We start from the raw sequence: 57,671 nt of genomic DNA on the forward strand, positions 1-57,671 counted from the left end.
GTGAAAGAACCCCTTCCGAGCCGGGGTCATCTGTTGATAACTAAGCATCCAGATTGAACAGTTATTCCAGCCAAGATTCCTCTGAATCTCATTTCGTATGCATTGAGAGGACCAGTCTCAACTACTGTGAGCCGGCGGCCCCAGCTGAGTTCACCGTACTGAGGATGAATCCGGCCCTTCTGAGACTGCTGTTAAGATATTGTAGAATAGTATTCTATTTTAGAATAGCACACTATTCAGTCGATTCTGAAGAAGCAGACTCGCGGGCTTGTTCGAATCGGTCGGCCACTTCATCCACGAGGTCTTCCTCCACGACGGTTCGTAGGAGAGCATCAGTCATCTCTCGAACGACGATGTTCTGGTAGCCCTGCTGGTTGAGTTCCCGCTCTAATTCGTACTTCAGCCAGGAATCGAAGTCCTCGATCGTAGCCTCACGAGCGTAGAAAGGGCGCTGTTTGGCTGCCTCGTAGCTGAACGCGGTATCGGTCATCGGGTCCCGCGGCTCGACCGAGTCCCGAGCAGAGGTCTCCTCGGTCGGCTCCGATTCGGTCGCCTCATCCGTATCCTGTGGTTGATCCTCCGGTTCATCCTCAAGCGTCTCCCCCAGGTCGGCGAACGGATCGTCCTCAGCCATGGCGGACCACCTCCCCGGCCTCGACGATATGCGCCAGTTCGTCGAAACACTTCAGTTGGTCACAGTCGGGATCGTAGTCCAGCAGCGGTTTGCGCTCGCCGTAGGCTTTCGTGATGCTGGTTCGGTCTCGTATGCCCGGTGAAGGGCTGAGCTCGCCGGCGTCGACGGCCTCCCAGTCCGTGATTCGTGCGAAGTTCGGGATGCGGTCCTGGAGGTTATCGTGCGAATTGAGGCGTTCAAGCAGCTGGCGATCCTGGGTCTGCTGGTCGATACGGCCGCTCAGCATATTCGGAACTAGCGCCAAGACGTCGACGTCCATATGCTGCCGAAGCGGTGAGATCTGTCGCTCGATGGTCCGCTCCAGGCCGGCCATCGCCTCGTTTCCAGGAGCGAGCGGAAGCACGAGATTCGCCGTCGCGACGAGCGCGTTGTCCGTGAGTCGGGACCGGTACGCCGGCGAATCCGTGACGATATAGTCGTACGTGTCCCCGAGGAGGGGATCGACGACTTCCCGCTTGAGCAGCGCAGAGGGTTGGAACACGTCGCCCACGACGATCTCCCGCTCGACCTGTTCTAAGTCCTCGCTGGACGGGAGAATATCGAACTCGTAGCTGGTATCGTAGACAACGGAAGTCGGGTCAGCATCGTTGAAGAAGACGTCGCCGATGGTTTCCTCGGTGTTGTGATACTGGTCGTCAAAGCCTAAACCGACGGATGCGTGGCCGTTCGGATCAAGATCGATGAGGAGCACATCGTGGTCCTGTGCGGCCAGCTGTCGAGCGAGGTTGACAGCGATCGTCGATTTGCCGACACCCCCCTTCAGCATACACACCGAAACCGCCCGAGAGTTCCCGTCGGTCTGTCTCGAATCATATGGGCTATTCGGGCTATTCGTTCTATCTATACTATTCGTACTATCTGAGCCACTCATGCTATTCAGCAGTATCAACCCCTCTCGACTTAACTCTGTGGTGAATAGCCTGAATAGTATTCTATTTAAGAAATTTGCGCTATTTCAAGATAGTATACTACTCTGGAATAACCACAATAGAGTAAGTGGCTCAGGAGACGAGATCCAACATAGAGCGAAGTTCGGACTCGATATCAGTCAGTTCACTCCGTTGCCACTCAAATCGCTCTTCGACGCCAACATCGGTAAACCGGAGTGAAGCACTGACCTGTCGTGCGGGATCGTGCTGGAAGAGCGCGAGAGCGTACGCAAGCATCTGCGGCCGATAGTGATCAGCGAGGGCACCAGTGGTCGTGGATGACAGGTCGTTCGTCGTGTAGTCGATGATGTGATACGCATCAGGAGTGACCAGAAGGCGGTCAATATCACCCACTATGCGGGAGTCACCAAGACGAGCGACAACTGAGAACTCGTCGAAGGAGGCTTCAAGCGAGAGGTCCGCCTCAGTTTCGTCGACGAACCGGATCGCATCCTGGGCATGGCCCACCGCCGCTTGAAGGTCGTCACCCGTCGGTTCCTCACCTTCCATACGACTCAACTGACGAATGAACGAGGGCCACTCATCCCGTGGAGGACGGAGCTCATTGAGCCGATGGACAACAGTTCCGAAGGTGGTCGGGCTCAATCCGATTGTCCCATCACCCGACGTGTAGCTGTGTCCGTTCTCGGAAGCGTCTGCAACGGCACTGACGAGGGTTGTCGCGGCAACGCGAACAGCGGCCTGTTGTTCCAGCGGAGAGGGGACAGTAATCGCAGGGTCTACCGCTTCCGTGGGAGCCTCAGACTGCCATTCAACCGGCCGAGGTGGCGTCTGAATAGTGTATGAAGCGTCATCGATTCGGGCGTCCGTAGCTCCCTCCTGAACCGCCTCCGCGACTAGCTCTTGGTCGTCAAGCAGAATTGGCTGGAGCCAATCCCGCCATCGACTGGCGTCGTCGAAGTCATCTGGCTCACCGAGTTCGACATGTCCAGACTCATCGATATCGATGTCGTGTGTTCCACACAGCAGCAGGTGGTCCCGAGTTCGAGTACAGGCCACGTAGAGTAGTCGTTTGGATTCTGCACGCTCTTGCGGGAGTGAGCGACGATCGGCATATTCGTGGACTGCGGTCTTCTTGATTGCGAACGCATCGTCGGGGTGGGGAGCACCCACGGCAGGAATCGGTGGGGCATCAGTCGTCCCCTCGACGAGGCGGACATAGCCGTGGTCATCGACGGACCGCCCGAAATTGAGGTCACTTCCTAGATCAGGGACGGTAACGATCGGGAACTCGAGTCCCTTCGCAGCGTGAATCGTCATTATCCGAACGCCCTCAACATCACCGGGGATGTCAGCCTCCCCTTCTCGGGGGTCAATCTCGGCTTGGCGGTCGATCCGATGGAGCAACCCAGCAGCTGTGTGAACACCGTTCTCGCTCCACGTGCGGACCTGGTCGCGAAATTTCTCGACGTTCGCGACGGCCTGCTGACCGCGTTCGTCAGCACTCACACTCGCCAGATACCCTGTGTCGTCGATCACTCGGGACAACAGACGGTTCCACGGGAGGACGCCATCCTCAGACGGCGTCGCGCAGCCGCTAAGCGTCCGCCACGTCGTGAGGAGGTCGAACGCGTCCGCGAGCTGTGGATCGTCCGTCTCGGCCAGCGCGTCCCACACTGAGTCAGCCTCGGCAACTGCCGGTGCGAGGCGGTCATCGGTGAAGCCAAACAGCGGCGACCGAAGTACCCCATAGAGAGAGACGTCGTCCTGCGGATCACCAAGTACCCGAAGTAGGTTCGTCAGCGCCTGGACCTCGGGCGTATCGTAGAATCCGACACCGCCGACGACAGTATAGGGAATGTCGTACTCCTCGAGGGCCCGCTGATACCGATCCAGATGAGTTCGCCGGCGGAGGAGGATTGCCGTGTCGTCCGGCGTGGCGTCGCGATGATCACCCGTATCGGGGTCTTGGACGGTCGGTGGATCGTCGAACAGGTGGGTCAGTCGAGCAGCGAGCGCTTGCGCCTCGGCCTCGATTGTGTGGTCGAGCGCACCTTCGGCAACTGGATGGTCATCGCCGAAGAGTTCCGCCGCCGTGTCGGCGTCGTCGGGCACAGCGAGATACTCGACGCTGCCAGTGAGTCCCTCGATGTCCTCGACACGGTCGCGTTGGGTGGTCAGCGCCTGGGGTGGCGCTTCGTAGGGTTCGTGGGTGTCACCTTCTGGTTGGAACAGGAACTCGAAGAGCTCGTTCAGGAACGACAGCGGCTCGTCTAGCGTTCGGAAGTTCCCGGAGAGTTCAAGCGCGGTCGGACTCTCGGCATCGCTCTCGGAAACGTCGTCAACCCCACGGACCTCGTTGACGGTCTGGAGTTCCGCTCTCGCCGCTCCGAACGTCGTCACGTCGGCCCCACGGAAGCCGTAGATGCTCTGTTTCTCGTCGCCGACCAGGAAGACGTTCGACGCCGTCTGTTCGTCGACGCCCGTGAGAAGCTTGACTAACTCCCACTGGCGCGGGTCCGTATCCTGGAACTCGTCGACCATCACGGCCGCAAACTGCTCTCGTAGCCGCTCCGTGACGGCATCGTTCGCTCGCAAGAACTCAAGCGTCGTCTCGATCACGTCGGGGAAGTCGAGCGTATCCCGGCGCTCCTTCTCGTCAGTATAGGCTGTGAGGACATCGTCGAAGACGCGCATTAGGGCGAGCGCGTAGTGGGCGCCGTTCGCTTCGAGCTCACCGGGCGTCGTCTCGACCGCATCAGCGTGCGGTTCGACGGCCGCGATGACCGTGTCGATGATGTCCTTCAGATCGTCGTAGACATCACCGTACTCACCCCAGTCGTCCCGAACGCCGACGACGTACCCCGAACTGCTGTACAGCCCGCCGTTCTTCTTCTCACAGGCCTCGTACAGCTCGAGGATTGCCCGCTGACAGTCGCGGGGATCGCTTTCCTCCGGGTCGGCAGGGAGTGTGGTCGCGATCTCGGTGAAGGTCCGGTAGGCCCGAAGGCCGTCCTCGTCGGCGATCGCGCCCTCGCGGTCGACACGGCCCGTGACCGTGCGTAGCTGCTCAAGGAGTCCATCCACATACAGCGTCTGTCGAGCGTCGGCAACGTCGAGATCACAAACGACCTCCCAGCAGATATCGACGTAGTCGTCGACCTCGGCCTCACGCCACTCCTCGAGGACGGCCTCGCTCTGTGGGCGTTCACCGAGTAGTCCAGCAAGTACATCGACCAACTGGTCACGACCCCAGAGCTGCGCGAGGAGCGCCACATCGTCATCGTCCTGGTTGCGTTCGAGGAACTCCGTCACGACTTCGCGTTGGAGTGTCGCGGCGCCGTCTTCATCGAGCACGTCGAAGCCGAGCGGGACCGGAGCCTCGACGGCCCGTTCTCGCAGGAGTCGGGTACAGAACGCGTGAATGGTGTGGACATAGCCGTCCTCCAGGTCATCGAGCACGTTTCGCCAGCGGTGGTAGGCCTCTGGTGAGTCAACAGTCTCGAGCCGGTCGTACACCTCCTCCCGAACGCGCTCGGTCAGTTCGGCAGCGGCCTTTCGCGTGAAGGTGATCGTGACGATATTCTCTGGGGTGAGCGACGGATTGTCGGCCAGTATCGTCACGTACCGTTCGGTAAGCGTCGTCGTCTTCCCCGTCCCGGCGCCGGCAGTGATCGCGACGTTCCGGCCCTGGACGAGCGCATCCTCCTGTTCCTCCGTGAGCTGAATCTCCTCGGGTTCCTCAGTCATCGCTCATCACCGCCTCGATGTCCTCGTCGTCGCGAACACGGAGCGGAACGTACGCGGCGTCGTCCTCGTGAACCTTGTCGACGAACTCCCGCTTGCGGTGGTGGCGGACATCGCACGCCCGACTGTAGTCACAGTATCGGCAGTTGGCACCACGAGCGGACAGGAGCGTCGTGTGGAACCGTCCATTGCCGATCGCCTCGTCGATTTGGCCCAACCACTCCGGAACGACATCGGTTAGGAAGCGACGGAGTTCAACCTCGGAATCGAACTTCGACTCGACACCGCGTGGAACCTTGAGATCGTTGGGCGGTCGTACCTGATAGTACGTCGCTGAGAGCGAGCCCTCCTCGAACAGATCACCGTCGACGACCTCGGCGGCAGCAAGCAGATAGATGGGGAGCTGGAACTTCGTGCCGCCGGTTGTCTTCGTCATATACGGTGCTCGCCCAGTCTTGTAGTCGTAGAGCGTAAGCGTCGGTTGCTCGCCGTCCCGGCTCACGTCGACCCGGTCGATGTATCCACGAATCGAGACGGTCGTACCATCCGGTCGCTCCACCGAGAACGGACCACCATCCGAGTCGGGAAGCCCCTCGCCGAACGGGGCCTCGAATAGGTGGGGGCGGCCGGCACCGTCTCGGGAGAGTTCGTTGTCGAGAAACGTAGCGAACAACCCCTGTTCCGGTGCGTCGTGGGGTTTGATTCCGGCCTCGTACGGGGCGCTCTCATCATCACCAAGACCTGCGAACAGCTCCGCCTTCCACCGCTCGTAGAACAGGCCGTCGTACTCGAAGTCTGCATCTCGGAGTTCTTCGACGGCAATCTCGCGAAGGTGTGTCGCCAGGTCGTCTCGGTCGAACTCAGTGAGATCGACACCGTCTTCGGTTTCATCCTGTAGATCCTCGAAGAACCGTTCGAGGACGTCGTGGACGTACGATCCAGTTTCCAGGGGCGTAGGGACGACCTCGACGTCGTCGGGGTCCTCGATTCCGAGTACTTCGTCAGCGTAGAACTTGAACCCACACTCGACGTATCGCTCGATGCGACTCGCGCTGTAGGGTTCCCGCTCTGACGGTGGATAGACTTCCGCGACGGTCTCGGGATCCAACACGCCGTCGTGGTCCGAGAGGCCAGCCGTTCCCCTGTTGGCCGCACAGCGGAGTCCCCGATCCGTGCGCTTGGTCTGCTCGGGGGAGAGATCGCCCCGGTCACCGGCTCGGCTGACTGCCGCACGCCGGTCAGCTGTAGCGGCGACGTGCCGCTGCAGGTCCTCGCGGGAGCCCACGCGGTCGTCGACGCCGTCTTCGGGTTCGATACCGGTCACGCGCTGGAGTTCGTCGAGGACCGGCGACCGGACGACGGCGGACTCGTCGTCGCCCGTCTCTGGTGTGGTGATCGTGAGTTCCTCGACGTTCGCGAGTAGCGTCGCGAAGAGATAGCGGCCCCGGAGTCGCTCGTCGCCGGTGTCGAATCGTGGGTGGGCGTCGGTCATTTCCTCGAAAAAAGCCGGGCGTTCCGGCGTTACCGGGAAGTGCTCGCTCGTCAGTCCCACGAGGAACACCTTCTCGAACGAGCGCATCCGGGCGTCGAGCAGTCCCATCACCTCAACGTGGCCACCAGCAACGCGCTGTGGAACCCGAATGGGCACACCATCGAATGCACGGGTGAACAGCGCCAACGGAGAGAGATCGCTATTGACCGCCGCCAGCGACTCGAACGAGGAGAGGACCTCATCCACGAGGTCGTAGGCTCGCTGTTCGACGGCTTGCTCGACGCCGCTGGCGTAGTCCTCCGTTGCCGCCTCCAGGTCGAACCGGTCGTCCAACAGTCGTCGGAGCGTCTCGGTTGCGCCTTCGATGTCCTCCGTTCTGAGCGACTCCAGGGTGGCCAGCAACTCCTCGATTAGTGCCGCCGGGTCGTCGTCGACGTCATCGAGCAGGGGTGACACAGAAACGGTGTCACGCCGGCGAGCAGCTGCCGTGACGGCGTTGGCTTGATCGGTATCGACGACGTCGACCAGTGGATTCGCTAACAGGGACGTGAGGTCCTCAGCCCGCGGATCCGGTTCGGCGAGGTTCAGGAGATCGTGGACAATGTTCCCGGTGAACGTCCGGTTCAGCTGTGAGGCGGCGGTCGTGACGTGCGGGATGTCGAACGTATCGAACGTGTCCTCGACGTACCCCGAATAGGCCTCGGTCCCGGGGACGACGACGGCCAGGTCGTCAGGGTCGCGACCATCGGCCAACTCGGTTCGGAGCTCGCGAGCGACGAAGCGAATCTCGCGCTCGGGCGTCGGGAGTTCCCGCCACCGGAGGCCGTCTGGAACAGGGACAGCATCCGGGTCCGGGCGATAGAGTGACTCAGTGACCGTTCCGAAGATCTGTCCCGACTGATCGATCGGCTCGAGTTCTACTGTCTCAAAGTCAAGTGCTTCGTAGACCTCCAAGGCGTCCTCCGCTACAGCGTCGACTCCGCTCCGACCATCTTGATGGAGCGGCAGCAGTGCGATAATCGGAAGTTCGTCGGCGAGGCGTTCGATGAGGCGGCGTTCGACGGGGCGAAATTCGTGATATCCGGAGAGGACGACGACATCCAGTTCCGGAGAGAGCGCCGATAGTGACTGGTCTGTCGTCGCGACAGCGTCGAACATCTCTCCTCGAGTACAGACCCACTCATCAACGTAGTCAGCATGGAGGTCCTGGTAGTGGCGGTACGCGTCGACAGTAGCTGCCGCGATACGGTCATCGAGGGTTGAGCCCTCGAACTCCGCCGCCAGTGCGTCGGCGGTCCCGACGCCGGCGTCATCGAAGAGTGAGAAACGACTACTGAACGAATCCGCGAGAGCGGCCGAGGCCAGTTCGCCGGCGAGAGCGCCATCTGTTTCGGCTGTCGTTCTGTCAAGCGCGTACTCCGCCAACCGACGGTTCAATTGTCCGGAGAGGGGTTGAACCGGGCCCTGGAGGTCCTCGTACCAGTCACGAACGACCGCATCGAGCGTCTCGGCACGAAGACGGAGAGATTCGCGCGAATCGGCCCAGCGGTCTTCGACCATACTCCGGCGAGCGTCGTTCCGCGTTATGTAGAGAATACTCCCCAGCGAATCGGTGGCGATGTCATCAGCCCGCTGAAATGCCCGTCGTTCCAATCGGGCGTGTTTCGGACCGGTGAGAAGCGTTGAATCCATCGAACACTCCCTATCAAGATATCGGTCTCACTTCACTCTTGGCGAGACTGACAGCTTAGGAGTGGCTTACCAAGGGTAGTGTTTAGTTTGGGGAAATTATGTCAGCTTGATAAGGGTTGGGACCAATTTTCGGCTGTTTCCGGTTCGACATGGCTGAAGCAGTTCGAAAACGACGATGTACGGCGCTACAGTTCTCGGGACATTCGTTCGACAGCATTCCGATTTCCGTCGCGAGATATCTGAAATCGGAGTCCGGATCGTTGTAATGCAGTTTGGAGGTGTTGAGCGTCATCAACGAGGAAAATGGCAGTTTCGACATCGTGTTTTTGTTGCAGTTCGCGGAGGAATATCTCTGTGAGAGCGGTGGTCGTCGTCGAAAAGAGGCGGACATGAAGCAGTTCATTCGTCGCGGGACCGCCAGCGGCGTACAGCCAGAATTGCTGATCGTTGATTCAAATGGGGGATTCAGTAACGTTCACTCGAAACGGGACCCGTCTCCGGATACCCTTCTGGATGATCCGTGGTCCTCCCTGGCTCTCAATCAGCTTTATAGAGTTCTTCCTCGGGGACTTGAGGAGGTTTGTAGTTCATCCAGACAGATTCCACGCGTGTGTCTTTCGTGGTGTGCATGGTTTGCTCCTCTGAATCGTATCGATACCATCCATCATCCTCGTACAACTCACGGTAGAGATCCGATTTATACGATGACAGTGCTACCTTTGCATCACATTCTTTCAGCACGCTTGCGAGTTCACGATGTTGTTGCTCGTCCATCTCGAATCCGTACGAGTTCGTGTCACCCCGAGTAGCGTGCGGGTACGGCGGATCACAGTAAATTAGGGTTTCAGGATTATCCCCATATTCCTGGATAATTTCCTTCGCATCCTCGTTGCAGATCTTCACATCTCTCAACCGTTCGGAGACTCGATAGAGATGATCCAGTCTACCATGCCATCGTGAGACGGCTCCTGACATGGTTCGCCGACTCGTTGATTTGCAATATGCCCACCGCCCGGCGGACGCCTCTTGAGCAAGCCCGGACCGGGTCTGTCCCGCACGAATGAAGAAGCGGCGGGCTCGCTCGAGAGGTGGGGACTCGCTATTACTGTCTTGCTTGGCCACGGCAAACGCCAATTCAGCTCTGGAAAATGGCGATAACGAGATTTTCCGGAGCAACTCTGCTGTGCGTACTTGCTCTATAGGATCATCATCAGATTCTGGATCCGTGCCCTTCAGAAGGCGCAAGAAACCTACAACCTCCTTGTCAATATCGTTATAAACTTCTGTCGGGGACGGGTGCCGATTCAACATAACAGCTCCTGATCCGCCGAACGGTTCGACAAACGTCTCAGACTCTGGCAATAAATCTAGTATCCATGACAGATGGGTGAATTTACCTCCGTACCATCGGAAGGGGAGGATTTTCCCGCCACGTATTGAGGCGGAGTTCTCTGGCGGAGTCGGAATGGCGTGGGTTTCGGTTTGATCGTTGTCGTCGCTGAATTGCGTAATCCCAACCTGGGTTGAACGCCCCGCCACTCCAGCCGAATACTCCCCATATGTCCGCTCTGCCGGCTCGATATCGAAGTTACAGTAGAGCTTGTCTGGCGAATCCTTTCCAGGGAACGTTACCCCGTCCGGGACCGGCACCGTCCTCCAGTCCTCACTATTTGTTAGAATGGAGGGGTTCCAGTCTGTTGTTAGTAGCGCAACATCCGCATCAATCCCGGTCAGCTCCGACAAACACTGCTCGCCGGTTTCAGTGCCTTCAATCGCGGGTGGCACCGATCCGAAGAATAACGCCTCGTCATCATCATGTCGGTCGATAACATCATCAAACGGCTCGTGCTCAATCTGGATCCGTCGCAATCTGTCCACGACGTCGTGAACGCGGCAAACGAGTTCTTCGTGGTCGGTCGGCCGTGACAGACTCCCCGGCCGCTCAATATGGAACGCCCATCGTCCGGGTGTCGTCGCGAGGTCCGTCGATGGTTGTAGCCCACCAGCCCGTACAAAGACAGCAGCAGCCTGTTGAATAAGTTGGGTAGGTGGCTCTTCGCTGTCACTAATAGAGATATCAGCGGCCGACCGGTCGTCTTCTAACAGATCAAATTCGGGGTCGATACGCTCCGATCGAGGTTCGCGTTCAAGAATGGTTTTTGATTCATGAGTGGCCAAATATTCGACGAGGTCCGACTCAGACTCTCGAACCGCCGTAAAGAAACTGCGCATCGCATTCGACGGATCACTGATCGTGTCGACTCCACGTGGGTCTCGGGCAACACTGATAGCGACACTATCACCGAACAGTTCGATGAACTGTGGTTGATCTGGAAGTCGATCAAGCACCCAAGGAATCCCGTCATAGGTCAACATAGTCTCGTCTGTCGGATTCACGTTGTACAGCAATCGTCTACAAACGGCATTAATCCTTTTTATTGACTACCCAACCAGGAGATCGTGGGTAGACAATCCCAGACCATTTACGGTCCGTTCTATTTTAGAGATAGACGAGAGAATGGTAGACGATCCGTCGGCATTGTTGGCCCATCGCTCTCCAGTATACCAAACCGAGTCCGGAGCTGCGTATGCTGGTGACAGTCGGCTTCTGCTCGAACGCCTGCCGGAAGAGAGTGTGGACCTCGTCGTGACTTCCCCTCCCTATGCATTGCGAAGTCAGAAAGAGTATGGAAACCGCCCACCAGAAGAGTACAACGAGTGGTTCCTTGATTTCGCGGATCGAGTCTATGATGTCCTGACTGAAGACGGCTGTTTTGTCGTCGAAATTGGGGGTGGGTGGAAGAAGTCGGTCCCCGTCCGATCGCTGTATCACTTCGAGTTGCTGACTGAGTTAGCTGGTTCTGATGGGCCGTTCCATCTTGCTCAAGACTTCTATTGGTACAACCCTGCTAAGCTACCGACCCCAGCGGCCTGGGTCACGGTGAACCGAGTCCGGGCGAAAGATGCAGTTAACCACATCTGGGTTCTCTCGAAATCCCCGCACCCGAACGCGGACAACCGGCGTGTGCTGAAAGAATTCAGCCAGGGACAAAAGGACCTCATGGAGAATGGGTACAAGCCAGGGGATCGACCATCCGGTCACACTATCAGCGATCGATTTGATGAACCTAAAGAGGACGGCGCGATTCCTCCGAATTTGATTGAAGCCGCGAATACCAACAGCAGGACTCATTATCTCCAGGCCTGTGAGCTTATCAATTCCGAACCTCATCCCTCGCGGTTCCCTCGTGATATCCCCGAGTTCTTCATCAAATTCCTATCAGAGGAAGATGATCTTGTTCTCGATATCTTCGCTGGTTCCAATATGACTGGCCGAGTCGCACAAGATCTTGATCGGCGATGGTTAGCGTTTGAGATCGAGGAAGACTACGTCAAAAGCTCCCAGCTCCGGTTCATTGAAATGGAGGATCTTCAGGCAGCTTTGGATGCAGGCCTAACGGACGTAGAGACGATCACACAGGCGACACCGCTTGTTCGGTGAGCGGAGTTGCCTCACCTGGGGCGTTCGATGATCGCAATTACATTGTGAGCCCAGTCACGGGTCTCTTCTCGGAGCGTGAACCCTACCGATCCAGTTCCGACTGGGAGAACAATCGCAACACGCTCGATCCCATCTCTGCCGGCATCGCTGCCAACTGGTGGGCGATGACAACCGGGAGCAGAGCGTTCTCATAAAGGCTCGTCTGGGCCTGCTCGATCGTAGAAAGCACCCGATCCAGCCAGGGGTACGCTTCCGGCAAGTGCGGCGCCGCATCCTCACCCGGGATCTTCGGGACTGTCACCACGTACAAGCCGCCGTTCGATGACCGATAGATGAACCGCTGCCCATAGTACGTCCGACTGCCGTACCCTGACGCGGACTGCCGAGAAGGAATCACGTAGTCGTAGATGTAGTCATCATCCATATACAGCAGACTCTCCCGCTCGATGCGGGAGCCGATCCGAGAGGCATGATCAACGAACTTCGAGTTCTTCTCGACCCCGATCACGGGCGGGATATCAAGCCCGGCTTCCATCCGCTGGTCGAACACCTGCATCAGCACCTCCTTCAGGGGGCGGTGCAGCCACGACGGCTGCTGGTGAATGGCGAGCGGCCCATCGTGAATGAATGCGGTCCGGCCTAACTGGTCGGGATCATGCTCGTGGAGATGGAGGAGATACCCGATCAGAATCAAGTGCTCCATAACAGCCATCAGCTGCATCAGCGCACCGATATTCGACTGCTGCCCATTCACTTTCTCGTAAATCCGAAGGGAATCGGTCAAATACAGCGTCTCACCACACTCCGTGCAAGTCCCCGTCTCGGAGGGATCGAGCGCCTGATCGCCAGCCCCACAATCCGGGCACTGGTTCAACACAAACTCACCTGTCTCTGTCAGGCGATCACTCCGATGCAGGACGTCGACGAAGTACGACAGAAGCGAGCGGCCTTCGATCTCGTGCGTCCGGAACACCTCATCGATCTCGGACCGCCAACTCTCAGCCGTGGACCCATGGGACTCACTCGTCACATTACTACTCGGCAGAACAACGACGTACCGAGCGGAGTCGGTGCTCTCTTCGACCAGCCCCGGGTTAACGAACTGCTTGGAGTCCTCGGCAGCCAGGGTATCCAACTCCACACGAACAGCCGACAACTGGAGATACGCGATCCGGTCTTCCGGGAACTCCTGGTCAACCGCAACCTCCTGAGGCGAGCCATCCACCGAAACGACAGTATCGATCGGCTGGCGAGCGGCGTTGGATTCGATCTCGTCACGGGCAACTGAATGGCTAGCCACCGGGACTTCGTCAGGATCCGGCTGACGAATCTCGAACTCGTTGAGCTTCTCACGGACTGTCTGGCTCTCGATGATCTTCGAGTGCCCCGTACCAGACGCCCGCTCGAAACCCCCGCTGCGAGTCGAGTAAGGCATTGATCTACTACTCACCCCCGATCTCGGCCATATCTCCATTGCTGTTCACGATCTGGCGCGTCCGTGCGAGCCGCTGGGCATCAAACAGATCGATCTGCACCGGGACGCTGTAGCGGCTACTCCGAGTCCGAACCACCGCGAACCCGGGGTCCGGCGCATGCCGGATCACGTGCTCGTAATCCTCAAACCTGTAATGGTCTGCCAGCCGATTCATCTCATGCGCATTGTTCAGATGCGTCACCACCCAGTTGGCCGTCTCAGAAAGAATCTGCCGGTCGATACCTGAAATCTGCTGGGTCGCATACACCAGGCCCAGGTTGTACTTGGCCCCTTCACGAGCAAGCCGAACGTAGGGATCGTCAGAGTCTGCCGTATCAACCGCATCCCGATTAAACAGATTGTGGGCTTCCTCGATATACACCTGGATCTGGGGGCAGTCGTCGTTCGCGGTGAACGACCCGATCGCCTCACTCAACAACTTGCGGAGGGTCCGCTCAGCCAGATACTGAATCGCTTCCCGCTGGCCAACACTCAGATCGACAATGACCAGCGTCCCATTCGACAAGTCCTGGTAGATCTGCTCGGCGTAGTAACCGTCGGCGTCCCGAGTGTGGTACTGGCGATGCGGCTCCAACAGCCTGAAGCCACTCCCGCGATCGGCGACGAGCATCGTGAGCACCGCATCCAACTGGCTGTCAATCCAGTCGCTCTTAATATCGGCGATGGCTGACCGGTTAGCGGCAACGGTCTCCCAGAAGGACACGATGTTGTCCTCGGTCAAGATGGCCTGGCCATTACTGGTCGTCTGGACCGTCTCGGCCATCTCGCCAGTGACTAACGACTGAATCTCCTCCTTGATCTGCACCGTCATACTAAACGATGACGGGGGCTTGAACCCGGCCTTGATCAACGCGGCGTACAACGCCGAGCGGCGCCAGCTCGCTCGGTGGTAGGTACTCCACTCATCACCAGTCTGGGGGTTACTCGGCCCGATGGGGTTCACGTTCTTGAACGAATTGACGTAGTCAGCGTCCCTGGTGAGCAAACTCGTCAAGTGGTTCCACACCGGCTCGATCATGTCCTCGTCGAAGAAATTCAGCCGCAGCGGCTTCCGGTCGGGATCGCTTGCCGTGGCATCCCACGCATAAACCGATACCAGATCCGTACCCAACTCCGCGAGAGCACGCTCATCCTGGCGATTGGCATTCGCATACTCGCCGGACGTGTCGAAGATGAGCTGGCCGATCTGGTTGTTGGTGCGGGCACTGTGCTCCAGCGTCGCTGACGCCAGGATCTTCACTGTATTGGACTTGCCCGTCCGTGTCATCCCGAACAGCGCTGTCTTCTGTCCAATGAAATCATCCATATCGACATGGACGGCCGTCTCGTCGAGCACGTTCTGGTGCTCACTGGACGCATACCGGACCCGTCCGAGCCGCTCCCCAGTATCGCTGGACGGATCAATCGGAAAGCTCGCTACCGTCGACAGAGTGTCGGGCGCGGGCTTCAGAGCGCGATACGTCGAGGTCGCATACACTTGCTGGACGTCGTTACCGAACTGGAGCTTCCCGTCCTTCACATACAGGGTGCCAACGATCCGCATGTTGTAAGCCGAGCGCTGGATCTCCGACCGCGTGATGGGGTCCGGCTGCACGGCACGCGCAGCCCGTCCGGTGTTAGAAACCATCCCCCTAGCTGTCTCCTCCCGAACTCGTTGCAGCTCCGACTCGTCTGGCAACGAACTCCGTTTCAGGAGCCGAAGAAGCAGGGCATGCCCGCTCTCCGTGGCGAGAGACTGCCCTTCGGCGTCTGTCGGCACTCCGAGCAGCAGGCTCCCCCGGGACAGCCCGTTCGCCTGTTCGATGTAGTAGTCGTTGGTAACGACTACACAGGACTCGTAATCCATGTCGTACACCCCGCCAATCTCGGTCGCGTTCCTACACAGGGCGTTGATGCTCTGCTCGGGCACCCCATTGTGGGTGCGGTGCCGCGCCGGCGAACCGGGCGTGGTATCGGACGTCAGCTGGGAATCCATTATATGAATTAGTTACGCTGTGGTCTTCTTCTTTTACTACTATACGATGTATAAGTACGTACTGTATATTATACGGACTGTAACATAAAGTTTGTGGATATTTAAGACGCCGATATCTTCTAGACAATTATGCGGTCAAACCAAACCGGACCCACCAATTCACCACGTTTTGAGTGCGTGTACAGGACAAGAACTAATCTCGATAAAATTCTCTGTTACACTATTCTATTAGGAAGCTTTTTTTATTACATAGTGAGAGTCAATATTTACAATTACTCCGGGATATTCGTATCATGCCTCCACCAGCTCCTCCGTATACTACACACCTGTTTTACGAATACACGCTCCTGTTGGAAAAAGACAACACTTATCCTTGGCGAGTCACTATGATGGGATAGAATATGACCTCGGACCAGATCCACATCGAGAGTTTCGGGGATGAAGCCCCGTTGACGTATCTGTTCGGGACGAATTCGCGGGTGAAGATCCTGAGTACGCTGATCGCCGAGCGTGGTCGTGATCTCTCCATTAGTGAGATTGCCCGCCAGTCAGGTGTTGCCCGCAGTACCGTCTATGAGCATATTGATCCTCTGGTCAAGCTAGGTGTAGTCGTGCACACGCGTGACGCCCGTGATGGGCATAGCCCCATGTACCAGCTTAACGAGGATAGTGACATTGCGGTTGTCCTTTACCAGCTTGAGGGGTACGCGTTGGAGCAGCTCATCGAGTCCGATGAGTTCGAATAGCGTCGTCTTCTACCACCTACGAACCCAGTTCGACTCTTCCTCCCGTGTCACACATACACTAAAACTCCGGCTTTCCGTATCCGATACGCCTTGTTGACAGTACGAGTCGAAACCCATGCCTAGCCCCATGGCAGGAGATCAATCACAGGTAGTGTCTGGTTATATATTCGCGATTGTCTCTTCCCACGCATGAAGACTCCCACTCGAGGCCCCCATCTCCTGAAGGTGAGTTCCGATTTTATTCAAAAGAGCTTCCCTAGGGTTCTGGCCGAGGGGTTGTAACCAATGCATGAGCTCCGATACAGTAACTAGGATCAACTCTAGTTGTGCATCTGCGGCAATCTCTCTGACTGCGTTCGGTGATTTGAACGAGTCTGCAACCACATAGTACGTCTTCAGACTGGATTCCTTTGCTTTCTTTCTGGCCAGAAGAACTTCCTCCATGGTGACAGACTTGTGTTTGACTTCGACTCCGGCTACAACATCTCCCGTCTCTTCTGCCTCGACCCAAACATCACCCACAACACCTCGTGGTTCATCAGCAGCATTCGCATGGCCGAGGTGTGCAGTGTATTCGTCTCTTCCAGATTGCCAGCAGATATCGAAGAATCCTGCTGTGACGGCCATTAACCGCTCACCACTCCCCGACTCAGCTAGAAACTCGTTCAGTTCCCGTGCGATGTCTTGGTACGGGGCTTTCAGTGTAACCGGCTCGAAGTCTGTCTTCCGTGGTTCTAAGTCAGCCACGGCATCGAGAACAGCATGCAGGATTTCACTCGGACTCATACTACCGTTGGCTGTTCCCTGCTGAAATTCTTTCAATAGATGGTATAACTCTTCTCGAAGTCCAGGGCTATTCGCCGTGTCCTCGGGCTGGAACTGGGCGTATGATTGAATCGGATTCCCAGCTAAAGGATACGAGGACGCTTCCAGACGGTTGCCGTTCTTGAGATTCCAGGGCATCACCACTTGTTTTGCAGTGGTTCGTGGAGCATAGGCCCCGTTCAGGTCACAATCACCCTTCTTCAATGCGCGATAGTGAACCCGCTCGTCCGTCGCTTTCGCAACCGCCGCTGTGACGAGTAGATACCGATATGCCTTCTCATCACAGGTGATGATCTCCCGGATTCGTTCGCGATATTCCTGCGTTAGATACGTAGCTGATCCCTCACGCCGATCGGTTTGAACAGATTGCCATGTCGACTCAAGGATATCAGTCGCTTCGTCGGTATCTATAGTGATTGCCGACATTCGTTACTGTATCCGGGGGTTAGTCGGCACTCTTTTTATGAGTTAGGTGGGGGTCGACTGGCAGAAACCTACTGCATGGTCTTCTGGGACTGAGACCATCGGATTGGAGTGCCATTCTTGATCTTGGCCAACAAAAAGTATATAGTCTATTAGCTACATATAGGAAAATGACTACATACAGCAGTTGTATCGGAGACGGTAATTGAACGGCGCAACCCCACGTGAACCCATTCATCATGTCCAAGGTCTTGCCCTTCCGGTGGTACGGTGGGAAGTACAGTCATCTTACCTGGCTGCTGCCGCGCCTGCCAGAGACAGAGCACTACATCGAGCCGTTTGGCGGCTCGGCCGCGGTACTGTTGAACCGGTCTCCGTCGTCGATTGAGACGTTCAACGAGATCGACACTGAGGTGACGACGTTCTTCAGGGTGCTTCGAGAGCAGCGCGAGGAGCTCCTGGAGCAGATCGCTCTGACGCCTTTCGCTCGCTCGGAGTTGAAGAACGCTGTCGCCGCCCGCGACCAGGAGGGCACCACCGACCTGGAAAAAGCTCGTGCGTTTTTCGTTCGTGCAGGCCAGACTCGGTCTGGGTTGGCCCAGGAAGCGACGCCTGGCCGCTGGGCGTACTGTAAGACCACCAGTCGGCGCGAGATGTCTGGGTCCGTGTCCCGCTATTACGGTCGCTTGGATGATTTGTACGCAGTTGCAGAGCGGTTGCGACGGGTTCAGATCGAGAACAAGCCGGCGCTGGATGTCATCGAGCGGTACGACTCCGAGGACGCGCTGTTTTATTGTGATCCTCCGTACCCGCCGGCTGCCCGCACTGACACGAATGCGTACGGGCACGAGATGTCGACAGCTGACCACCGCGAGTTGGCAGACCACCTGCGATCCTGCAGCGGGAAGGTGGCGATCTCCTCCTACCGTACGGACCTCTACGACGATCTGTTCTCGGATTGGACCTGTCTTGAGGCGCCGGAGAAGACAGCGCCGACCTCGGCAGACCAGCGGCAGGAAGTGCTGTATGTCAACTACGACCCTGTCGTGAGAGACGTTAATATCGGTATCGAGGATCCTGCTCGTCCCGGCGATAGGTAGTTTGTTTTTCCGGTAGAGAGTCTCCCGTCTTCGAGATATACGCATTCTTTATATTGAGGCCGGTCGCTTCATCGATTGTGACTGTTAACATCGATCTAGACGCGGCTCAAGATCTGTTGGAGCGTGAATGGGAACGCATCCAATCTTCGGACAAAAGCCGGTACATCGATGATAATCTCGTTGTGCAGAAAATCCGGGAAGTCTTCCACGCGAACCAACTCACCTACAAATACATTCTATTCACGAATATACTCGCGAAGGCGACCAATCCTGCTATTCACTATCGGGCAATGCAAGCCAAATCAGGTCTCGATGGCGCGTACAACGCCCGTTCGTTGGGCCACCAAGTCATCGTCGATTGGGAGAAGTCCCACGGAGAGCGGCTTGGTGGCAGTAACGAACCATTCCTGAATAAACCAGCCCGTGATCCGGAATTCGCACTCGAGAATGCCGCTCGTAGTCAAAGCGCCCAAGAACGGCTTTACAATCTTCTCGAACGACTTGAACGCAAGACAAACGCGGGGGAATTAGATCCAGTGAATGTCCTTCGGGAAGCACTTCTCGCATTCTCCGAACTCGAGCCGCAAACACTCGACTTCGAGTCGGTATCGGAGGTTCCATATGACCAGCTCCACCAGAAACTCGAATCATATCTCGAAACCACTGGTGGTGGGGAGCGGCTGGCAGCGGTCACCGCCGGGACAATGACCGCTCACTACAACATGGCCGCCCCTGGGGAATTCACTGTTAAAGCTGAACACGCAAATGTCCCCGACGAATTCTCGGATGATGCGGGAGACGTCGAGATTTACAGGAGTGATGAACTCGTGCAAGCCTTCGAAGTCAAGGACAAACCAACAGAACGATCGGATATCCAGCACTGCCACACGAAGGCCCAGGAAAACGAGCTGGAAGAGTACCATTATTTGGTCGGTGATGGATTCAAGGCAGGTGAGCGGGTGCCAGCACTCCAGGAGGCACAAGACGGTCCCGTTGAACTGATCCTGGTGTACCCCTCGGATCTTTTCTCTGTGTTGAAATTCGTCGGGGATGAAGGCCGATCCACCTTCCTAGATGCCGTCGGCGAGTTCTTGAATGACATGCGCGCTAAGGAGCAGAATAAGCGTGACTTCGACAATATGGTCGCAGAGATCAGGAACCCATAAGCATGTACTCCCAGGCATATCCCGTCCAATGTCGTTGATTGGTGACACCAAGCGAGACATTATCGAATCGCTTGCAGACACTCCTAAACACGGGTATGATCTCCACGACCAGCTTGATCTCGCTACCTCGACAATATACGATCATCTGGAGGATCTGGAAGACGCAGGGATGGTAACGAGTGAACCGATAGAAACCGACGGTGGGCGAGAACGAAACGTGTACTCGCTCACTCCTGCCGGCGAGCAGCTACTCGAGGCACTCCAGGCTGGGGAGTGATTGAGGGGATTACCGATCGGCGCAGGGTAGTCCCCCATGATAGTGTCCCGAGGCGGCTCATCATTATATGATTACCCACTAAAGTTCACACTAAATGGCGTACTGGAAATTTATTAGCACAGAGAAAACTGAGACTGAGTGCTTCCTTCGTCGGTTGTTCGGACATACTGATCGGGTGGTCCGAGAGACGGGTGAGGCTCTGAGAGTCGCTGAGGGTGATACTCTGTTTTTGCATCAATGGCGCCGTGATAGTAGAGGGTATCTTTCAGGGCCGTTTGTGGCTGCAAGCGATGCTGGGAAGTGGCTTCAGGAGACTGCCTGGAAACATAAAAACAATCACATTTATTGGCAGGTAGAAATCGATTGGGATCAACCCATCTATTCAGTTTCTGTAGCAAAAATCGAGCAACTCGATTCTCAGCCATTGACAGTCGAAGATCATCCACAACCACTATCTGACGTGACTGGATTGTGGCTCGAAGGCTTCCTCAAAAACGAAGGGATACAGACAGTTCATCACCCCTGAGATCCCGACCACCCCAATCGGGGATCTTTCGTCGTCAGCGCTATCCTACTGGGGGGAGCGAAGCTGCCGGAGCAACTCCATCGTCGACAGCAGCTCCTCGCGAACCTCCTCTTCCGTCGCATCGTCGGCCAGGCCGAGAGCATCCGTCAACTCCGACCAGTCATCCTGCGGCAGGCGCAGCGTGTAGACGCCCTCAGGATTCATCGACTCCGTGAACTCCTCCATCTGCTCCTGAATCGTCTCCTGGACCTTCTCTGCCGTCTCCTCATCCTCACCGAGATCCTCGGTAACCTCCTGGGCCATCTCCTGAGCGACTTCCTCGGTCGCCTGCTCACCGGTGTCACTCTCATCACCGAAGAGACTACCCCCGGCCATATCCTCCCCCGTGCTCTCGACGTCCGTCTCGTCTGGCGACACCATCCCCGCAGTCCCAGTCGACTCCTCGTCGGTCTCCTCGGTCCCATTCTCGGGGGAGATGGCGCTCTCCTGCTCTGCCTCCAGCGGCTCCAGATCCTCCCAGGCCAACTCCTGGGTATCGGCTTCCAACAACTCCTCGAGGATCTGGTTGTAAATGGTCTGCTGCCAGTCCGGGAGATCGGTCGCGCGCTTGCCGTCGGCCAGGTGCGACTCCGCTTCCTGGCGCAACTCGTCGACCATATTCTCGGCCTCTTCCACGTCGAACGACGGCAGCCCCTCGGCCTCGGGGAGCGCCTTGATGTCGACATCTTCGTGGTCCTTGTTGTACAGACGGGCCAGCTCGCTCTCAAACGCGGGAATATACTTATCCTCGAGATCACCGGGCGCGTACACCTCAATCGTCTTCGACACAGCTGCCCGCTGGCCGATCTTCTTCGCGGTCGGCATATCGGTGTCGGGCTTATGCATCACCCGCTCGCGGTCACCGTAATCATGGGGATCATCGAGATTCTCAGTCTCAGCGTAGGGACTATCACGGTCGTACGGCTCCAGGAACGCGGACGGGAAGTCCTCGTAGTTACCTGCGGCCTTGTGATACGGCTTGACGATCCTGCGAATCCAGCTGTAAGCGGCCTGCGCGACACGATTGTACTGGTCGATGTCGGACTTCTGGGCGTCCCAAGGGAGATCCGAAGCATCGCCGTCGGTCTCGAACTCGATCAGAACCTTCAGCCGGTGGTGCTGATTGGAGAAATTACCCAGCCGGTTGGAGCCTGCACCGGTACCGAACCCGGCTCGATCGTCTCGCACCGCAGACAGGACCTTCCGATCCTGGCAGAAGATATCCGCGCCAGAAATACTCGAGTCGCTGCCTTGCATCAGCCCGACGGTCACATGCAGGTGGACCGTGTCGAATTCCTTGGACTGGAGCTTGATGTTCTCGAAGCGGCGCGGCTGGAAACCGTCGATGGGGACGAAGGACCACTCAACCGGCTCCGGCGCCGTGACAATGGTCTGCTTGGCCGACGTCTCCCACTGATCCGGCTCGTACTCCTTAATCACGATATCGAGATCCCCACGCTCCTGATCGTAGGTCCCATCGAGGAAGCGCTGATAGGTCTGGGCGAGATCGTCTTCCAGGTCATCAGCGTAGTCTTCCCAGTCGATGTTGAGGTCCCGGACTTCGATCTCGGTCACGCCTTCGTCGATATCCGTGTAGACTTGCTTGTCGACCGACCAGTCGTCATCGTCTTCCAGCCACTCCTGATCGATGGTGAACCCGTACCCCTCCTCAGTATCCAGGGCACGACTCCGGATATCGGCCTCGTTCCCGAGGTTCACGATAGCCTTCTTCGCACCAATCCCGTACGCGCCGATAGACCCGGTGATGTTGGACTTCTTGGACTGGCCGAGCGCGAACAGAATCCGGACGTCGTCCTCGCCAACACCACCGGTGTCGTCGCGGATGACGACCCTGTCCTGGCCGTCAGGGCCCCCGTCGTAGTACTCGATCTCGATGGTGATATCGTCCAACCGCTGGGAGACACGCATCCAGTTGTCCAACGCGTTGTCAATCAATTCCTTGAATGCCGAAACCGGCGTAACGTCGCTCTTGACGGCCTGATACGCCTCCTTACTGGGTTTCAGGTCGTAACTCTCAGAACTATCTGACATCGTAATACAGTCTAAAGACTCTATGTTTATAATAGTTACGACCGTATTTCTATTTGTATCCTGCCCAAACCGGACGGACTTGCATGCGACTTTCAGGGAGAGTCTACTGCATCAAACGACCGTCTTACTGGTTATGGTGGTTCGTTCGATTAGTCATAGTGTAATGCGTTGTCGAGAGATAGTATTATTATGTTGTAACGAAGGGTAAGTCATCTCAGTGTAACTCCTTACTCATTGTAGTGTAATCGTTCTTGTCCAGTCAATGGGTAGGGGGTGACGGAGTACAATAGCCTATATGGTCGGTACGCCGGTCGAAAGTATCCGATCACGTCGATAGACGTGCCAGAATTATGGAATATTGGCTGTAAGCATCCTGGTGTGGATTCGCAACTCTCAGATAAACCCCAAACGAGTCCATGATAGCGTAAGTAATAAGTGGCTCGCTAATGTATGTCCACACGTCATGTCGAAAACTGATACCGAAATCGCGTGCAAAATCGTCGAGAAGGCACTCCGGAACCGCGTCATCGGCGGGAAGCATTTCCCCGTCGAGGGTCTTCTGCGTATCGCCCTTCCTGACCATCTCCAGGGTCGCGGTGGCCAGATTCTCCACGACGACATTATTCCGAACCACAAGGCCGGGGTGACCTACGTCAAGGGCAACGAGACGGTCACCATCTCAGACACAGAAAAGGCCGTGAAGTTCCTAGAAGAGAACGGAGGGAACGTCCCCTTCAACTTCCAGTAGGCTAAATAGACAGGGGTCTAACCCGAAAGAACAGAGCTCGCGTCCCAATCAGCCGATGGTATCGCTACACGCGATTTCGGTGTCGGCGTACGCGACTTTCCTCATTTTGTAAATCGCTCAATAATTTCGGCTTGGCGGTCGGTTGGAATCCACCCTTTCTGGGGTAGGCCTGTTTGCTAGCCTTCAGGGCGCCCATTTGGGCTCCACAGTACGCCATGGTGCGACCGTGGGGTAAGGGGTTAGTTAACCGCTGGACGACATGAGCCTCACCGGCTCTATAACTATAAGGAATTGAAATTCTATCAAAATACCCACTGTGCATTTTCGTTTAAAAGGTGCCTGCGACGATAGGCGTATTGTGGAAGATCGGTCGGTGGTCCCGCCGAAGGCGGGCCACCCCAGTTTGGCATACTCCTCATTCGCTCTTCGCAGTCAATATACTGCGAATTCAATCCGCCGTATCGCGAGATATCGAGCGATAGAGGCCTTTTGGCCCCAGTCTGATCGACCCCTTGAGGGGTCGGTCTCGGTCTCCATGACCCGGTGGATCTCTCGTAAGGGACAACGATCCCCCAAATTACAATGCGCGCACGGTTACCCCGTGCGACGAAGAATCATGTCGAAGCGTCCTTCTCCACGAAGTAGCCGAAGGCAGTAGCACCGCCAGCCAGAAGATGCCCTCAGCTTCTCCCCTACTGATTGCCAGCACCGCGCCCAGTGGCAACACTGTCACTGCGCGCCTGTCGGGGATGCCGGGGACGCACACGACAGCACCACAACCCGATTCGCGGTGTCCGTTCAACATCCTCACGACCAGACGTAGTCCCAAAGACGCACGCCCGCAAGTGCTGGCAGGAGCGCACACCCGCGGAACAGCCGCTCGCCACCGCGTGGCAACAAGCAGTCGTCGTCGATGCGCCGGATGCCCGGTGCACCCGCGCACGGCTTTACCCACCGTACGACGCGTTACTCGTAGTTCGCGGTGGCAAGCTTCGCACCGACCTCGACGAAGAACCGTTGGTGCCGCTGGCAGCCCGTTGATTCCAGCCGGCATTTCCTGACGAGGGATGATTCAAATCTCTGTTTCCTCATCATCCTCATGCGGGCCATTCGCTCGCGGTTCGTGTCCGGGGAGGATCAAGATATGATTTCGATAGCCCCGTTTCAGCCCCTCGCTGATGATGTGCCCGATCCAGGGATTCACATTCCGGACACGCTTGATGAACTGCTATTATGAGAGCGAGAGCGCAGCAAATTCGTGCTCGAAGAACGAGTAGGTGATCGGTTGGGCAGCCATAGAGGCTCCAGCCCCAACCAGTTCAGCACGTAGGGGTTCAGGAAACGCATCGGTAGCGGTTCCTTCGATATTGTGGTAGATGAGCTCGGTACCAACATAGACCACCCAGTCTTCGAATTGCCAGATCAGATTCCCCTCGTGGATCGCATCGCTGTTCTCTACTGGATCGATGGCGTCGTACGCGGTACGGATCGCCAACCCCAGGAGCATCGGATTAAAGTCGTCTGACAGCTCAAATTGAGCTTGGCCGTAGGCGTCGATTACTTCCTCGTAATCGAGTACGGTAGGGGGATCGAAGGGGGTTTGTGAGAGTAGTGTCTCCAACACGGGTTCCTGCGGTTCAGCTGAGAGAGACTGTCTCGAACGGCTCGACGCGACTCGATCCTCGGACGCCGTACTCGACTGTCTCCAGGACGCCATTGAGCGACTCCACGCTGGAACAGTGCCGGTCGAGCAACTCGTCGAACGGAATCGTGTCTCCAAGCCGCTGGAGGGATACACCCAGAACACACAGAACGTGGCGGCGCTGAAGCGGGCTCGAGAGCAGGACCTCGCCATCCACCCGGGACAGGATATCGAGTACGTAGTCGTCGATGACGAGAAGAGCTCGCGAGAGCGGGTCGCGTTAGCGCATAAGGAGGTCGAGTCGTACGATGCCTTGTACTACGAGACGCAACTCATCAGAGCTGTCGAGAGTGTGCTGTTACCGCTTGGCTGGGATCGAACGGAGATTCGTCGAGAACTCGCGGAGACGTGGATGCCGGAGTTGACGGCATTTGCGAACACGGAGGACGATTAACCAACAAAAGAGTCGTTCGGAAGGGACTGTTGGTTAACCACGACCAACACGAAGTCGAACCCCCACACCCCGTGTGCGAGATGAAATCAGGAAAACGACGGGAGGGGGTGGTCGGGAAGAGAGAACACGAGACACCCGAAATCCACGATATCACGGAGGAGAGAACGCAGAGGTAACAATATCGGAGTGAATTATCTTTCGGGGAAACTTTTACATAGTCACTCTGTCAACCATAGCCGCAGTAGGACTAGAGTCGGTCGAAACGAAACAGTACGTTTCGTGACACGACCGAACTCGTTCGTGGTTTACCTCACTCGTGGGTTGGGTGTTACCATCCGTTCTACGTCCTCTCGTGGGTTCTCTGGCCAAATCCCGTGTTTCGTGAGTGGTGCGTCCCTGCCCACCCTCTCGTCAAATTCATATCGCACACGGGGTGTGGGGGTGATTTCCCGACGATATCTCACCCCCCACGAGATTGTCGAGAGATATGCTCGGTACTATCCGGATCGAGACCACGTCTGATGTTTCATCTTGCACACGGGGAGTGTCCCTACCGAGTTCTTCTGACCCGTCTCGGCATTGACGGTTATTCGATGAGCTTCCTGGGATTTCATATCGCACACGGGGAGCTATCACGACCAATTGATTTCGCCCGCGGTCACAGAGTCCAACCGACTACCCGACTCTTAAGCCCTTCTATTGGGTGAATTCAACCGATTTAACCTCGCACACGGTACCCATATTTATTTATAGTTTCGACCTAACTGCGCAAATATGGCTGACGGCGACGATCAACAATCCCTCTCACAATCTATCAAAGGCCGTCTTCAGGAGGGAGTCCAAAATTCTGTCTTTCGAGACAAGGGGCTTCTCGACCCGGATGCCGTCATCGACGAGGATCGAATTGTCGGTCGTGATGAACAGCTGGACGACATCATCACCTACCTACGACCGGCACTGCAGGGGAATCGTCCACCCAATATGCTCCTCTACGGGCCGTCGGGGACTGGGAAGTCACTCATCATCAATGCGGTCTGCCAGCAGGTTCTCGAACTCGCGAACTCGCAAGGAGATCGATTCGGCGTCATCAAAATCAACTGCCAGACGATCAAATCGCACGACCGGGCTGTCTATCGCCTCGTGAAGAACGCGGCCGAGGAAGCCGGCGTCGACGTCGGTGTCCCCGAGAGCGGGATTTCGACTGACCAGAAACTCGATCGGTTCTATGAGATTCTGAGCAACAACTTCGACTCGGTCATCATCATCCTCGACGAGGTCGACCTTCTGGTGGGCCGGCAACGCGATCCGAACGACGAGCCGGCGTATTCGAAACTGCTCTACCAGCTGTCGCGAGCGTCCCAGCTTGGGCGCATCGAGGGCCATGTGTCCGTCGCCGCGCTTACGAACGATCCCCGATTCATGGAGGACCTCGACGGCCGAGCGGAAAGTTCGTTTAATCCGCAGGACGTCGTCTTCCCTGACTACGACGCGAATCAACTGCAGTCGATTCTCGAACGACGTCGCGACGCGTACCAGGACGACGTCCTCGAGGATGGAATCATTCCGCTCAGTGCTGCATTCGCTGCTCAGGATCACGGCGATGCGCGGAAGGCAATCGATCTGTTCCGGAAGGCGGGTGAAATCGCCGACCGAGGTGGAGAAGATACGGTTCGTGAAGAGCACGTTCGCGACGCCCAGAAGGAAGCCGAACGGGACCGGACGCTGACCCAGATGCAGGGCCTCTCAACGCAAAAGAAGCTCTCGCTCTACGCTACTGCGATCGTCCCTGTTTATTCACAGCGCAATCTGAACGCTGTCCCCAGTACGGTTGCCTATCGAGTGTACCAGTATCTCACCGACCTCCTGGATGCCGATGAAAAATCGCGCGACTCCTATCTGCGATATATGAACGAAGCTGAGACCTACAATTTCGTCACGTCGGAGAAACGGGGGCGCGGCTATGGGAGTGGTGTCCACAAAGAGTACACTTTCGTTGACGATCCGGAGGTAGTCGCCGAGACTCTCCAAGCTGATGTCCGCCTCGAGGATGCTGAACACGACGAGGATCTCGTCAAATCCGTTGTCAACGCGCAGATAGACGATTTCTTCGAAGGGAACTAACGCGAAGACTCCCCGACGCCGGCTCCGAATTCATTTCGCACACGGGGGGTGGTTCCGGCGAGTGTGTTGTTAGAATGACTAGATATGTCTGACAACGGTACGCAAGATTTCATTTCGCACACGGGGTGTCCCCCCTTCGACTCATCAGTCAATTCATCTCTCACACGGGGTGCCCTTGGGCAACAATCGAAATCATATCGCACACGGGGGGTGCTGTCTCGACGCCGTCGGCGAATTCACTTCGCACACGGGGGGTGTGGTCCGGCGAAATAACGGTAGCTATAGGCTTACTCGTCCGGGTTGACTGGCGATTTATATTTTGACTTGACCTTCTCTCCCTCTCGCCACTGCCAGTAGTAGTAGCGGTTGTCGTTGATTTCCTTGATCGTGATCGTGGCCTTCGACGGGACGTCGTCCGGAAGGTCGTCCGGCCGCTCGTCGATCTCGTCGTCCTCCGACTCCTCCTCGAGACGCGCTTCGCGAGCTTTGTGCTCTGCCAGCTCCTCGGCGTAGCGCGCGACGTGCTGGAGCTGGTCCGGCGAGTAGCCGTTGAGTGTGTTGACGAGATCTGTTGGGAGTTCCGCCGGCGGCGTCGGTGGCTCGTAGGACATCAGCGGTCGCCTCGTATTAACCAACAGAGCGCGTATTGGCATAGATTTGTTGGTTAATCAGGTACCGTCCCATCACAGGCTGAAGAGTACGAATAGCAAACTATTCAGAAATAGACGTGCCGTTAGACGCCGTCCGGACGAGGGGCGTTCTCGTACTTGACCATCTTCTCGGGCTTGTCGGAAATGGTATCGTAGATTTGCTGGAGCGTCTCCTCCGCAGCGAGTAGGTTGTGCTCCTCCAGGAACTCCCGCCCTTCCTCCGTGAGGCCGTAGAACTTCCAAGGGTAGCCCTGCCGGCGCTGGTCGTCGTCCAGGGCGACCTCTTTGACGATGCCGGCGTCGATGAGCTTCTGGATGTGCTTGTAAACGGTGGCATCGCTCACGCTGGGGTTGAGCTCCTCGAGTTCGTACATCGAGGGGAGCTGGTCGGGGTGCTGGAGGATGTTGTTGATTAGCGCGAACCGCGTCTGTTGGGTGACGAAGTGGACGAGTTCGCGGGATTCCATCCCCTCAGCTGTCCCTAGGTCGGTGCTCATACGACACGATACACGGCCTGGCGGCAAGTAGTTTACCCTTGAGTAAATCACTCTGGAGTAAACCACATCCGACTAAGTTGGTGATTTACTCCGTAAATCATATCGCACGACGCTGAGAGGAATCGTGTATGTCCGACGAGGAGCCGCCCGTCCCTGAAGAAGTCCTCACGAGTGCGAAGGACCAACTCGACGACGAAGAGATCTCGCTGGCAGACAACGAGGAGATTCTCCACGCCCTGAGTGAACTGACTCCCGTCTACGAGAATGAACGCTCGTACTTCGTGCTGGGCAACTACGACCGGGAGCCGATTCGGCGGCTGAACCTCGTGGTCGACCGGCTCAACCGCCGGCAGGACGCCTACGCGTTCCGGATGGTTGACATCCGTGGCGAGTGGGACAACAGCATCCAGAAGTTCTGCCTGATTGCCGACATCGTCACCTACCTCGTTGGCGTCGCCGAGAAGGAACCGAGTGACTTTCTCGTTGAGCAGGGCCTCCTTGTCGGCACGACGGAGTTCTTCGCGAAAAGCCACGTCCTCAAGCGGGTGTACGAGGACGAGGAACACCCCTTCGGCTGGATGCAGGACGGCGTTTTCGAGCTGTTTGAGCAAGAGGGACGGCTGTACCGCTGGCAGACCGAGGAGGAGCTCGTCGACGTCACAGAAGAGCTCCCGTGACGGCAGTGGAACCGTAACTGTCTGCGTTAACCAACGTGGGTGATGAAGAGGGTGGTTTGTTGGTTAATCAGACTCCGTCCGCATCAGCCGGGAGTCGGCCATCCGGTCGCGGCACTCGGCCGCGCTTGATTTCGTGATCGACGCGACGCAGGTGCTTACATCCGCCGGCGGGGGGAGCCCTGCTGCCAGTCTGAACAGGACCAGGATTCGCCGACGACGTCGACTTCGTAGCAGTTCCGGACGCCGACTGAACCTCATTCCGACCGCCTTTTTTGAGCAACGAGACCGCCATTTCCGCGGTTACCGAGTAGGGGTGCGGGGCTTGAGGTCGTCAACTTGGTTGCCATGAGTTAACGCGATCATCTGAACGCGAACGTCTCTTGGGCAACTCCCACTCGGTGCGACGGTGTCAGAACCTCGGCGGTCTGGAACCGGCGTCACACGCAGTTTGGCGAACCCGTATCATAGACCGGGGCAAAGAACTACCATCGCTTGCGCGTTAGCGTTGTTTTACGGTGTCTGGGGATAACAGTAAGCAGCGGTCGCGGTCACGGACCGAGCCGGATTTCGAGCGGACGGACGAATCTACGGACCGGTCCGCACCCGAGGAATCGCACGAGGTACCCGTCTCCGATGATGAGGCACCCGATGACGATCGGGACCGGGACCCGCCGGAAGATGGTGGCAACGGCGGTGACGGCGGCGATGGAGATGGTGGAGATGATAGTATACCCCCTTCCGACGACGAGGTTCGTCTGCTGGTGTTCCTCTGGCTGCTTGAACAGCGCGACGATACGGTCACCGGCGTACAGGCCAAAGCCTTCTACAGACGAGAGATTGCCGAGGTCGACAACGTCGGTGAACTCTACGCCGGGCTGAAGGGCGAGTACATCGCGAGCCGTCAGGATTCCGAGCCGATCTCCCTGACCACGGCAGGCAGGCGAGTCGCGAGTGACGCAAGTTCAGTACAGGAGACGGTCATTGATATCGTGCTCGACACGGTCGCTGACCTCGTACCGGAGAACGAGACGCTCGAACGGCTCTTCTGGCTCGGAAATGTGGCGCCAGCATCGTTCGACTGGTACCTCGACAGGTACGGCGATCGACTCGACGACCAGATGGTGCTGCTGGTACCGTTCTTCCCCGATGAGCGCTTCCAATCGCGAGCTAGATATGGCGCGATCCTCGATTCCCTGTCCGATATCCCTGCCACCGTCGAGGACAATGTCGCGGAACTCGTCACTGACGAGGAGCATCTCATCGGAGCGGCTGTGGCCGCCGGCGACACGACGGTGGAACTGCTGGATGCACAGGTTCAGGAGACACTCAGATGTGATTATCGAGACGCGCTCACCATCTACCTTGGAGAACAGGCCGCAGAACAGGTGATCGATGACCTCGCGTATGCCGGTCTCACGAGAAATCGTAACGCGTTCGATATCGATATCGCTGGCGTATTGGAGTCGGAACGGTCCCGTCTCCAGGAACGGTTCGCGCTCGACAAGGATGCATGTCGGGCAGCATTCGAGGAGAACTGGGATCTGGTGCTGGAGTGGTACGAGGATTTTCCGGGGCGGTCGCATGACACGATCAACCTTCTGGTGGAAACAGGAGCCACCATTCCCGGTGATGATGGGTTCGGAATCAGAACAGATGTTACGGACATCGGGGGCGAGGTCGTCGACGACCTACTGGCTGACATCGAGGAACGGATAAACCGATTCTCGAACGTTGCACTACAGCTGGCTTTCGACTTCGACGCCGCGATGAACCGGGAGGAGGAGATCATCATCACTCTCCACGAGACCTCCTGGAGTTCGAACCAGCACTATTATCCGGCACTCGTTAAGGGGACTGGTAGAAAAGATCCCGACCGGAACCCGCTGACGGAGAAGGTGATTCTGGTTCCGTCACCGACAGAGTTCGGATTCGAAGATTCTCATCTCGATTCGGACCGCTACCACAGTCGGGGGAGTGCCCTCGAAGGGCCGAATCGGAATCGTGAGTTCAATGCTATCGGGGACGTTCCCCAGTTGACGGCGGTGAAGGACGAATTCTCGAACTTGGATTGGGAGAAAGTAGACGACAGTACGGTGCAGGCAGCCCGCGAACTGCTTGAGGAACAGTCCAGAATCTCGCCCGAAGAGGCCCTCCAGCAGGCTGACGAGTTCAAGGAGCCACACCTCACGGCTCTGTACACCATCGCGAACAAAGCGACCACGAGTACCTCGATACGGAATGATGATTACACCGAACATCATGTCTGGGACGATGTCGAACGTACGCTACAGCTCCGCTTCGATGACCTATCGGCGGACGACATTGACGAGGTACGAGAGGATCTCGAGAACCGTCTGGTGAAACAAGCAGGTGTCGACTTCGTCGAATTCGACGACGATGACCTTCTTGAGAGGGTATTCGGAACTCGCTATCGACGTGCCGTGAAGGAGCGCATCAGAGGACTGGATACCGATGCGCAGCGAATGGTGCATGTTTTCCTTTCCGACTGGGCCGAGAATTCGTCGATCGATATCCGGAATAGCCGTCATCAGCCGGAATTCGATCTTCGTTACCAGTTCGAATTCGGCAAGGCCCCACCAGCAGAGCCACAGTTGTCCGATGTCCTGGTTAGAGCGGGAGTCTGCACCATCGGCACATATATCGACTCCAATGGCGCACATCAAGGGGAGTGGTACGTAGTCTACACCGGCATCAGAGCTCGTCCAGAAGCGTTTCGCTCGGAACTAACGGTCGAACCACTCGAACGATCGGTGGACCGTCTCGATGAATATAGTCAAGACATCCCGCAACTCGCCGGCATCGAGTACCTGCTTGGCAAAGACGGTGGTAAGACACTCCGGAAGAACCTCCGTGACCATCTGACACGCCTCGATGATGATGCGATGCGTGCCTTCGAGTTTGTCGATGGCATCGTCGCGGAGAAGGATGGGATAGTGATGCTCAATCCTGCGATCTCATCCGATCTCGATATATGGCTGATTCAGGCGAAGCGCTCGTTGATGGACAATCTCTCTGATATCGAGGCCCACCTGCAAGCGTCGGATCATGCCGACCTCTATCTCGAATTCAACCCAGAGGAACGGATTTACGAAGGAGAGCTTCTGACGAAGGAAGGCGATGAGTTACAGCTCATTATCGCGCCGTGGCTGACGGAGGACGATGAAGACCAGATAGATGACGATGCAGTCGTAATCCTCACACAGCACGCAGGAGAGGCCTTCATCGATCGCCGGAAGACGGGCTACAAACGGTCGCTGGTCATCGGAATCGGTGAGGATGGACTCCAAATCTACCACAACCTCCCACACGACGATATCGCGACGCCGATAATCGACTCGTTCACGAAGGAGTTCGAGGTCCAACAGCAGGAGGTGGCTGTCGACACTGAACACTCGGAAACCGAGTCACAAGGCGAGCAAGAATCCGTGCAGAACGACCAGCAGGAATCGGAGGAAGCAGCCGACGCGGCCACCATGACATCGCTGGAGTCTGCCGTCACGAGCGACACCACGGGGGGAGAGTCCCAGCCCCCGGCGACGAACCTGCCGGCGGAACTCTTCGAGTTTGGTGAACCATCGTTCCCTGGGGACATCCTCCGAGACCGGCCCGTGATCCTCCTGCTCCACAAACCCGAGGGTGACCGATTCGGAACGACGCTTCAGTTCCTCTGTCGAGAGCTGTACCACCAGTACCAGGGCGGACTCCCACGGGGGCGTGTCCATGGCAATCCGGAAGAACTCGGACACCGGCTGGAGGCTGGCGGTCGCATTGAGTTCGTGGATGAATCCGAGGGGCGGTTCTTCGACAGCGGGAAGATCTCGGATAGCGGTGTTGGCTCGGCTCGCTGGTCCAGCGTCATCCGACGAATTCAGGAGATGTACACCCAGGGGATGGGATTCGTCGTCCTCCAACTTCGTCCCCAGGACGTGCGTGAATTTCGTTCGAAACTGGAAGACGACGTCCGGCCACATCGTCCGCAGATCTTCGAACTGAATCCCCTACGTCCCAAGGCTGACTTCACTAGCACCAAGGGATACCTCGAGTGGTTCGTCCCTCGGGCTGAGGCGTTGTGGGGATATCCGGATCTGCAGGGGGAGCTGTACTCGTACTCCGCGTTGGACTCGAAGGTGGACAACTTCGACGATATCTTCACGCTCGCCGAGCGCCGGGCATGGCAGCGATTGGAGGATGCCACTACGGAGCCGATAGACGACGGGACGAAACAGCGATCGCCGGCCATGGTCGTCCGCCCGCATCGGGGGTCGGACGCCGGTCCTGCCGCGGAGAGCGACCTCCACTACGCACTGAAATCGTTCGTCGCCCGGTGGCTGATAGAATCGGATAGCTTCGATTTCGAATCCGTCGCCACGGAACGAGAGACCGACATCGCGTCCCGGACCGGCGGGAACCTGATTCCCGATATCCAGGCGGGGCGTACCGTCTATGAGGTAGAGACCCTCTACGGGACGGGAAGACCGATTCTTTCGATCAAGCAGACTGTGGAGAAGTACCGTGACCTCGGAAATCCTCCCGAATCCATCGCCATCGTCCTCTCGCCACTTGCAGCATTCCTGCACTACCAGTCACTCCGACGCCTTGAGTACGAGATGAACACGGAGTGGGATCTAGAGGTAGACCTTACGCTACCGGTGCTACGGGAGGACAGACTGGTCGAGCTTGACCGACTTCGACGCTCGTTCGAGGTGGGTGTGGGAGACGACTAAACGGTCGTCTGATGGGGGCCTCCGCCCCTCCGCGGGCACTGAAAAACTTAACCAACGAAGTAGACGTACACTCTATTTTCGTTGGTTAAAATGAACTGCCGAGGGCGTCGATGATCTCTTCAGCCGTGGTGCTGATCCGGCCGAGGCGCTCTCGGACGACCTCGGAATCGTCCGACTCCCACGCTGCCAGGTAGAACGCTGAGCCGCTCGTGTCGAGCCCGTAGTACCGGCCGACGACGTAGGCGACCGCCTCGGCCTCGACCTCGCGTTTCGACCGTTCGGTGTCGTCCTCGACGTCGAAGTGGAGCAGGGCGTGGGCGTACTCGTGGATCAACGTCCGGGCGAGATCGGCATCGTTCTCCCGGTCGCGAACCTCGACGAGCGGCTGGACGTCGACGAGGCTCAACTGCTCGCAGATGCCCTTCGCCTCGCCGTGCGTCCACTCCGCTTCCGGCACGATGCGAACCGTGACGCCGAGTTCGTCGGCGGCACCGGTCAGCCGAGCAACGAGGTCGCCGGCGTCCCCGGTTGCTTCCGTGTCGAGGTCGGGAAGTGGTTCTCCCTCGGTCTGAGAGATGTCGAACACCGGCGCAGGCTTGAATCCGACGAGGCCCTCAGACCACTCCTCAGGCGATGTCTCGTTGTACTCACAGTCGCTATCCTCGTGGTAGCGCGGCGAGTTCTCGCACTCCGGACACTGCTTGGTGATGATCGGGGCCCAGATCCAGACGGCTGACTCACCTTCTTGGACGTGCCGATCGAACTCCTCCTGCCACGTCCGGTAGCCGGCGACCTTTGTCGCGTTGGGGTACTGCCGCTTGATGAGCAGCGTGTTCCGATAGGAGTAGTCGTGGAAGCGGCTCTGGATGTCCAGCCACTCCTGGAACTCGGCACTGGCCTGTGCGTCGTCGACACCGGCGACGAGGTCGTCGATCCACTGTTTGATGGTACTGTTCATCTCGTCGGATCGCGTGTCGGTCTGGTCGAAGGAGACCGACGAGTCTCTGGTCGTGGACATGGTGGTCACTGAATCGGATGAACGCGATTTCGCCAGTTCAGAACGCGCCGCACCTCTCAAGGGCGGATGAACAACCCTCTAGGAACGCTATCGAAGCTCGGCTGTATCGTCCGCGAAGCCGACCGTGACGAGATACTCGAGGAACTCGTCGAACTGATCCACGTCGCTGGGCGTGTCGGTCGCGAGGTGGCGGGCCCACTCGACTGCCCACTGAAACGCAGGATCAGCTCCGCCCTTGCCGTGAATGTACCACCAGCGCGCCGCTTTCAGCACGACGAGCGGGTTCGTCGGCGGCTCTGTACTCGCCAGCGCACGGGTCAGCGACTGAATCTCCTCGGGAACGTCGCTTGCGTCGACGTCGCCGGACTGCGTGTTCGTGATATCGACAGGAATCTCGTCGATCGAGACATCGCTTGGTGACTGTTGCTGACTCACGAAAATCACCTGACTGCGAGGGCGTTCGCTGAAGCCCTCACCCTCTCAGGGGGCAGAAAAACAATCCACAGTCGGTCCGCCGGTGTCTCAGCGGCCGATGGTGCCCTGGCGTGTGACCGGCGCGTCGGGATCGATACTGAACGCGGCGACCGTGGCGTCCTCGGTTGCCGTGACGGCCACGTCGTCATCGCCGGTCACGAGTGCGCTCTCGGTGTACCCGACCGGCTCATCACCGACTTCGACGGCGCCGTCGAATACGTACAGGTAGGTGTGGCGGCCCGGTTGCGACGGGAGCGTGGCCGTGGCTCCGGCGGCGAGGCGGCAGTCGTAGAAATCGACGTCGTTCCGTACGTACAGCGGTGCGTCAGTGCCTTCAGGGCCGAACAGGTGGCGCCACTCGCCGGCGACCGGGTCGGGAATCGGCTCATGCTGAATACCGGGGTCGAGGTTGAGGCTGTGCGGGCGGACGAAAATCTGGAGCATTCGCAGCGGCGGGTCGTCGGCGAGCGTCTCCTCGGAATGCCAGAAGCCGCTGCCGGCGTTCATCACCATTAGATGGTCGGAATCGGTGACCAACTGGTTGCCCTGGCGGTCGTCGTGGCGCATCACGCCCTCGGGCACCCACGAGATGATCTCCTCGTTTTGGTGCTGGTGCATCCGAATCAGGGTTCCAGGGTCCATGAACGACTCCACGACCGTCGCGAGCGGGCCGTAGCCGTGGTCGTCATGGTCGGGGACGGCCCGTCCAGGGAAGTTGAAGTGGATCCGAAACTTGCCCTGGTTCTGCGAGACATCCGTTCGCGGCGCCGTGTAGATACGAGATTGGGTCTGTGCGGAAGGCGACTCGTCCATTACCCCGTGTAGTCACTCACCCGCTAAATGGGTTCTGCGCTCGGTTCCTGGCTTCACGGCGAGTAGATGGGTCGTGTCCCTCACGCCGGCGGCAAGTAGACGCTCTGCTCGACGGCGATTTTCTTGAGGTTATTCCGGTGACGGTGGCTGAAGTAGGACTCGTAGCTGCAGTATCCACAGATCACGCCGGTATCGTATCCGGCAACGAAGGGACCCAGTGGGTACGCCCCCTCATCGTGGACGCCGGTGGCGAGCCCGTCGACGCGTCTGTGTTCGAGGTGTCTCTCGCCGATGCGAGCCGGGCTGTATTGTGGTCCTCTGCTTTCAACCGGGTCAACCACCGGTTATTCAAACCCGTCAGATGTATAAAGAGTCGTGAAGCGCGTCGACCACAGGGGGGAGGAGCCCGACGAACTCGCGAGTGCGCTCGTCGACAAATTCACAGCCTGCCATATCCACCATCTCGCCGACATCCTTGATGCTGATCCCCGGTCGTTGGACGAGTATTACGGCGAGGACTCCCGAGACTTCGGTGACAAGGCTCGTATAGCCGGACAGATTTGCCCGCAGAACGAGGAAGCGGTTGCACAGCTTCTAACCCTCAAAGATAACCACTTCGGTCGGAAGAAGATCAACCGTACCGCTGTGGTAGAGTACCTCTCGTCGGAGGGTGTCCCAGTAGAGACGATGGAGGAGATGGGTGCCAAAGATCTGCTTCTCGCCGCGTACCAGACGTTCTTCGATGCCGAGGCCGGAGAGATGCCTGAGAGGGAGGTGAACCGCCTCGTTGCCCGGGGAACACTATTTGAGGATCGACGAGATCGGATGTACTTCTACGAGGAGCGCGAGCTTCCACTCGACGAGATTGACAAGCGTATCGATAAGTTTCGTCGCCGATACAACAGACGGAATCGAAAAGCTCTCGACATCCGAATGTACGAGGACGAGGCTGAAAAACGGGTGGTTCTCCATTTGTTCCAGGAGCGCCCTCGACAAGTGCAGTACGTGTTCAGCAAGCGAGTCGGTGATGACGAACCGGGACCACCGTCCGTCACGACGGCTCCGAATTACCCAGTGAAGGCTATTCGGTTGAGATTGCAAAACAGGGACGGAGTGGGCGAACTCCGTCTTTCGAAGTCAGCCGAGAACAACGGATGGACGGGCGTGTTGGAAGACCTGATGGAGGATTCCTTTGGGGTGTCGAATGCCCTGGATGATGCTCGCAAGCATCGTTCCGAGAAGGTCGATCAAATCGTATCTTCGGCGGTTGAGACGGCCAGCCAATCGGAAGACGAAGAAAACGCCGAGGATGACGAATCTGAAAGTGTGGAAGAAGTCATCAGTACGAAAATTTCGGAAGCGGTTGATGAGGCGGTCGAAGCACGCGAGAAATCAAATGAAGAACGTGGATTCAATGCAGAGGAACTCCGCGAGCGGGCCAACTTCGATCCGGTCGGATTCCGCGTCAAAAACGGAGAAGTCATCGAGGAGATCGAGCTGACTGCCCAAACTACCCTCAAGGATGCCTTGGACAGAGAACCTGGAGTTCGCGATATGCTTGAATCCCAGTTATCGGATGCAGATTCCGATGTCACTGTGGGAATCAAGTGTCGCGCAACGCTACCCGACGGCCGCGTGGAGACCTTCGTGCTGGAAGACGGGATGCCGCGACCGGCACATAGCGGCCTGTCGCGCGAAATGCAACACGTGCTGAACGCAGTATTCGACGATGAGTCATCTGACAACTGATTCTGCGCTGGACTACCTTGCCGAGTTCATCGAGGAGTACGCCGGCTTCGGCGATGGTGGCGACCACATCGGTTGGCTCGCCAACCAGACGGACTATGTCGAGAAACAAGACACCCACAACACGTGTCGGCATTGTGGTGCTGATGTCAGTCGCCATCGCTTCGACGACGAAGTAGAAATCACTTGCCACGATCACCCAAACAATCACACGTACCGACTCAATCCCGAGGAAGTATTCGCCTATCAGCTGAATCCCGATTCAGTCCTCCGAGATATCGCTGCTGAGCTGGGATTCGGGAACTCGGCAGATGGTGTGACTCAGAACCCCGAGTACGCAGTCACCTCTGTCACGAACCACGTTCGAATCGCCCTGCTTCTGCGCCCGCGACGGCACGAAACGACTGTAGACGAGCTGTTTGCAGATTCGGTGAAGAACGGCCGCGTGAATGCCGTCTTTACATCTTCTGACTTCGAGGACGTGAGGTGGGGTTCTGTACTTCGGAAACCGCTCGCCGGGGCTGCCCCCGTATTCCCTTTGGGACTCCTTCCGAACTCGGCCGATGAAATCTACCGACAGCTCACATCGGCGTCCGAGGCTCGCCAACGCAATGAGTTGACGTTGCCGTCTGGTGACACCGACCTCATACGGAATCTGAACCAGAACCCACGGGCAACGCAGTTTGAACTCGAGTACGCACCGCTCTTCCGCGCGTCGGACACTCCGGACTCGATCCGACTTAGTGAACGGTTCGAAGATGTCTGCACGACCGCATTCGGGCTTATCGGCTTCCCCACTGACTCCGACGAGTTAGGAACGAATAACCGCGGTGAGAATCTATCAGACATCCTCTTCACCATAGCGAATGACTCGCGGTACCCGAAGAACCACGGTGGCGGGAAGATCCTCGGGATTGTGGACGCCAAGTCGAACGCCAAGGCCGACATCGGGGGCGAGCAAATTGTCGAGAAGCACGCGGAGTATCTTCAACAGGCGAACACAGACGCGTTCGACGAGCATCACATCGCCCACGTGTTTGTCGTACTGTCGATGAAAGGCTACGAGTCCAACGAGGTCGACTGGTACGACGCTATTGAGGCCAACTTCCACGGTGAGAACGTCGACGACATTACGATGGTGGTGCTGTACGCAGACGCACTCGCCCATATGCTCGATATCCAGATATCCGCTACCCAGCGAAACGAGGCGAGCTTGGCTGTCGGAGATGTCAATGATGTCTTCCGCCCATTTTCAATTATCGAGCATTCAAGCGAGGCGTCGACGAGGATATCGGGGACATCACTAGAGTGGACGATCGAGATCTAAATGCCTACGAGAAGGGCTATCGGGATGAGTACCACAAGCGCGAACGATTACTCGTGGTCACTCGAGAGATGGTGGATAAGCACTATCGTCGAACTATTGAAGATCACGATATGGTTGGAGGATTGTTGTCCCGATACGGAGACACACTGTGACGAATATGCCGAAGGGAGGACAACCCGATGTTCACTGGTTCTATCGATGCTCCGACGATAACGGATTTATGAACTGCTGCGTAGATCCTGTTATCCGCAACTATTGTTGAGGGCAAGAGAAACAGACTGGCGACTACAATGCCGACATCAGCTCATCGCGTCCTAGAATCGCTCACGGAGGGCGTCCTCCCGCTCCTCGAACTGGTCGACCTTCTCCTGTAGATCGTCGCTGACGCGCTCGATGCTCGCGAGTGCCCGCTCGCCGGCGAGCGACGCCTGCGACCCGTCGTCGCCGTAGGCCTCCAGCTGCTCCTCGTAGGCGCGTTCGACCCGCTCGATGGTACCTTCGGGGTTGAACAGGATGTCGTTGGCCGTGCGAACGTAGCCGTCCAGCGACGCACCCTCCTTGCCCTGGAAGAAGTGGGTCAACGCGTACGTGGCGCCGGAATGGAGCGTCCACATATCGATCTCGACGGGGGAGACAGCGTTGGCCTCCGCATCGCTCGCGGCACGCTCGGCCAGGTAGTCCGGGAAGCCCAGCAGGCTGTAGAACTCCGTGACGGTGAACGGGAGCTCCGAGAAGTCGAGGTCGATGTCCTGGGCGTCACGGATGAACTCGAAGAGGTCATCGGCGACGAGTTCGACCTGTGCGAGGATCTCCTCCCACCAGGTCCGGAAGTTCCGCACGTCGCCAACGTGCTTGATGACCTCCTTATCGGTGAGCGAGCGCATCGTGTTCGAACAGTAGCCGTCCTGAGCGAAGCCCTCGACGTAGACCGCGTGCTCGCCGAAGAAGTCGTAGCCCGACGTGACGCCCATCGTGATCGGGTCTGACCGGCCCGGCAGGCGCACCTCGAGGCCGTCGAACATGATGTCCATATGGACCTCGCCGCCGCCTCGGTAGCGACGGATCTCGCCGAACATCACGTCGCCCAGCGGCGTCCCGTCGATGGTCTCCTCGCGGAGGACCTCCTCCAGCGGCCCGTAGACGTCGACCGGGTTGATGATCGCGTACGAGTCGGTGGGCACGTGGAACAACGGGTCCAGCCCCGAGTCTCCATCTCGGGCCTGCTCCCGAGCGCGACTTGGCTCCACGAGCGCGTTGAATCGCTCCGTCTCGACCCACTCGTCGGTGTAGGGGTTCTGGTACGCCACGGTGGTCTCGACGGCCTGCGGGAGGTCGCGAATCGCCTCGGCGAAGGTCACGGCGTCGTCGCCCCCGCGACGCTGTCGGTACCACTCGGGCAGTTCGGTGTCGGTACGTCCATCGACGCCAGCGAAGATGGTTCTCGACTCTGGGTCTTTCATTTCGGTCACCTCGACGCAGGAACGCTCATCGAAGGCCGCCTGCCTCGTCTCGCGCCCTGCGCCCCTCTGCCGGGCGCACCAACAACACCACATTAACCAACACTGACCCAGGGGGCGGCTGATTGTTGGTTAATCGGACCACAGCCGGGGAACTGTTGCACTGAGGTTACTCGCTGCTGGAGCGGCGTAGCCGAACCTGCTCCGGGTTCGGAACCCAGGGATGGTCCTCCCAGCAGTGAAGGGCGTGAGCACGGGGCGACTCGAACTCGGCTCCGCAGGATCCACACTCGTAGACATCGTCGGGCCAGGGCTCGCTGACGTACATCGCAGTCACGGTCGTCGCGACCGGCTCGGGCGCTCCGCTTCGCTGAACGTACCGGTAGCCGCGAACCGTCCGTTGACGGATTGCTGTCCGAGCGATCTCGGCGGGTTTGTCGTCGGGGAGATACACCCAGCGAACGAAGTCGTCAACCGACTCCTTGGCCGAGGGCTGGAGGATGAACCACCGCTCGTGGGCATCCCGGAACAGGTAGCGTTCAGTTCCCCTGTTTTGGAGGTACACCGGGTCACCCTGGCCGGGGATGAGTCGCAGCCCCTGGGCCGGTGATATCGGGTCCAACAGTCGCTCGACTACAGATGGATCGCACTCCGGCTGGTTGTCCGAGTCTTCCTCTGCTGTGAACTCATCGAGACGAGCATTCGTAGTCACGGAGCCCACCGTCCGAGTGAGGACTGTTCCCGCTCAGACTCATCAGGAACTTCACAGAGGAACCGCCATTTCGGCCGCTCTCGGATTTGCTTGTCGGGTCGGTTACCTGCCTGTCCGGGCTCCGTTTTTCCGGCGCAGTGCTAGCCCTTGTCTCTGAGCGCTTTGATCATCGAGCCGTCGAAGTCAGCTCGCACGAACGTCAGCAGAAGGCGAACGCCTCGCCGCCGGCCGTGCCGGCGCACGAACCGTTCCATCGACCGGGCGAGGGCGGCAGAGGCGAGGTTCGGGAAGTCGACGCCGATGCAGATCCGTGCTGCCTCGACGATCTCGTCACCCTCATATCGGGTCCCGTCGTACTCCAGCGAGCGAATCAGCGGATAGCGCCACGTAATCGCATCCAGTAGCTTGTCCTGGTAACAGAGCCCGTGATGGACGAGGTTCGTCCGCGGGACACTGTCCATATAGGAATGATGTGCTTCGTAAATCGCGCCGGCGACGTGGCGCGGGATCGATTCGATATGGACGCGCTCCGCGAACCGCAGGCCGAGCGGCGCCGTGACTGGCTGGCCGTCGCGATGAATGGGACACGAGCACCCCTCGGGGGTGCGCGTGAATTGGAAGCCGGTACTCGTCCGCTGGCCGGGAGAACGTGTCTGCGTCACGAGTCGGTACCGTCAGTCTGCTCTTGCCGGTCGTTGTACCGTTCCAGTTCGCGACCGATTTTCTCGAGTGCCTCGATCCCTCGTTCGATCAGCTGGTGGGTGGCTCGCGACAACCGAAGCGTCTCCATCAGCACTCCCCCTCCGGTGGCTCGATGAGGTCGTTGCTCTCGTCGACGAGAGCACGGATGGCCTGCTCGACATCGGCATCGTCCGAAACCGTCCGGCTCGCTAGGGGTGCCGGGTAGGCGCGGTCTCCCTGACTGCAGAGGACGGCCAGCCAGCCGTCGGTTCCCTTCCCGAGCACGATGTAGTGGTCGCGATCAGCCCGCTGGAAGACTCGCCGGTCGGGGCGAGTGACCGTTCGCCAGTTCTCGGGGAGTGACGGTGACGGCCCCCCGCCGTCGGGAAGGGCGACGACGTCGTCGGTTATCGTCGCCATCGCGGCGTCGATCTCTTCGCCGGTGAGGTGCCAGCAGGCCGCCCGACCGTCACACTCGAGCTGGCTGACCACGCGATTCCGGAACGCGATGTAGTGTTCTCTCGCGACCTGGGCATCGTTGTAGTAGTCGAGGAGGAGCCCGCAGGCGAGCTGTGCGGGCCCGCTTCCAGTATATCCCCACTCGAAGCCTGTCGGGCTGTGGTTGACCAGGTCGAGACTTCGATCCGGAGTGAGACGCTGGTGTTCGGAGAGATTCAGAACGACGGCGTGGCCGTCGACGCGAAAGCCGACGTATTCGACGTGGTCGTCGCGACGGTTAGCGAGCGCTTCTGTCTGGATTCCGCTTGACGTGGGACGTCGTGCGTTCCCGTTCATCGGTACGTCGCGGGGTGGTGACCCCCGCACCCCTCTCGGGGGTTCTACAAACAGATCCGGAAACGCCCTCGCCGTCCCTACTGGCTAGCTGCGGGGAACTCGAACCCGCCGGTGTCGCTCTCTAACTCCTCCGTCTCGGTAGTCTCTGATTGGACTGTCTGGCGGGCCTCTTCCAGTTCCTCGCGGCGATTGTCGGCGCTCTGGTGGACGCTGATGTCGTGTTTCTCGCAGAGTGCTCGCTCGACCGCGAAGGTCATCTCGTCGAAATCGACCTTTGTGATGTCGACGTCCTCCGGTGAGGGCGTCTCATCAGCGACGTCGATGTCCCGCGACCAGGTATCGGCCGAAATGTCGCTGGTCGGGAGTCGCCACTCGTCGCCCTCGAGTTCTTCACGCAGGTACTGCGCGAACTCCTTGTAGTGATCGAGCGCGATGTTCTTGGTGGCTGAATCGGCCAGCAGCGCGATGGCGAGTTGATCGATACGGGCCTCGTCGGCCTCCGGTCCCCAGTCGAATCCACCAGGGGCGCGGCGTAGGACGTGGAGGTGCTTGTCCAGCACGTCGCCATCGGGCGTGTACACCAGCTGTCCACCCATACAGCGTTCGCCGCGGTATGCTCGGCTGCCGGTCATCGAAACTCACCCTCCCGGTGGCCCAGGCCTCGTGGTCGCGTCGGGGGCTGGCTGGGCCGGGAATCCGACGGTCGACGGGCAGTATCTGGACTGCGTCCGCTTCGCCGAGTGCTCGCACTCGCGGTCCCGGCTGGTCGGGGCCCGACGTACATCGGCTTTCGCGCTTGACTTCGCTCTGTGACGACCTCTCGATGGAGCAGCGTACAGAGTTTCATGACGCTCTCGGCGAGGTCGAACGCCGCTGCTCGCGACTGGAGATCGTGCTGGCTGAAGAGGATCGTCCCATCGGCCCGGTCGACGCGGACCAGCCAGTCCGAGGGGTGCTGGACGTGGCAGAGGACGGATTTCGAGAACTCGTAGGCGAATACGAAGTGTTCGTCGTCTGTTCGGCGATGCAACCACCAGTGGTCAGGGGCGACCTCGCTGTTGCTCTCAGAACTCATCGATGATCCGGGACGGCTGTGACGTCCCGCACCCCTTGCGGGACGTGAAACAACATCTGCGGCCGCCGCACCCGCTTTCGTCGCCGAGGTCGGCAACGTATTTGGTTCTAGCAAGATACAGTCCAATTATATTCGGATGGCTGTACTGGACGACCTCTCGGGGTTCGAGTTCGAGGACTTGATGGAGGACGTGTTCCGGAACCTCGGCTACGAGAACGTCCGGCAGGCCGAGCGCACGGCCGACGAGGGGCGAGACGTCCTTATGGAGGAAGTCGTCGACGGGACGCGACGGGCGATCATCGTCGAGTGTAAGCACACGGGCACGGTCGGGCGGCCGGTCGTCCAGAAACTCCACTCGGCGATCGCGACGTTCGACTTCGATGGCCCCAAACGCGGGATGGTCGTCACGACCGGGCGGTTCACGAACCCTGCCCAGGAGTATGCCCAGCGGCTCCAGCAGAACGACGATCCGCATCCCATCGAGTTGCTTGACGGCGAGGACCTCCGAGAGATCGCCGACGAGATCGGCCTCGATCTTTACAACGGCCGGATCGAGATCCTCTGCGACGAGACCCTGCGGCCGTACGACCCGGCGGCAGATGTCGACGCGCCGGTTCAGGAAGCGTTCCGCGACATCGAGAACGTCGAGGCCGCGGACCTCCCGAGGCCACACTCGCAGGTGTCATTCCGCCCGGTGGTTGCGATTACCGCCGATACGAACGCTGTCTTCGAGACATCCGTCGGTGTGATCCACCGGATCAACGACCGCACACAGTTCGTGGTCCACGCCGAGCGTGGTCGCCCGCAGGTCGCTGACGAAGCGGTCGCGACGCTGGTCACCGAGAACCTCCACGCGACGGTCGATCTCGATATCGACCAGTTCGGGGAGGTCTTCGACGACGTCGAGGAGCGCCGCTTCGGCCAGACCCAGACCGAGTACAAGGAGTGGGCCGTCGAGCGCCTCCAGGACTACCACACGACGACGGTGACCTACACCGGCGACAACAACGTCACGTACAACAAGACCTGCGAACCGAACCGCTCGGACATCTCCGTCCAATCGATTGAACCGGTATACCTGCCCGAGGTGCGCCAGACGACCGACCTGGGCGAGTACAGGTATCCCTACGAGTACTACGCGGCAGGGCCGTCCAGAGTGACCGCCGAGGACGGCATCTATCGGTGCGTCCACTGCGAGACGAGCGGCGTCGACGAGACGTACACGTACTGTCCGAACTGCGGGGCGATTGCCTGCGACAGCCACAGCAAGACCGAACGGCTCGAAGGTGAGCCGGTCTGTACGGGCTGTGCGGTGACCGAACGGTTCGCGCTGAAGACGAAGTACTTCTACGACGAGGAGAACCTCGAAGCGTTTCGCGAGGAGTACGCCGAGATGCCGATTCACGAGAAGGCGATGGAGAATAAGTGGCTGGCCGGCGGCAGCGCGATCACGACGCTGCTGCTCCTCGTCGGGCTCCTCCTCATCGGCGGTATCCTCTGAGTGCCCTCGGTACTCAGGCCGGTTCAGCCACCAGCTCTTCGAGCGCGTGTTCCAGCGGGCCGTTGAACTGCCAACTGGCCCGCTCGAAGGCCTCGTCGGTCGGGCCGTCCCACCGCGGGAACGCGGAATGCCCGCTCACCTTGACCGTCCACTCTGCCGGCTCGTCGAACGGGCTCCGCGTCGGAAGTTCGACGACGTAGAGGTACTCCTCGTCGCCGTGGATGCCGTCGGCCGGATTTTCGACACCGTGGCCCAGCAGGAACAGCGGCTGATCCAGATGCTCCATGTTGGCCGGCTCGAGGAGATCTGAGGGTTCGTCGGCGTGGATGCTTCGGTCCCGCCCCTCGTCGACGTACAGGGTCATCGTCGAGAGCGTGTCGACGAACATGAACTGCGCTGCGGCGTACGCCGGCCCGCGCTCTGTTCGCGTCTCATCGAGCAGCTGTTTCAGCTGAACGAGATCTCGAAGAACGCTGTCGGGATAGCCGTCGGAATGACGGTAGATCTGTGCGACTTGGTCGGCTTCGGACTGTTCATCTGTGGTCTCACTCCGTTGTACGAATCGGAGTTGGCTTCGTGTCGACATCGATCACCGCCGGCGCGTGTGCGCCGGCACCCTTCACCGGCGCAGAAACAACAAGAGCCGAACTGCTGGATTCAGAGTGTGTACTCAGCACGTCACTGTGGTTTACTTCATCGGGATTTTACAGAACCAATAGCTCAGCAGAGATGGTCATAGATCACTCGAACAGATCGTTTTCAAAACAGACCGTTTTGGCGTCACCTCAATGTCGCAGCTGCACAGCACGTCTTCCACCAGTTTCTTGGGCCAGCCACATTCCCAGCTCGTACTGACACTTTTTTAGGCGCCGTGAGCACACGCTCGTATGACAACCCAGCCCACGGCCGGAGAACTACTGGTTGGCGCATATCTGAAAACCGTTGAAGAGTGCGAACTAGTCATGTACAATCAGCGGTCCTCCCGCACCGAGAACCAACTCGAGATTGACGTCATCGGCGTTAATGATGATGGGGCCACACAAGATGTGTTTATTTGCGAGGTAACCACACACATCGGCGGAGTCAGATACGGCACTATCGACGAAAGCTTCTCCAAGTTCCGAGACAAGTTTGAGCGGAACGTTGCATACGTCACTGGTCTTTTTGAGTCGGCCGACACCTATCGGTTCCAGCTGTGGAGCCCTTCCGTGACAATCGGTTTAGAGAAGCGATTACCCGAGTTGATGAATACCTTGAATTCAGCGGAGGGGATGGAGTTAGATCTAGTCATCAATGACGAGTACGCCGAGCGTATGGAGGAACTCAAGACGGCAGCAGGGAATACGACAGAGCGCAACGGAGAACTCGGGTTCCGACTGCTGCAGATTCTGCAGCACACTACGTAAGCATATATTTCACTGCGTAAAGAATTAGACTCCGGTAGGCACATTGTTTGCGTTATGGCACTTCTTGACGGGACCGAACGTTTCGGTTCGGGAACGCCAACGACTGTTGATGCTCCAGCAGTCGACTGTCCGAGCTGTGCTGCCACGGTGTTCACTGAGAAAATCGGAGTGGTTTCCTGCGATGACTGCGGCGAAGAATTCCGCGCAGAGGGGCATGACGTCGTGTCGTGTCCAGCAGTAGAGTGCGATGAGTGTGGGGAGAAGATATCATTTATTCAGGAACACCGCTCGACTCGAGGTCCGTTTGATACATACCATTGCCACAACTGTAGCACCGACATCGCCCTACAAACGCCCAGTGGCGTTCAATCGACAGAGAAGGTGTTGGAGACGAACTGGCTACTTAACGGTCGGACCTTAGACGAGGCGTGGAACCCGTTCGGAGATGGCTATTGGTGGACGCGAGCGAAAACCGACCGCGAACAAACCGCCGTCGACTCATTAAATATTGAAGCGCAGCGGACGCACCCGAGTTTCAACGCCTATGTTCCGGGGAGTACGAACGCCCACCTCTGTGGAACCGATGACTACTGTGTCGGGTACATAACCTGGGAAGAGACGCGTGAGGAACCGGAACTGGGGCAGCTGTACATTCTCCCAGCGTTCCGGAGGCAAGGTATCGGCGCAGGGTTTGTTGAGGCTTGGCGGGAGGATGTTGCTGACTCGTTTAGCCGGTTCCGAGTAAATAATCCGAATGCAGATATGTACCGGTTGCTCCGGAGTATTGAGGCGGTAGAGATTACAGAAGATGGCCTAGATTTTACGGGATGTATCATTACGGGGTCGAAGATTGATGTGCCGGATGAGTGGGGTCCGGATATGGCCTGATTCATCCCATTTCTCCCTTGCTGCCAAGATTAACTTCGAATGTTCGAAATCATCCCGTCGATTTGACCCTTGACCCTATATTTAGCAAAATTACTGATATATGTCACTTAACGGGGGTTTCATCAATCCCACTACGCCAGATGGGAGACCTCAGCTGATTCCTTAATATCGTCGAACTCGCCACGCTCGACCGGTTGCCAGTCCTCACCCGGAGCTGGACTCCACCAGTCAACCTCGTAGGCACCGGGTTCGCCGAGAATCTTCACTCGTGCCGACCCATCGGGTAGGTCGCGACGCAGCTTCTCGTCGACGTGGAGATTCCAGGTCGGATCGGTATCGAAGCAAGCGAGGATTGCTTCCTCGTGCCCACGCGTCTCTCGCGACTCCTGGAATTGGACCCGTGTATTGCAGTTCTGGCAGAACACCCCTTCGAACGGGATCTGACTGAACACCTCGTGCCCACAGACTGGACACCAGAGGAACTCGAACACCGCCGGACTATACCGTTCGATCGTTTCGAGACTCGACAGTGACTCACCGTTCATTACCGTACACGATTTTTGAGGGTGCCTCGTACCCGCAGTCCGGGCAGTCGAACCAGCGCTGTACCTTCGCGCTGTCGGCCGTCTTCTCTCCGACGCGGACGTCGTCGTTCGGGCACTTCGGACATTCGAGGTCGGGTGCTGGTTGCTCCCGGAGTTCGTCCCGGAATGCGGTCGCGTCCTTCGTCTCGTATCCCTGCGCCCAAATCGGGTAGCCGTCGACGAGGATCGCCCCGCACCACTTGTATCGGTAGGAGTCCGGCGCTCGATGTAGGACGGCACGTGCTCCAGTTTCGGTGTTCCGATACGCGAGGGTTGGTGAGCGACTCTCTCGTGACCAGTTGGTGATTCGTGGCATCGTCGGTCAGAAATGAACGTCTGCGGGGACGATCCAGAGCGTCTGGCTGTCCTCGTCTTCCTCGAGAACTCGGTCGAGCTGACCCCGATGTCGAATTCCCTGGGCGTGCTGGTCGTACATCGGGATCGAGGGCCCCTCGTACGCGCCGACCTGGTGGAACGCGTGGCGGGCGAGGTCCTCGTCGCGCATGATTGCCTCGTCGCTGAGCTCGTCGAGCGTCTCCTTTACGCGATCGAGATTCCGCTGAAACTCCTCTTTCGTGGCCTTCCAAGCCCGGTCGAGCAGTTCACCGCCTTCCTCTGAGTTGATTGGGGCTGCCGTCGACAGGTCACCCCAGCGGGCCTTCCCGGCGACCGTCGTGTCGTCTTCATCAAAGGTGCAATAGTAATCAAACACGGCGCAGCCGTGGGGATTCGCCCCGACAAGACGGTCGAAGACCGCTTTCCCCTCGACGAGGGCGTCGTGCTGTGTCGGTGCTTCAACTAGCGCGTAGATGACCATATGCATCTGGTTCACCTCGAAGCGCCGACTCACCGGGCTCTGGTCCGGTCCGTCTGCTCGGTGCGCCGGCAGCCATCGCCGGCGCTCGAAAAACCTGGTTCAGGAATCGTCTGTCCGCTCGACGGTGATCGTCAGGTCGCCCGACTCGTAGTCGGCCTCGAAGTTGACGTTGAACGCATCGGAATCGTAGGCGGCGTGGTAGGTACGGTGCAGTTCGAGCGACCCGGTCGCCTTGAAGTGAAAGAACGCGGCCGCAGTGTAGGGTTTGCTCTGGGTTTCGACCTGCGTCTCGACAGAGGCGGGAAGCGCGATTTGCGGCGTGTCCGTATCGATACTCGCAGCGAACGCCTTCGCTTCCTCGACGGTCGCCTGCGAATGTGCGGGCGTCTCGCCGGTCAGCACGTTCACTGGCGTCTCGGTGTCGTCGGTGAACAGGACATCGTGGAAGGTGCGCGTCCCGAGGACTGCGTCGGGACCTAACTCGCAATCGTGGAATGGATCGTCGTCTGGTTTCACGGGCATCAAACCACGAGCCTACGGTGGGGCTCGTCCCTTTCTGCCCCTGGAAAACCGCGATCTGCGTCGACGCAGACCGGTCTACGAGCGGTTGAGTGTCGCGTCCGGAGACGGTGATTCACCGCCCGGGATACGCAGTTCCTGGCGCTCCCCGACCCACTCGCCGAGCTTCTGTGTGAGGTACTGTCTCGCGGTCGACTGGGTGAACACACCCTTGTCGACCATATCGCCGACGACGTCCTTCAGTGCCTGGAACTGCCCCTTCAGGTGCCCGTCGCCGACCGGCTCGCCGTCGTGCCACCGGACGGTCGCGAGCGCGCCGTTCCCGACCGTATCGCCGTGGTCGACCGTCTCCGAGTCGTACTGAAGGCCGAACCACAGCGTCCGATAGGCGGTCACCTCGAAGGTCGGCGACACCGTGTAGAACGCCTCGTGATGGAGGTAGTCGAGATAGTCCGCGATGACCTCGTCGAGAGTGAGGCCGGTCGCACGAGGCTTGGGCTCGATGACTGTCGACGGCCGCTCTTCGCCGGCGAGGTAGCCGTCGACGGCATCTGCGTCGAGGCCATCGGCCAGTTCCGCCAGCAACTGTTTTGCCCACTTGGAGTCGGTGTCATCGCCACCGAACGGGGTTTCAGCCGTAATGCGGTGCTTCAGTTTCAGGTTCGCAGCGCCCCAGTGGCTGTAGTGGAGCGTGTACTGTCCGTCTGTCCGTTCGTACGCAACAAGTGCGCGGTGACCCATCGGAAATCACTCCACGGGACGACGCTCGTCGTGTGTCGCCCCGCACCCCTCTCGGGGGCGAACGACGCTACCCGTCGATCGGCTCCAGTCCGCTGAGATCCGCGTGAAGGACCGTATCGTCGCGAACGACGTACCGCTTTGCCAGCACCGGGAAGCGACACTTGGTAAACCCGGCCGTCTGGATGTCGAGTTCCTCACCGGCTTCGAGATGGGTAGCGAGTTCTCGCAAGAACTCGTGGGTCACGATTCCGCCGTCGTAGTCAGGGAGCCCGTTCTCTCGCGTCTCGTAAACTTCGAAGTCATCATAGCCCCAGATCGTGAGCTCGCCGTCGTCAGTAACTTCCCAGTTGAGAGTCCCGAAACAGTAGCTCTCACAGAGCTCGCGCACAGCCTGTGGATCCGATACGATTGCACCGGTCGACGTTGTCGCAGCCTGGAGCGTAGCCATTGGTTCAGTCGGGGTGAATCCCCGCACCCCTCCCCGGAAGAGATAGACCACTCTCTAGCATTAACCAACACCCCACCCAATCGAGCCGAGGCTGTTGGTTAACCGACGAGCGAACCTACCGCGGTTCCGGCCCGTAGCGACACGCCCCACACTCTCGACACTCCCAGATTGGTTGCCCCGACCAGGTGTCGTCAGGTAGCGATTCGTAGGTGGTGAACCGATGCCCAGTTTCGGAATCGCAGTGGTGACACTCGAGCCGGACTCGTGTCGGGATGTTAGATGGCTGGCCGTCCTGATCGCTATCCCCGCTTGATTCCTGGAGTGCGATTCCCGGGACTAGCCACATCGGGTCATCAGCTGTCTTGAGCATCGTATCGAGACGCGATTCAGTCCGGAGGGCCTCTCCCCCCTCGTCGTAGAGGCACGCCTTGGCATCCTGCGCCCCTGCGAACGTCGAATGCTCCTGACCGTTCATCCGGTCTCGGATAGCCGTGAGCAGTTGTTCCCCGGCTTCTGAGGTAACCTTCGACGCGTCCGGTAGCGATGGCCACTGATCGACCAGCTGCGACGCAGGCCCCTCAGTGAGGTCGTAGATGAGTTGATGCTCGGTGATGCCCTCGGTCTCGCTGTTGACGAGCAGATTCCCGGCGGCTGCCCCTTTCGCGACAGCGCCGTAGAATGTCGACGACTCGACGAGCGCGAACACGATTCCCTTGAGTGTTGCTTCTTGACCAGTCTCCGTTGTTGCGGTGTCGGAGTCGCCGAGGTGGTTGGTGAGGCAGAATCGGCATTTCGTCTGTGACGCCGGTATCGGAGCCCCACAAGATCGGCACCCTGCCTTGTCGTCGGTTTGATGCTCAGGGTATCCTGTCTCGACCGACGCATGTCGCTGTCGACGAGGGACGGCGCTGGTGCGATCGTCCAGCTGATGATCGGGCGTCCGGGACGCCTCACCAAGCGGACGTAGTTCCTCGAGATCGTAGTCGCGGCCGGTCATAGAGAGATCTACAGAGAGCATGTCCCGTTTTCCGGTTTAAATGATAGGCCGAGAAAAAGCGAGCAAGCTCCTGAGTGGTCGGACTGAGCTTCAGACGACCTGTTCTTCGAGCGTGTCGCGGTGGTTCCTGACGGTCGCCGTCGACGTGTTGGCCACCTCGGCGATCTCAGTCTGGGTTAGCCACCGACCCGCCTCCTGCCCGGCCTTGTAGAGACAGGCGGCAGCAAAGCCGGCGGGATGAACGCCGGTCGTCACGCCGGCGTCCTCGGCCGCTTCGGCAAGTGTTCGCGCTCGACGTCGGATTTGCTCCGGACAGTCGAGGTCGGATGCGAGCCGCGGAATGTACATCGTCGGCGTCGCGGGTTTGGCTGGGAGTCCCAGTTCCTCGTTGAGTGTCTTGTACGCGTTCGTAATTCGCGATTCCCCGACCGTCGCGACCGCCACGATGTCGTCGAGGAGCTGTGACCGACCGTTACATCGGCAGGCCCCGTACACGCTGGCTGCGGCGATCGCCTCGATGGATCTGCCACGGAGCAGATCCTGGTTCTGCGCGCTCCGGAAGAGCTGGCAGGCCTGGTCGCGAAGCGTGTCGGAGAGGTCGAGTGCGCTCGCGAGACGTCGCACCTCGCCGAGTCCGTGGGCGAGGTTCTGTTCGGCCTTCGACCGCCACCGGCCACGGGTCTGTTCACGTCGCATCCGGGCCAGCCGCCGCCGCTTCTGTGCGGAGAGTTCGTTCCCGTTCGCATCTGTCCCCCGCCCGATCTCGGTCGAGAGGCCTCGGTCGTGGCGGGCTGCCGTCAGCGGAGCGCCCGTCCGTTCCCGCTCCTCCTCATTGTACGCTCGCCACTCCGGCCCGTGATCCAGACGTTGCTCTTCGATGACGAGACCGCACTCCTCGCAGACAGTTTCCTTAACGTTCGTGGTGATGTGCCCGTCGCACTCGGGACACTGGTTGGTGCTCGAGTCCGTCTGGATGTCCTCGTCGAATCCAGTCTCATAGATGTCTCTGATTGCCATCGTTCTCACAGTGTTTCGGGAACTCGCCCGTACAGCGAGCCCCTCACCCATTACGGGAGAATAAACTTCGCGCAAGACGGTCCAGATCCATCGACCCCGATGGCGTACAGCTACCGAGTCTGATTCCTAAATTAATGATTCGAGGTGAGGAACATCGGTGGCGGTTCTTCGAGGGCTCTTTACAAGATATGCTCGACAAGCCCCACGATCAGTAATCATAATCGCGCCGGGTGCTTCCGGCAGTATAATTATATGTGTTCTCTGAGCAGGTCCTCCTGTAATGGGTCTCTCTGGCGTCTGGAAGGTCATTCATAAATATACGACCTTCGGAGGAGAGACCGAATTCACCACACAATTTCTCCTCTGGCTGGGGTCAGCCGGAACAATCCTTGTAGCTCTTCAGTTCCCGTTGTCGAACCAGCGTCTTGCAGAAACACCTGCAAGCATAGTAGTTATTGGAATTTTGTTAATTAGCGGATTAGGTGTGTTATGGTATGGAATCTATTCCGCTGGTAAATACACCCTCGAAAGACGATTACGCACCCACCTCGGAACCTTGGTAGTCGCTCTCTTCATCCTAGGATTCAGCGGATTTGCGGTTTTGCTCATCCATTCCGTTTTTGCAATTCTGATACAGGCCCCTATTATCCAGTTTACTCCCCTTGAATTTGGATTGGGAGGTATGGCGATTCTTGGGACCGGCATATATCTGAGTCTTCAAAGTCTTCACCATCTTCGATCCGAATACCCGAGTCCGGAGAAAATACGAACCGTCTTCCAACAAGAGACGACACGGACACTCGATAACATCCAGACAGAAATACCTGGAATTGGTCATATTAAGCGCCGAGAAACGGCATTTGTACGGGAGCCCCTGGAATCTACAGAAAATGTGATTGTTACGGGAGATGGCGGTGTTGGCAAGAGCGGTGTCTTGGGCAGTGTTGTAGAGGACTGGGACTCAGAAACGCTGTTTCTCGATGCAAGCGTCCATTCGACGATCGAAGATAGCGCCGAATTAGCCGACCAAATCGACCTAGGCGGCGATCTGGGGCGCTCAATCAGGCAGATTAGCATAGAAGAACCGCTACTTGTCATCGTCGATCAGCTTGACGAGGTGGATAAGCCCACTGGCGAGGCCTTCCAAGAATTTCTCCTGAAAATTGCTGGACAGGATGAGGTAGCCGTTGCATTCGCGTGCCGGACATATGAGTTGGAGGAGCGAGAGGAATTCGAACAACTCGAAAGCTCCGATCTATTTTCAACGAAGCGGGAGATCGGACATTTAGATGAATCAGACGCTGAAGAGCATCTCATAGAGTTGATTGGATCGTCACCCAGTGACGAATTAATTGGCCTGGCAAGAAAAATGGAACACCTGGATATCATCGCCCAGCTAGCGGACGAAAATATTGATCTAGATGACATCGGCGGCGAAGTCTCATTGTGGGAAGGGTATCGGGAATTATTGGAGCGAGAAGAACGCCCTGACGGAACCAGTCGAGGTGACGATGTAGTTAACAGAGCTGTGCTCTATGCGACACGGGCGATTGAAAACCGCGAGGACGGAATCAATATTTTCTCAATCAACCCAGACCGAACCTGGGAAGACGACCGGCTAATAAGCAAAGATGTGATCGCTCCCGCGAGCGATCGTCCAGGCGATAGAAAATTCCGTTTTCGCCACCCCAGCTTCCTCAGGTATCTATACGCATGGGACGCAGTACAGGACAACCGAGCGATACAGGATGTGACTGCTCAAATTGATGAGCGCCTTGCAAAGGACATCTTCCGATTTATGTTTATACGATACTTGCAGGAAGGCGGAGCTGATCAAATCGGCCAAATCCCAGAAGGATCCGATGCATCCAACTTTGCGAAAGAATTCCTCGAAGAGGCACTTGACAATGAAAACGGACTGGGCGATTACACTGCTAAGAAAATCCTTGACGAAGTGAAAACCTGGGACGCGACAGCCAATGACGAGCTCACAAATATCGTCCTAGAAAAACTCGATGAACGGGAAACGCTAAAGACCTACTTCTTTGGTAATCCTCCCCACCCCTCCTGGGCCATTGCACTCCGAGAACGCGGCAAATTCGAGGACCCTCCCGATGTATTTCTCCAGTACCTCCGTAATCTCGCTCCTGAGCACCCCGATGTCGCTAGCGAAGTGCTTCCGGCAGTAGAAACAGAGGACCGCCACACCCTTGCCTTGGTCGTGCTCGTTATCCGGGAGCTTCCTGCGGAGTATGCAGTAAATCATATTGAGCTTGTTAAAGAGTCGATCACCGATGGACAGCCCGACTGGCACAGCTTCCAAACGGTGGAATTGATGAGAGAACTCGTTGAATCCGGGGAATCCGATGCTGCTATAGAACTATTACACTCACTGCTGCAGCCGAGAGACCCCGTGGAAGGCGAACCTGGTACAGCTCAACCAAAAGCAGATCTCTACAACCTCAAATCTGGACTTGAAGACGTTATCGAACCACTGGTCGAAGCAGAAGGGGAACGGACGATCGACCTTCTCGAAGCACAGTTAATCAGAGCTATCGAGATCGAGGCAGCGGTGAAAAATCGAGAGATAGACAATATCCCCGGACCCCTCCATACGAGTATCGGACACACTGATTTTGAAGAAACCAGCTACTCTAATTTCAAGAATCTGTTAACAGGGACGCTGCTAACTGCACTTCAACAATGGCTTGAAGCTGACCCCGAGGAAGAAAGCCGAGAGAGGAAGATTGAGCACTACTTGGATAGTACGACCTTCCTCAACCGAATCGGCCTGTATCTCCTAAACGAGTACAGGGAGTACTTTAGAGACCTAGTACGCCGTGAACTACTCGATGAAGACAACTATGGTGCACCCTGGATAAAGGAGGACTTCCTCCGACTCCTTCGCGACGGATACCCGGTACTTGACGACCCGGAGCAAGATAGGGTACTTGAGATCATCACCAATGTGCCTGTTCAAGAAACTTTGGAAGAAGGTGCCCGCCAGCGAAGCCAAGAGGTTAATGGATATACAGCTGAGGAACTGGCCGAAGAGTCGATAAACGGGTGGGTACGTGACCGGCTATGGGTTATCCGCGACGAACTCCCGGAGGAGGAGCGAGAAGAGCTGAATCGACTGATAGATGAGTTGGGTGAACCAGAGAATGTCCTCTCAGTCATCTCGACCAGAGGCGGGTTCGTATCCCAAGAGAGTCCGCTCTCTGCTGAAGAAATCGAACAGCGGTCACCAGAACAGATTATTGAGTACTGTATCCAGGAGCCGTTTGAAACTACGAGATGGGAGGAAACTGAATCCGGCGGACTACAGGAAGTATCTCCAGAGGGACTCGCGGAAACCGTTGCCCAGGTGATCCTTGACAGTCCATCCCGCTTCCATCAGCACATTCCACGACTTCAGGAGGCCTCTTCCATCTACACAAGAGAGCTTCTTGATGGGCTACAGGAGAAAATTGAGAACAACGAACAGACAGACATCGAGTGGACCCCCTTCCTCGAATTGTGCGATGCGGTCGTGTCCGATCCTGAGCAATGGTCTTCTCCTGCTCGCAAAAGTGTTGCTCGCCTACTGCGGGAAGCATATAGTGACGATGAACACGAATCGATCTACGATCACAACGATCGCGTTAAACAGATTTTATTCACCCTCATCAACGATCCCGATCCAGACGAAGAACGTGAACACCCACCCGAGGGCCACGCAGGCTACAATAATCCCCTCCACGTCGCACTGAATTCGGTCCGACCTATCGGAGTGGATGCACTCCTCATTTATGCAGGCAAGACAGCTAATCATACCGGGTATGAGGGGTACTCTGAGGAAGGTCAGTCCGGTTTTGATCTTGATGTCCGTGACCGCGTTCAGTCAATAATCGAAACGGCATCGCTGTCCGTGCGCTCGACGATTGGGCGTCGACTGCACCTTCTTTGGTACTTAGATCATGAGATTGTTCAGGAGAACCTATCCAACCTATTCCCCCGCAGCCAGAGCACCAGAGATAAAAACCGATTTGCTGCCACCTGGGATGCGTACGTAGCATCTCACCCACCTCACGAAGACCTCTTCCCCCGGTTTCGTGCTTGTTACCTACACGGAATCGATCTTATAGCAGCGGACGAGAACACGGCCATTAGTGGGGCGAACGATGGTCTTGCGCGACACCTGCTCACCGCCTATCTCCGTGATATGGAGGAGTTGACTGCGGAGGACAGTCTTATCGCATATCTTTACGATCAAGATATTCCGGACATAGCGAGACAGATCGCGTGGCAACTTTGGCGATGGGGAGAGGATAACGACGATATACGGGACGAGTGGAACAAGGTGAAGCAACTTTGGGAGTGGCGGCTTGGTCAGGTCGAAGACGAAGAACGGTATGCGAATGAATTTCAGTGGTTTGTTGAATGGTTGCCCTTGGTCGATGAACGAATAGCATTCGATGGGATCGTGGATTTGCTTCTG

The 57,671-nt window shown here is 57.9% G+C and carries 48 protein-coding genes and 3 pseudogenes (1 of these 51 running past the window's edge); 17 read left to right on the forward strand and 34 right to left on the reverse strand.

Going from position 1 to position 57,671, the window contains the following annotated elements:
• Positions 1-232 precede the first annotated feature (232 nt).
• The 6 genes and pseudogenes from DVK00_RS18710 to DVK00_RS18735 form a co-directional block, all read right to left on the reverse strand.
• Positions 233-634, reverse strand: a complete 402-nt coding sequence (locus DVK00_RS18710) for a hypothetical protein (RefSeq protein WP_121578249.1) — start codon at positions 632-634, stop codon at positions 233-235.
• A complete protein-coding gene (locus DVK00_RS18715) occupies positions 627-1,565 on the reverse strand; it encodes a ParA family protein (RefSeq protein ID WP_121578250.1) in 939 nt (312 codons plus the stop codon). Before DVK00_RS18715 ends, DVK00_RS18710 begins: the two co-directional genes overlap by 8 nt.
• A 130-nt stretch (positions 1,566-1,695) precedes the next feature.
• Positions 1,696-5,334, reverse strand: coding sequence for an exodeoxyribonuclease V subunit beta (locus DVK00_RS18720; RefSeq protein WP_121578251.1), 3,639 nt, complete (start codon positions 5,332-5,334; stop codon positions 1,696-1,698).
• Positions 5,327-8,383 carry a PD-(D/E)XK nuclease family protein gene (locus DVK00_RS18725; RefSeq protein WP_121578343.1) on the reverse strand — a complete coding sequence of 1,019 codons (3,057 nt, stop codon included), beginning with the start codon at positions 8,381-8,383 and terminating at the stop codon, positions 5,327-5,329. The genes DVK00_RS18720 and DVK00_RS18725 overlap by 8 nt, the downstream gene beginning before the upstream one ends.
• 233 nt (positions 8,384-8,616) lie before the next feature.
• A pseudogene (locus tag DVK00_RS18730) lies at positions 8,617-8,967 on the reverse strand (IS6 family transposase); the annotation flags it as partial.
• Positions 8,968-9,052: 85 nt separating this feature from the next.
• On the reverse strand, positions 9,053-10,912 hold the full coding sequence (locus DVK00_RS18735; protein ID WP_199722491.1) for a DNA adenine methylase: 1,860 nt from the start codon (positions 10,910-10,912) through the stop codon (positions 9,053-9,055).
• A 238-nt stretch (positions 10,913-11,150) separates the two neighbouring features.
• Between DVK00_RS18735 and DVK00_RS18740 the strand changes: the two genes are divergently transcribed.
• Positions 11,151-12,017, forward strand: coding sequence for a site-specific DNA-methyltransferase (locus tag DVK00_RS18740; protein WP_199722492.1), 867 nt, complete (start codon positions 11,151-11,153; stop codon positions 12,015-12,017).
• A gap of 82 nt (positions 12,018-12,099) precedes the next feature.
• Here the strand turns inward: DVK00_RS18740 and DVK00_RS18745 are convergent, their stop codons facing one another.
• Complete coding sequence (locus tag DVK00_RS18745; RefSeq protein ID WP_158598829.1) at positions 12,100-13,452, reverse strand: DNA double-strand break repair nuclease NurA; 1,353 nt, start codon at positions 13,450-13,452, stop codon at positions 12,100-12,102.
• Positions 13,453-13,459: 7 nt separating this feature from the next.
• Positions 13,460-15,487: an ATP-binding protein gene (locus tag DVK00_RS18750; RefSeq protein ID WP_121578254.1), complete on the reverse strand. Its 2,028-nt coding sequence runs from the start codon at positions 15,485-15,487 to the stop codon at positions 13,460-13,462.
• Positions 15,488-15,888: 401 nt separating this feature from the next.
• Between DVK00_RS18750 and DVK00_RS18755 the strand changes: the two genes are divergently transcribed.
• A complete protein-coding gene (locus tag DVK00_RS18755; RefSeq protein ID WP_121578255.1) occupies positions 15,889-16,233 on the forward strand; it encodes a winged helix-turn-helix domain-containing protein in 345 nt (114 codons plus the stop codon).
• A 159-nt stretch (positions 16,234-16,392) separates the two neighbouring features.
• Here DVK00_RS18755 and DVK00_RS18760 read toward each other — a convergent pair whose 3' ends face one another.
• On the reverse strand, positions 16,393-17,484 hold the full coding sequence (locus DVK00_RS18760) for a restriction endonuclease, SacI family (RefSeq protein ID WP_121578256.1): 1,092 nt from the start codon (positions 17,482-17,484) through the stop codon (positions 16,393-16,395).
• Positions 17,485-17,720: 236 nt separating this feature from the next.
• On the opposite strand from DVK00_RS18760, the gene DVK00_RS18765 reads away from it, so the two are divergent.
• The 4 genes from DVK00_RS18765 (at position 17,721) to DVK00_RS18780 (ending at position 20,550) form a co-directional block, all read left to right on the forward strand.
• The gene (locus tag DVK00_RS18765; RefSeq protein WP_121578257.1) at positions 17,721-18,581 is read left to right on the forward strand and encodes a DNA adenine methylase; all 861 of its coding nucleotides are present in this window, start codon (positions 17,721-17,723) and stop codon (positions 18,579-18,581) included.
• A gap of 77 nt (positions 18,582-18,658) precedes the next feature.
• Positions 18,659-19,747 (forward strand): restriction endonuclease, SacI family, encoded by a 1,089-nt coding sequence (locus tag DVK00_RS18770; protein WP_158598830.1) that lies wholly within the window; start codon positions 18,659-18,661, stop codon positions 19,745-19,747.
• Positions 19,748-19,775: 28 nt separating this feature from the next.
• Positions 19,776-20,024 (forward strand): PadR family transcriptional regulator, encoded by a 249-nt coding sequence (locus DVK00_RS18775; protein ID WP_121578259.1) that lies wholly within the window; start codon positions 19,776-19,778, stop codon positions 20,022-20,024.
• Between the two features lie 94 nt (positions 20,025-20,118).
• Positions 20,119-20,550 carry a hypothetical protein gene (locus DVK00_RS18780; protein ID WP_121578260.1) on the forward strand — a complete coding sequence of 144 codons (432 nt, stop codon included), beginning with the start codon at positions 20,119-20,121 and terminating at the stop codon, positions 20,548-20,550.
• A 45-nt stretch (positions 20,551-20,595) separates the two neighbouring features.
• Here the strand turns inward: DVK00_RS18780 and DVK00_RS18785 are convergent, their stop codons facing one another.
• Positions 20,596-22,641, reverse strand: a complete 2,046-nt coding sequence (locus DVK00_RS18785) for an ATP-binding protein (RefSeq protein ID WP_121578261.1) — start codon at positions 22,639-22,641, stop codon at positions 20,596-20,598.
• 463 nt (positions 22,642-23,104) lie between these two features.
• Here DVK00_RS18785 and DVK00_RS18790 point away from each other — a divergent pair, with 463 nt between their 5' ends.
• Positions 23,105-23,389, forward strand: a complete 285-nt coding sequence (locus DVK00_RS18790; protein ID WP_121578262.1) for a hypothetical protein — start codon at positions 23,105-23,107, stop codon at positions 23,387-23,389.
• A gap of 1,231 nt (positions 23,390-24,620) precedes the next feature.
• On the opposite strand, the gene DVK00_RS18795 is transcribed toward DVK00_RS18790, so the two are convergent.
• A complete protein-coding gene (locus DVK00_RS18795; RefSeq protein WP_147435907.1) occupies positions 24,621-25,010 on the reverse strand; it encodes a hypothetical protein in 390 nt (129 codons plus the stop codon).
• A 22-nt stretch (positions 25,011-25,032) separates the two neighbouring features.
• On the opposite strand from DVK00_RS18795, the pseudogene DVK00_RS18800 reads away from it, so the two are divergent.
• Together DVK00_RS18800 and DVK00_RS18805 are read left to right on the forward strand one after the other, a co-directional pair.
• Positions 25,033-25,485: pseudogene (locus DVK00_RS18800) on the forward strand (DNA polymerase domain-containing protein); the annotation flags it as partial.
• 774 nt (positions 25,486-26,259) lie between these two features.
• A complete protein-coding gene (locus DVK00_RS18805; protein WP_121578264.1) occupies positions 26,260-27,606 on the forward strand; it encodes an orc1/cdc6 family replication initiation protein in 1,347 nt (448 codons plus the stop codon).
• Between the two features lie 287 nt (positions 27,607-27,893).
• Here the strand turns inward: DVK00_RS18805 and DVK00_RS18810 are convergent, their stop codons facing one another.
• Together DVK00_RS18810 and DVK00_RS18815 are read right to left on the reverse strand one after the other, a co-directional pair.
• Positions 27,894-28,217: a hypothetical protein gene (locus DVK00_RS18810; RefSeq protein ID WP_121578265.1), complete on the reverse strand. Its 324-nt coding sequence runs from the start codon at positions 28,215-28,217 to the stop codon at positions 27,894-27,896.
• Between the two features lie 122 nt (positions 28,218-28,339).
• A complete protein-coding gene (locus DVK00_RS18815; RefSeq protein WP_092665166.1) occupies positions 28,340-28,753 on the reverse strand; it encodes a MarR family winged helix-turn-helix transcriptional regulator in 414 nt (137 codons plus the stop codon).
• Positions 28,754-28,881: 128 nt separating this feature from the next.
• Here DVK00_RS18815 and DVK00_RS18820 point away from each other — a divergent pair, with 128 nt between their 5' ends.
• Entirely contained in the window at positions 28,882-29,430 is a 549-nt protein-coding gene (locus tag DVK00_RS18820) for a hypothetical protein (RefSeq protein ID WP_121578266.1), read from the forward strand.
• A 67-nt stretch (positions 29,431-29,497) separates the two neighbouring features.
• Here DVK00_RS18820 and DVK00_RS22500 read toward each other — a convergent pair.
• Positions 29,498-29,844: pseudogene (locus DVK00_RS22500) on the reverse strand (hypothetical protein); the annotation flags it as partial.
• A gap of 101 nt (positions 29,845-29,945) precedes the next feature.
• On the opposite strand from DVK00_RS22500, the gene DVK00_RS18830 reads away from it, so the two are divergent.
• Positions 29,946-34,175, forward strand: coding sequence for a hypothetical protein (locus DVK00_RS18830; RefSeq protein WP_121578267.1), 4,230 nt, complete (start codon positions 29,946-29,948; stop codon positions 34,173-34,175).
• A gap of 85 nt (positions 34,176-34,260) precedes the next feature.
• On the opposite strand, the gene DVK00_RS18835 is transcribed toward DVK00_RS18830, so the two are convergent.
• The 4 genes from DVK00_RS18835 to DVK00_RS18850 all read right to left on the reverse strand — a co-directional run bounded on the left by DVK00_RS18835 (position 34,261) and on the right by DVK00_RS18850 (position 36,821).
• Positions 34,261-35,193, reverse strand: coding sequence for an ImmA/IrrE family metallo-endopeptidase (locus DVK00_RS18835; RefSeq protein WP_121578268.1), 933 nt, complete (start codon positions 35,191-35,193; stop codon positions 34,261-34,263).
• Between the two features lie 87 nt (positions 35,194-35,280).
• Positions 35,281-35,628, reverse strand: coding sequence for a hypothetical protein (locus tag DVK00_RS18840; protein WP_121578269.1), 348 nt, complete (start codon positions 35,626-35,628; stop codon positions 35,281-35,283).
• Between the two features lie 87 nt (positions 35,629-35,715).
• Positions 35,716-36,480 carry a pirin family protein gene (locus DVK00_RS18845; RefSeq protein ID WP_121578270.1) on the reverse strand — a complete coding sequence of 255 codons (765 nt, stop codon included), beginning with the start codon at positions 36,478-36,480 and terminating at the stop codon, positions 35,716-35,718.
• An 80-nt stretch (positions 36,481-36,560) separates the two neighbouring features.
• Positions 36,561-36,821: a hypothetical protein gene (locus DVK00_RS18850; RefSeq protein ID WP_121578271.1), complete on the reverse strand. Its 261-nt coding sequence runs from the start codon at positions 36,819-36,821 to the stop codon at positions 36,561-36,563.
• A 34-nt stretch (positions 36,822-36,855) separates the two neighbouring features.
• On the opposite strand from DVK00_RS18850, the gene DVK00_RS18855 reads away from it, so the two are divergent.
• Both DVK00_RS18855 and DVK00_RS18860 read left to right on the forward strand, forming a co-directional pair.
• Positions 36,856-38,229: a hypothetical protein gene (locus DVK00_RS18855; protein WP_121578272.1), complete on the forward strand. Its 1,374-nt coding sequence runs from the start codon at positions 36,856-36,858 to the stop codon at positions 38,227-38,229.
• On the forward strand, positions 38,210-39,553 hold the full coding sequence (locus DVK00_RS18860) for a hypothetical protein (protein WP_121578273.1): 1,344 nt from the start codon (positions 38,210-38,212) through the stop codon (positions 39,551-39,553). Before DVK00_RS18855 ends, DVK00_RS18860 begins: the two co-directional genes overlap by 20 nt.
• Before the next feature lie 314 nt (positions 39,554-39,867).
• Here the strand turns inward: DVK00_RS18860 and DVK00_RS18865 are convergent, their stop codons facing one another.
• The 7 genes from DVK00_RS18865 to DVK00_RS18890 form a co-directional block, all read right to left on the reverse strand.
• A complete protein-coding gene (locus DVK00_RS18865) occupies positions 39,868-41,013 on the reverse strand; it encodes a hypothetical protein (RefSeq protein ID WP_121578274.1) in 1,146 nt (381 codons plus the stop codon).
• Positions 41,014-41,179: 166 nt separating this feature from the next.
• Complete coding sequence (locus DVK00_RS18870) at positions 41,180-41,722, reverse strand: hypothetical protein (RefSeq protein ID WP_199722493.1); 543 nt, start codon at positions 41,720-41,722, stop codon at positions 41,180-41,182.
• 140 nt (positions 41,723-41,862) lie between these two features.
• On the reverse strand, positions 41,863-42,384 hold the full coding sequence (locus tag DVK00_RS18875; RefSeq protein ID WP_233560843.1) for a hypothetical protein: 522 nt from the start codon (positions 42,382-42,384) through the stop codon (positions 41,863-41,865).
• The gene (locus DVK00_RS22340) at positions 42,381-42,512 is read right to left on the reverse strand and encodes a hypothetical protein (RefSeq protein ID WP_255410834.1); all 132 of its coding nucleotides are present in this window, start codon (positions 42,510-42,512) and stop codon (positions 42,381-42,383) included. The genes DVK00_RS18875 and DVK00_RS22340 overlap by 4 nt, the downstream gene beginning before the upstream one ends.
• Positions 42,512-43,198: a DUF6166 domain-containing protein gene (locus DVK00_RS18880; RefSeq protein WP_121578276.1), complete on the reverse strand. Its 687-nt coding sequence runs from the start codon at positions 43,196-43,198 to the stop codon at positions 42,512-42,514. Before DVK00_RS18880 ends, DVK00_RS22340 begins: the two co-directional genes overlap by 1 nt.
• 77 nt (positions 43,199-43,275) lie before the next feature.
• Positions 43,276-43,830 (reverse strand): DUF6166 domain-containing protein, encoded by a 555-nt coding sequence (locus tag DVK00_RS18885; RefSeq protein ID WP_121578277.1) that lies wholly within the window; start codon positions 43,828-43,830, stop codon positions 43,276-43,278.
• Complete coding sequence (locus DVK00_RS18890; RefSeq protein WP_121578278.1) at positions 43,827-44,273, reverse strand: hypothetical protein; 447 nt, start codon at positions 44,271-44,273, stop codon at positions 43,827-43,829. Before DVK00_RS18890 ends, DVK00_RS18885 begins: the two co-directional genes overlap by 4 nt.
• Positions 44,274-44,409: 136 nt before the next feature.
• On the opposite strand from DVK00_RS18890, the gene DVK00_RS18895 reads away from it, so the two are divergent.
• Entirely contained in the window at positions 44,410-45,774 is a 1,365-nt protein-coding gene (locus tag DVK00_RS18895) for a restriction endonuclease (RefSeq protein WP_121578279.1), read from the forward strand.
• Between the two features lie 13 nt (positions 45,775-45,787).
• Here DVK00_RS18895 and DVK00_RS18900 read toward each other — a convergent pair whose 3' ends face one another.
• Positions 45,788-46,360: a hypothetical protein gene (locus DVK00_RS18900; protein WP_121578280.1), complete on the reverse strand. Its 573-nt coding sequence runs from the start codon at positions 46,358-46,360 to the stop codon at positions 45,788-45,790.
• Between the two features lie 301 nt (positions 46,361-46,661).
• Here DVK00_RS18900 and DVK00_RS18905 point away from each other — a divergent pair, with 301 nt between their 5' ends.
• Positions 46,662-47,180, forward strand: coding sequence for a hypothetical protein (locus tag DVK00_RS18905; RefSeq protein WP_121578281.1), 519 nt, complete (start codon positions 46,662-46,664; stop codon positions 47,178-47,180).
• A 54-nt stretch (positions 47,181-47,234) separates the two neighbouring features.
• Positions 47,235-48,068 carry a GNAT family N-acetyltransferase gene (locus DVK00_RS21230; protein WP_147435908.1) on the forward strand — a complete coding sequence of 278 codons (834 nt, stop codon included), beginning with the start codon at positions 47,235-47,237 and terminating at the stop codon, positions 48,066-48,068.
• A gap of 131 nt (positions 48,069-48,199) precedes the next feature.
• Here DVK00_RS21230 and DVK00_RS18915 read toward each other — a convergent pair whose 3' ends face one another.
• The 8 genes from DVK00_RS18915 to DVK00_RS18950 all read right to left on the reverse strand — a co-directional run bounded on the left by DVK00_RS18915 (position 48,200) and on the right by DVK00_RS18950 (position 53,191).
• Positions 48,200-48,613, reverse strand: a complete 414-nt coding sequence (locus DVK00_RS18915) for a hypothetical protein (protein WP_121578283.1) — start codon at positions 48,611-48,613, stop codon at positions 48,200-48,202.
• The gene (locus tag DVK00_RS18920; protein ID WP_121578284.1) at positions 48,603-48,968 is read right to left on the reverse strand and encodes a hypothetical protein; all 366 of its coding nucleotides are present in this window, start codon (positions 48,966-48,968) and stop codon (positions 48,603-48,605) included. The genes DVK00_RS18915 and DVK00_RS18920 overlap by 11 nt, the downstream gene beginning before the upstream one ends.
• A gap of 6 nt (positions 48,969-48,974) precedes the next feature.
• Positions 48,975-49,475, reverse strand: coding sequence for a hypothetical protein (locus DVK00_RS18925; RefSeq protein WP_121578285.1), 501 nt, complete (start codon positions 49,473-49,475; stop codon positions 48,975-48,977).
• A 93-nt stretch (positions 49,476-49,568) separates the two neighbouring features.
• Positions 49,569-49,991 carry a hypothetical protein gene (locus DVK00_RS18930; RefSeq protein ID WP_121578286.1) on the reverse strand — a complete coding sequence of 141 codons (423 nt, stop codon included), beginning with the start codon at positions 49,989-49,991 and terminating at the stop codon, positions 49,569-49,571.
• 75 nt (positions 49,992-50,066) lie between these two features.
• Positions 50,067-50,729, reverse strand: coding sequence for a DUF6735 family protein (locus DVK00_RS18935; RefSeq protein ID WP_121578287.1), 663 nt, complete (start codon positions 50,727-50,729; stop codon positions 50,067-50,069).
• 67 nt (positions 50,730-50,796) lie between these two features.
• On the reverse strand, positions 50,797-51,177 hold the full coding sequence (locus DVK00_RS18940; protein WP_121578288.1) for a hypothetical protein: 381 nt from the start codon (positions 51,175-51,177) through the stop codon (positions 50,797-50,799).
• Between the two features lie 115 nt (positions 51,178-51,292).
• The gene (locus tag DVK00_RS18945; RefSeq protein ID WP_233560844.1) at positions 51,293-52,195 is read right to left on the reverse strand and encodes a hypothetical protein; all 903 of its coding nucleotides are present in this window, start codon (positions 52,193-52,195) and stop codon (positions 51,293-51,295) included.
• Positions 52,196-52,264: 69 nt separating this feature from the next.
• Positions 52,265-53,191, reverse strand: a complete 927-nt coding sequence (locus tag DVK00_RS18950; protein WP_121578345.1) for a transcription initiation factor IIB family protein — start codon at positions 53,189-53,191, stop codon at positions 52,265-52,267.
• A gap of 280 nt (positions 53,192-53,471) precedes the next feature.
• Here DVK00_RS18950 and DVK00_RS21855 point away from each other — a divergent pair, with 280 nt between their 5' ends.
• Positions 53,472-57,671, forward strand: the 5' portion of a protein-coding gene (locus tag DVK00_RS21855; RefSeq protein ID WP_199722494.1) for a hypothetical protein. Its footprint extends 288 nt past the window's final position; only the first 4,200 of its 4,488 coding nucleotides appear in the window; the start codon lies at positions 53,472-53,474; its stop codon lies beyond the right edge, outside the window.

The sequence above is a fragment of the Haloarcula sp. Atlit-47R genome, from assembly GCF_003665985.1.
Lineage (GTDB): Archaea > Halobacteriota > Halobacteria > Halobacteriales > Haloarculaceae > Haloarcula > Haloarcula taiwanensis.

Coding starts and splice junctions, on each gene's coding strand:
- DVK00_RS18940 (WP_121578288.1), bottom strand. CDS start 51,177: ATGGCTACGCTCCAGGCTGCGACAACGTCGACCGGTGCAATCGTATCG.
- DVK00_RS18920 (WP_121578284.1), bottom strand. CDS start 48,968: ATGCCACGAATCACCAACTGGTCACGAGAGAGTCGCTCACCAACCCTC.
- DVK00_RS18745 (WP_158598829.1), bottom strand. CDS start 13,452: ATGCCTTACTCGACTCGCAGCGGGGGTTTCGAGCGGGCGTCTGGTACG.
- DVK00_RS18900 (WP_121578280.1), bottom strand. CDS start 46,360: ATGTCGACACGAAGCCAACTCCGATTCGTACAACGGAGTGAGACCACA.
- DVK00_RS18760 (WP_121578256.1), bottom strand. CDS start 17,484: ATGTCGGCAATCACTATAGATACCGACGAAGCGACTGATATCCTTGAG.
- DVK00_RS18890 (WP_121578278.1), bottom strand. CDS start 44,273: ATGAGTTCTGAGAGCAACAGCGAGGTCGCCCCTGACCACTGGTGGTTG.
- DVK00_RS18880 (WP_121578276.1), bottom strand. CDS start 43,198: ATGAACGGGAACGCACGACGTCCCACGTCAAGCGGAATCCAGACAGAA.
- DVK00_RS18865 (WP_121578274.1), bottom strand. CDS start 41,013: ATGAAAGACCCAGAGTCGAGAACCATCTTCGCTGGCGTCGATGGACGT.
- DVK00_RS18945 (WP_233560844.1), bottom strand. CDS start 52,195: ATGCTCTCTGTAGATCTCTCTATGACCGGCCGCGACTACGATCTCGAG.
- DVK00_RS18785 (WP_121578261.1), bottom strand. CDS start 22,641: ATGTCAGATAGTTCTGAGAGTTACGACCTGAAACCCAGTAAGGAGGCG.
- DVK00_RS18845 (WP_121578270.1), bottom strand. CDS start 36,480: ATGGACGAGTCGCCTTCCGCACAGACCCAATCTCGTATCTACACGGCG.
- DVK00_RS18790 (WP_121578262.1), top strand. CDS start 23,105: ATGTCGAAAACTGATACCGAAATCGCGTGCAAAATCGTCGAGAAGGCA.
- DVK00_RS18715 (WP_121578250.1), bottom strand. CDS start 1,565: ATGAGTGGCTCAGATAGTACGAATAGTATAGATAGAACGAATAGCCCG.
- DVK00_RS22340 (WP_255410834.1), bottom strand. CDS start 42,512: ATGGAGACGCTTCGGTTGTCGCGAGCCACCCACCAGCTGATCGAACGA.
- DVK00_RS21230 (WP_147435908.1), top strand. CDS start 47,235: ATGGCACTTCTTGACGGGACCGAACGTTTCGGTTCGGGAACGCCAACG.
- DVK00_RS18935 (WP_121578287.1), bottom strand. CDS start 50,729: ATGGGTCACCGCGCACTTGTTGCGTACGAACGGACAGACGGACAGTAC.
- DVK00_RS18915 (WP_121578283.1), bottom strand. CDS start 48,613: ATGAACGGTGAGTCACTGTCGAGTCTCGAAACGATCGAACGGTATAGT.
- DVK00_RS18930 (WP_121578286.1), bottom strand. CDS start 49,991: ATGCCCGTGAAACCAGACGACGATCCATTCCACGATTGCGAGTTAGGT.
- DVK00_RS18905 (WP_121578281.1), top strand. CDS start 46,662: ATGACAACCCAGCCCACGGCCGGAGAACTACTGGTTGGCGCATATCTG.
- DVK00_RS18860 (WP_121578273.1), top strand. CDS start 38,210: ATGAGTCATCTGACAACTGATTCTGCGCTGGACTACCTTGCCGAGTTC.
- DVK00_RS18885 (WP_121578277.1), bottom strand. CDS start 43,830: ATGACCGGCAGCCGAGCATACCGCGGCGAACGCTGTATGGGTGGACAG.
- DVK00_RS18810 (WP_121578265.1), bottom strand. CDS start 28,217: ATGTCCTACGAGCCACCGACGCCGCCGGCGGAACTCCCAACAGATCTC.
- DVK00_RS18815 (WP_092665166.1), bottom strand. CDS start 28,753: ATGAGCACCGACCTAGGGACAGCTGAGGGGATGGAATCCCGCGAACTC.
- DVK00_RS18755 (WP_121578255.1), top strand. CDS start 15,889: ATGACCTCGGACCAGATCCACATCGAGAGTTTCGGGGATGAAGCCCCG.
- DVK00_RS18805 (WP_121578264.1), top strand. CDS start 26,260: ATGGCTGACGGCGACGATCAACAATCCCTCTCACAATCTATCAAAGGC.
- DVK00_RS18750 (WP_121578254.1), bottom strand. CDS start 15,487: ATGGATTCCCAGCTGACGTCCGATACCACGCCCGGTTCGCCGGCGCGG.
- DVK00_RS18775 (WP_121578259.1), top strand. CDS start 19,776: ATGTCGTTGATTGGTGACACCAAGCGAGACATTATCGAATCGCTTGCA.
- DVK00_RS18765 (WP_121578257.1), top strand. CDS start 17,721: ATGTCCAAGGTCTTGCCCTTCCGGTGGTACGGTGGGAAGTACAGTCAT.
- DVK00_RS18950 (WP_121578345.1), bottom strand. CDS start 53,191: ATGGCAATCAGAGACATCTATGAGACTGGATTCGACGAGGACATCCAG.
- DVK00_RS18925 (WP_121578285.1), bottom strand. CDS start 49,475: ATGCATATGGTCATCTACGCGCTAGTTGAAGCACCGACACAGCACGAC.
- DVK00_RS18780 (WP_121578260.1), top strand. CDS start 20,119: ATGGCGTACTGGAAATTTATTAGCACAGAGAAAACTGAGACTGAGTGC.
- DVK00_RS18710 (WP_121578249.1), bottom strand. CDS start 634: ATGGCTGAGGACGATCCGTTCGCCGACCTGGGGGAGACGCTTGAGGAT.
- DVK00_RS18895 (WP_121578279.1), top strand. CDS start 44,410: ATGGCTGTACTGGACGACCTCTCGGGGTTCGAGTTCGAGGACTTGATG.
- DVK00_RS18725 (WP_121578343.1), bottom strand. CDS start 8,383: ATGGTCGAAGACCGCTGGGCCGATTCGCGCGAATCTCTCCGTCTTCGT.
- DVK00_RS18835 (WP_121578268.1), bottom strand. CDS start 35,193: ATGTCCACGACCAGAGACTCGTCGGTCTCCTTCGACCAGACCGACACG.
- DVK00_RS18820 (WP_121578266.1), top strand. CDS start 28,882: ATGTCCGACGAGGAGCCGCCCGTCCCTGAAGAAGTCCTCACGAGTGCG.
- DVK00_RS18720 (WP_121578251.1), bottom strand. CDS start 5,334: ATGACTGAGGAACCCGAGGAGATTCAGCTCACGGAGGAACAGGAGGAT.